58 protein-coding genes, 2 tRNA genes and 2 pseudogenes (2 of these 62 cut by a window edge) are annotated in these 55,210 nt (G+C 70.0%); 37 read left to right on the forward strand and 25 right to left on the reverse strand.

Annotation, left to right across the window (positions count from 1 at the left end):
• From ACQP1N_RS06420 to ACQP1N_RS06440, 5 genes are all read left to right on the forward strand, one after another.
• On the forward strand, window positions 1-119 hold the 3' end of the coding sequence (locus ACQP1N_RS06420) for a BTAD domain-containing putative transcriptional regulator (RefSeq protein ID WP_433229588.1). It extends 3,085 nt beyond the left edge of the window; only the last 119 of its 3,204 coding nucleotides appear in the window; its start codon lies beyond the left edge, outside the window; the stop codon is at window positions 117-119.
• A 121-nt stretch (window positions 120-240) separates the two neighbouring features.
• Window positions 241-3,543 (forward strand): FtsX-like permease family protein, encoded by a 3,303-nt coding sequence (locus tag ACQP1N_RS06425; RefSeq protein ID WP_433229591.1) that lies wholly within the window; start codon window positions 241-243, stop codon window positions 3,541-3,543.
• Complete coding sequence (locus tag ACQP1N_RS06430; RefSeq protein ID WP_433229594.1) at window positions 3,540-6,131, forward strand: FtsX-like permease family protein; 2,592 nt, start codon at window positions 3,540-3,542, stop codon at window positions 6,129-6,131. The genes ACQP1N_RS06425 and ACQP1N_RS06430 overlap by 4 nt, the downstream gene beginning before the upstream one ends.
• Window positions 6,128-7,057: an ABC transporter ATP-binding protein gene (locus ACQP1N_RS06435; protein WP_433229597.1), complete on the forward strand. Its 930-nt coding sequence runs from the start codon at window positions 6,128-6,130 to the stop codon at window positions 7,055-7,057. The genes ACQP1N_RS06430 and ACQP1N_RS06435 overlap by 4 nt, the downstream gene beginning before the upstream one ends.
• Complete coding sequence (locus tag ACQP1N_RS06440) at window positions 7,054-7,749, forward strand: ABC transporter ATP-binding protein (protein WP_067794178.1); 696 nt, start codon at window positions 7,054-7,056, stop codon at window positions 7,747-7,749. The genes ACQP1N_RS06435 and ACQP1N_RS06440 overlap by 4 nt, the downstream gene beginning before the upstream one ends.
• Here the strand turns inward: ACQP1N_RS06440 and ACQP1N_RS06445 are convergent, their stop codons facing one another.
• On the reverse strand, window positions 7,750-8,493 hold the full coding sequence (locus tag ACQP1N_RS06445; protein ID WP_084262522.1) for a GntR family transcriptional regulator: 744 nt from the start codon (window positions 8,491-8,493) through the stop codon (window positions 7,750-7,752). It abuts the gene before it with no gap.
• A 193-nt stretch (window positions 8,494-8,686) separates the two neighbouring features.
• Between ACQP1N_RS06445 and ACQP1N_RS06450 the strand changes: the two genes are divergently transcribed.
• The 5 genes from ACQP1N_RS06450 (at window position 8,687) to ACQP1N_RS06470 (ending at window position 12,465) form a co-directional block, all read left to right on the forward strand.
• Complete coding sequence (locus tag ACQP1N_RS06450) at window positions 8,687-9,016, forward strand: ATP-binding protein (RefSeq protein WP_433229601.1); 330 nt, start codon at window positions 8,687-8,689, stop codon at window positions 9,014-9,016.
• A 235-nt stretch (window positions 9,017-9,251) separates the two neighbouring features.
• On the forward strand, window positions 9,252-9,632 hold the full coding sequence (locus ACQP1N_RS06455) for a hypothetical protein (protein WP_067794180.1): 381 nt from the start codon (window positions 9,252-9,254) through the stop codon (window positions 9,630-9,632).
• A 135-nt stretch (window positions 9,633-9,767) separates the two neighbouring features.
• Window positions 9,768-10,973, forward strand: coding sequence for a Tm-1-like ATP-binding domain-containing protein (locus tag ACQP1N_RS06460; protein WP_433229604.1), 1,206 nt, complete (start codon window positions 9,768-9,770; stop codon window positions 10,971-10,973).
• Window positions 10,970-11,791, forward strand: a complete 822-nt coding sequence (locus ACQP1N_RS06465; protein ID WP_433229606.1) for a phosphoenolpyruvate hydrolase family protein — start codon at window positions 10,970-10,972, stop codon at window positions 11,789-11,791. Before ACQP1N_RS06460 ends, ACQP1N_RS06465 begins: the two co-directional genes overlap by 4 nt.
• 218 nt (window positions 11,792-12,009) lie before the next feature.
• A complete protein-coding gene (locus ACQP1N_RS06470; RefSeq protein ID WP_067794182.1) occupies window positions 12,010-12,465 on the forward strand; it encodes a YbaB/EbfC family nucleoid-associated protein in 456 nt (151 codons plus the stop codon).
• Between the two features lie 9 nt (window positions 12,466-12,474).
• On the opposite strand, the gene ACQP1N_RS06475 is transcribed toward ACQP1N_RS06470, so the two are convergent.
• From ACQP1N_RS06475 to ACQP1N_RS06490, 4 genes are all read right to left on the reverse strand, one after another.
• On the reverse strand, window positions 12,475-13,335 hold the full coding sequence (locus ACQP1N_RS06475) for a hypothetical protein (protein ID WP_067794183.1): 861 nt from the start codon (window positions 13,333-13,335) through the stop codon (window positions 12,475-12,477).
• Between the two features lie 32 nt (window positions 13,336-13,367).
• Window positions 13,368-14,288 carry a hypothetical protein gene (locus tag ACQP1N_RS06480; RefSeq protein ID WP_433229608.1) on the reverse strand — a complete coding sequence of 307 codons (921 nt, stop codon included), beginning with the start codon at window positions 14,286-14,288 and terminating at the stop codon, window positions 13,368-13,370.
• 31 nt (window positions 14,289-14,319) lie between these two features.
• Complete coding sequence (locus tag ACQP1N_RS06485; protein ID WP_131732677.1) at window positions 14,320-14,634, reverse strand: hypothetical protein; 315 nt, start codon at window positions 14,632-14,634, stop codon at window positions 14,320-14,322.
• A 196-nt stretch (window positions 14,635-14,830) separates the two neighbouring features.
• Window positions 14,831-15,211 carry a YchJ family protein gene (locus ACQP1N_RS06490; protein ID WP_433229612.1) on the reverse strand — a complete coding sequence of 127 codons (381 nt, stop codon included), beginning with the start codon at window positions 15,209-15,211 and terminating at the stop codon, window positions 14,831-14,833.
• Between the two features lie 50 nt (window positions 15,212-15,261).
• On the opposite strand from ACQP1N_RS06490, the gene ACQP1N_RS06495 reads away from it, so the two are divergent.
• The 9 genes and pseudogenes from ACQP1N_RS06495 (at window position 15,262) to ACQP1N_RS06535 (ending at window position 23,166) form a co-directional block, all read left to right on the forward strand.
• Window positions 15,262-16,059 (forward strand): SAM-dependent methyltransferase, encoded by a 798-nt coding sequence (locus ACQP1N_RS06495; RefSeq protein ID WP_067794187.1) that lies wholly within the window; start codon window positions 15,262-15,264, stop codon window positions 16,057-16,059.
• 92 nt (window positions 16,060-16,151) lie between these two features.
• A complete protein-coding gene (locus ACQP1N_RS06500) occupies window positions 16,152-16,553 on the forward strand; it encodes a VOC family protein (RefSeq protein WP_433229615.1) in 402 nt (133 codons plus the stop codon).
• 9 nt (window positions 16,554-16,562) lie between these two features.
• Window positions 16,563-16,901 (forward strand): YciI family protein, encoded by a 339-nt coding sequence (locus ACQP1N_RS06505; RefSeq protein ID WP_433229617.1) that lies wholly within the window; start codon window positions 16,563-16,565, stop codon window positions 16,899-16,901.
• Window positions 16,901-17,473 (forward strand): annotated as a pseudogene (locus tag ACQP1N_RS06510) (RNA polymerase sigma factor); the annotation flags it as partial. The gene ACQP1N_RS06505 and the pseudogene ACQP1N_RS06510, both read left to right, overlap by 1 nt.
• 67 nt (window positions 17,474-17,540) lie before the next feature.
• Complete coding sequence (locus tag ACQP1N_RS06515) at window positions 17,541-18,092, forward strand: DUF6596 domain-containing protein (RefSeq protein WP_433229620.1); 552 nt, start codon at window positions 17,541-17,543, stop codon at window positions 18,090-18,092.
• 238 nt (window positions 18,093-18,330) lie between these two features.
• Window positions 18,331-18,420, forward strand: coding sequence for a K(+)-transporting ATPase subunit F (kdpF, locus tag ACQP1N_RS06520; protein WP_084262525.1), 90 nt, complete (start codon window positions 18,331-18,333; stop codon window positions 18,418-18,420).
• Complete coding sequence (gene kdpA / locus ACQP1N_RS06525) at window positions 18,421-20,085, forward strand: potassium-transporting ATPase subunit KdpA (RefSeq protein ID WP_067794191.1); 1,665 nt, start codon at window positions 18,421-18,423, stop codon at window positions 20,083-20,085.
• Window positions 20,082-22,259 carry a potassium-transporting ATPase subunit KdpB gene (gene kdpB, locus ACQP1N_RS06530; protein ID WP_067794192.1) on the forward strand — a complete coding sequence of 726 codons (2,178 nt, stop codon included), beginning with the start codon at window positions 20,082-20,084 and terminating at the stop codon, window positions 22,257-22,259. The genes kdpA and kdpB overlap by 4 nt, the downstream gene beginning before the upstream one ends.
• Before the next feature lies 1 nt (window position 22,260).
• A complete protein-coding gene (locus ACQP1N_RS06535; RefSeq protein ID WP_067794193.1) occupies window positions 22,261-23,166 on the forward strand; it encodes a potassium-transporting ATPase subunit C in 906 nt (301 codons plus the stop codon).
• Here the strand turns inward: ACQP1N_RS06535 and ACQP1N_RS06540 are convergent.
• From ACQP1N_RS06540 to ACQP1N_RS06550, 3 genes are all read right to left on the reverse strand, one after another.
• Window positions 23,157-23,822 (reverse strand): response regulator, encoded by a 666-nt coding sequence (locus ACQP1N_RS06540; protein ID WP_067794194.1) that lies wholly within the window; start codon window positions 23,820-23,822, stop codon window positions 23,157-23,159. The two genes, ACQP1N_RS06535 and ACQP1N_RS06540, sit on opposite strands and share 10 nt — an antisense overlap.
• Entirely contained in the window at window positions 23,819-26,323 is a 2,505-nt protein-coding gene (locus tag ACQP1N_RS06545) for a sensor histidine kinase (protein ID WP_067794195.1), read from the reverse strand. Before ACQP1N_RS06545 ends, ACQP1N_RS06540 begins: the two co-directional genes overlap by 4 nt.
• A 421-nt stretch (window positions 26,324-26,744) precedes the next feature.
• Window positions 26,745-26,817, reverse strand: a tRNA-Arg gene (locus tag ACQP1N_RS06550).
• 221 nt (window positions 26,818-27,038) lie between these two features.
• Between ACQP1N_RS06550 and ACQP1N_RS06555 the strand changes: the two genes are divergently transcribed.
• Together ACQP1N_RS06555 and ACQP1N_RS06560 are read left to right on the forward strand one after the other, a co-directional pair.
• Window positions 27,039-27,392, forward strand: a complete 354-nt coding sequence (locus tag ACQP1N_RS06555; protein WP_131732673.1) for a hypothetical protein — start codon at window positions 27,039-27,041, stop codon at window positions 27,390-27,392.
• An 81-nt stretch (window positions 27,393-27,473) separates the two neighbouring features.
• Complete coding sequence (locus ACQP1N_RS06560; RefSeq protein ID WP_067794207.1) at window positions 27,474-28,514, forward strand: D-alanyl-D-alanine carboxypeptidase family protein; 1,041 nt, start codon at window positions 27,474-27,476, stop codon at window positions 28,512-28,514.
• A gap of 6 nt (window positions 28,515-28,520) precedes the next feature.
• On the opposite strand, the gene ACQP1N_RS06565 is transcribed toward ACQP1N_RS06560, so the two are convergent.
• From ACQP1N_RS06565 to ACQP1N_RS06590, 6 genes are all read right to left on the reverse strand, one after another.
• A complete protein-coding gene (locus tag ACQP1N_RS06565; RefSeq protein WP_067794208.1) occupies window positions 28,521-28,934 on the reverse strand; it encodes an MscL family protein in 414 nt (137 codons plus the stop codon).
• Window positions 28,935-29,243: 309 nt separating this feature from the next.
• A complete protein-coding gene (locus tag ACQP1N_RS06570) occupies window positions 29,244-30,011 on the reverse strand; it encodes an SAF domain-containing protein (RefSeq protein WP_433229627.1) in 768 nt (255 codons plus the stop codon).
• On the reverse strand, window positions 30,008-30,829 hold the full coding sequence (locus tag ACQP1N_RS06575) for an S-methyl-5'-thioadenosine phosphorylase (protein WP_433229630.1): 822 nt from the start codon (window positions 30,827-30,829) through the stop codon (window positions 30,008-30,010). Before ACQP1N_RS06575 ends, ACQP1N_RS06570 begins: the two co-directional genes overlap by 4 nt.
• Before the next feature lie 158 nt (window positions 30,830-30,987).
• Window positions 30,988-31,347, reverse strand: coding sequence for an FmdB family zinc ribbon protein (locus ACQP1N_RS06580; RefSeq protein ID WP_067794211.1), 360 nt, complete (start codon window positions 31,345-31,347; stop codon window positions 30,988-30,990).
• 146 nt (window positions 31,348-31,493) lie between these two features.
• A complete protein-coding gene (locus ACQP1N_RS06585) occupies window positions 31,494-32,978 on the reverse strand; it encodes a potassium/proton antiporter (protein WP_067794212.1) in 1,485 nt (494 codons plus the stop codon).
• A 231-nt stretch (window positions 32,979-33,209) separates the two neighbouring features.
• Window positions 33,210-33,731: a 5-formyltetrahydrofolate cyclo-ligase gene (locus ACQP1N_RS06590; RefSeq protein WP_433232600.1), complete on the reverse strand. Its 522-nt coding sequence runs from the start codon at window positions 33,729-33,731 to the stop codon at window positions 33,210-33,212.
• Between the two features lie 92 nt (window positions 33,732-33,823).
• Between ACQP1N_RS06590 and galU the strand changes: the two genes are divergently transcribed.
• The 8 genes from galU to ACQP1N_RS06630 all read left to right on the forward strand — a co-directional run bounded on the left by galU (window position 33,824) and on the right by ACQP1N_RS06630 (window position 39,806).
• On the forward strand, window positions 33,824-34,759 hold the full coding sequence (gene galU / locus ACQP1N_RS06595; protein ID WP_067794213.1) for a UTP--glucose-1-phosphate uridylyltransferase GalU: 936 nt from the start codon (window positions 33,824-33,826) through the stop codon (window positions 34,757-34,759).
• A 25-nt stretch (window positions 34,760-34,784) separates the two neighbouring features.
• Window positions 34,785-35,993 (forward strand): molybdotransferase-like divisome protein Glp, encoded by a 1,209-nt coding sequence (glp, locus tag ACQP1N_RS06600; protein WP_433229634.1) that lies wholly within the window; start codon window positions 34,785-34,787, stop codon window positions 35,991-35,993.
• Window positions 35,990-36,457, forward strand: coding sequence for a cyclic pyranopterin monophosphate synthase MoaC (gene moaC / locus ACQP1N_RS06605; RefSeq protein WP_433229636.1), 468 nt, complete (start codon window positions 35,990-35,992; stop codon window positions 36,455-36,457). The genes glp and moaC overlap by 4 nt, the downstream gene beginning before the upstream one ends.
• Before the next feature lie 8 nt (window positions 36,458-36,465).
• Entirely contained in the window at window positions 36,466-36,933 is a 468-nt protein-coding gene (locus ACQP1N_RS06610; protein ID WP_242608843.1) for a MogA/MoaB family molybdenum cofactor biosynthesis protein, read from the forward strand.
• A 118-nt stretch (window positions 36,934-37,051) separates the two neighbouring features.
• Entirely contained in the window at window positions 37,052-37,681 is a 630-nt protein-coding gene (locus ACQP1N_RS06615; protein ID WP_433229638.1) for a GNAT family N-acetyltransferase, read from the forward strand.
• 215 nt (window positions 37,682-37,896) lie between these two features.
• Window positions 37,897-38,418: a divisome protein SepX/GlpR gene (sepX, locus tag ACQP1N_RS06620; protein ID WP_433229641.1), complete on the forward strand. Its 522-nt coding sequence runs from the start codon at window positions 37,897-37,899 to the stop codon at window positions 38,416-38,418.
• 47 nt (window positions 38,419-38,465) lie between these two features.
• Window positions 38,466-38,539, forward strand: a tRNA-Ala gene (locus ACQP1N_RS06625).
• Between the two features lie 664 nt (window positions 38,540-39,203).
• Window positions 39,204-39,806 (forward strand): hypothetical protein, encoded by a 603-nt coding sequence (locus tag ACQP1N_RS06630; RefSeq protein ID WP_433229644.1) that lies wholly within the window; start codon window positions 39,204-39,206, stop codon window positions 39,804-39,806.
• Between the two features lie 466 nt (window positions 39,807-40,272).
• Here ACQP1N_RS06630 and ACQP1N_RS06635 read toward each other — a convergent pair whose 3' ends face one another.
• Entirely contained in the window at window positions 40,273-42,072 is a 1,800-nt protein-coding gene (locus ACQP1N_RS06635) for a hypothetical protein (protein ID WP_433229647.1), read from the reverse strand.
• A gap of 558 nt (window positions 42,073-42,630) precedes the next feature.
• Here ACQP1N_RS06635 and ACQP1N_RS06640 point away from each other — a divergent pair.
• The 4 genes and pseudogenes from ACQP1N_RS06640 (at window position 42,631) to ACQP1N_RS06655 (ending at window position 44,014) form a co-directional block, all read left to right on the forward strand.
• Window positions 42,631-42,831 carry a hypothetical protein gene (locus ACQP1N_RS06640; RefSeq protein ID WP_433229649.1) on the forward strand — a complete coding sequence of 67 codons (201 nt, stop codon included), beginning with the start codon at window positions 42,631-42,633 and terminating at the stop codon, window positions 42,829-42,831.
• A 143-nt stretch (window positions 42,832-42,974) separates the two neighbouring features.
• A complete protein-coding gene (locus ACQP1N_RS06645; RefSeq protein WP_433229651.1) occupies window positions 42,975-43,277 on the forward strand; it encodes a hypothetical protein in 303 nt (100 codons plus the stop codon).
• 195 nt (window positions 43,278-43,472) lie between these two features.
• Window positions 43,473-43,556 (forward strand): annotated as a pseudogene (locus tag ACQP1N_RS06650) (transposase); the annotation flags it as partial.
• Between the two features lie 329 nt (window positions 43,557-43,885).
• Window positions 43,886-44,014, forward strand: coding sequence for a hypothetical protein (locus ACQP1N_RS06655; protein ID WP_433229654.1), 129 nt, complete (start codon window positions 43,886-43,888; stop codon window positions 44,012-44,014).
• An 80-nt stretch (window positions 44,015-44,094) separates the two neighbouring features.
• Here the strand turns inward: ACQP1N_RS06655 and ACQP1N_RS06660 are convergent, their stop codons facing one another.
• Entirely contained in the window at window positions 44,095-45,150 is a 1,056-nt protein-coding gene (locus tag ACQP1N_RS06660; RefSeq protein WP_433229657.1) for a DUF2157 domain-containing protein, read from the reverse strand.
• Window positions 45,151-45,389: 239 nt separating this feature from the next.
• Between ACQP1N_RS06660 and ACQP1N_RS06665 the strand changes: the two genes are divergently transcribed.
• On the forward strand, window positions 45,390-45,974 hold the full coding sequence (locus ACQP1N_RS06665; RefSeq protein ID WP_433229660.1) for an HD domain-containing protein: 585 nt from the start codon (window positions 45,390-45,392) through the stop codon (window positions 45,972-45,974).
• A gap of 221 nt (window positions 45,975-46,195) precedes the next feature.
• On the opposite strand, the gene ACQP1N_RS06670 is transcribed toward ACQP1N_RS06665, so the two are convergent.
• From ACQP1N_RS06670 to ACQP1N_RS06680, 3 genes are read right to left on the reverse strand one after another with little or no spacing between them, the layout of a single operon-like run.
• Complete coding sequence (locus ACQP1N_RS06670; protein WP_433229662.1) at window positions 46,196-46,567, reverse strand: hypothetical protein; 372 nt, start codon at window positions 46,565-46,567, stop codon at window positions 46,196-46,198.
• A gap of 12 nt (window positions 46,568-46,579) precedes the next feature.
• Window positions 46,580-47,686, reverse strand: coding sequence for a hypothetical protein (locus ACQP1N_RS06675; RefSeq protein WP_433229665.1), 1,107 nt, complete (start codon window positions 47,684-47,686; stop codon window positions 46,580-46,582).
• A 38-nt stretch (window positions 47,687-47,724) separates the two neighbouring features.
• Entirely contained in the window at window positions 47,725-49,164 is a 1,440-nt protein-coding gene (locus tag ACQP1N_RS06680; protein WP_433229668.1) for a hypothetical protein, read from the reverse strand.
• Between the two features lie 399 nt (window positions 49,165-49,563).
• Between ACQP1N_RS06680 and ACQP1N_RS06685 the strand changes: the two genes are divergently transcribed.
• Both ACQP1N_RS06685 and ACQP1N_RS06690 read left to right on the forward strand, forming a co-directional pair.
• Entirely contained in the window at window positions 49,564-50,058 is a 495-nt protein-coding gene (locus ACQP1N_RS06685; protein WP_433229671.1) for a MarR family winged helix-turn-helix transcriptional regulator, read from the forward strand.
• Window positions 50,055-50,492, forward strand: coding sequence for a hypothetical protein (locus ACQP1N_RS06690; protein ID WP_433229674.1), 438 nt, complete (start codon window positions 50,055-50,057; stop codon window positions 50,490-50,492). The genes ACQP1N_RS06685 and ACQP1N_RS06690 overlap by 4 nt, the downstream gene beginning before the upstream one ends.
• Window positions 50,493-50,648: 156 nt before the next feature.
• Here ACQP1N_RS06690 and ACQP1N_RS06695 read toward each other — a convergent pair whose 3' ends face one another.
• From ACQP1N_RS06695 to ACQP1N_RS06710, 4 genes are all read right to left on the reverse strand, one after another.
• Complete coding sequence (locus ACQP1N_RS06695) at window positions 50,649-51,758, reverse strand: hypothetical protein (RefSeq protein ID WP_433229677.1); 1,110 nt, start codon at window positions 51,756-51,758, stop codon at window positions 50,649-50,651.
• A 294-nt stretch (window positions 51,759-52,052) separates the two neighbouring features.
• Window positions 52,053-52,313, reverse strand: coding sequence for a DUF397 domain-containing protein (locus ACQP1N_RS06700; protein ID WP_433229680.1), 261 nt, complete (start codon window positions 52,311-52,313; stop codon window positions 52,053-52,055).
• Between the two features lie 165 nt (window positions 52,314-52,478).
• Window positions 52,479-52,667 (reverse strand): DUF397 domain-containing protein, encoded by a 189-nt coding sequence (locus ACQP1N_RS06705; protein WP_433229683.1) that lies wholly within the window; start codon window positions 52,665-52,667, stop codon window positions 52,479-52,481.
• A complete protein-coding gene (locus tag ACQP1N_RS06710; protein ID WP_433229685.1) occupies window positions 52,658-53,476 on the reverse strand; it encodes a helix-turn-helix domain-containing protein in 819 nt (272 codons plus the stop codon). Before ACQP1N_RS06710 ends, ACQP1N_RS06705 begins: the two co-directional genes overlap by 10 nt.
• 135 nt (window positions 53,477-53,611) lie before the next feature.
• On the opposite strand from ACQP1N_RS06710, the gene ACQP1N_RS06715 reads away from it, so the two are divergent.
• Window positions 53,612-54,001 carry an ATP-binding protein gene (locus tag ACQP1N_RS06715; RefSeq protein WP_433229687.1) on the forward strand — a complete coding sequence of 130 codons (390 nt, stop codon included), beginning with the start codon at window positions 53,612-53,614 and terminating at the stop codon, window positions 53,999-54,001.
• A gap of 103 nt (window positions 54,002-54,104) precedes the next feature.
• Here the strand turns inward: ACQP1N_RS06715 and ACQP1N_RS06720 are convergent, their stop codons facing one another.
• Together ACQP1N_RS06720 and ACQP1N_RS06725 are read right to left on the reverse strand one after the other, a co-directional pair.
• Window positions 54,105-54,749, reverse strand: a complete 645-nt coding sequence (locus ACQP1N_RS06720) for a GntR family transcriptional regulator (RefSeq protein ID WP_433229689.1) — start codon at window positions 54,747-54,749, stop codon at window positions 54,105-54,107.
• Window positions 54,750-54,783: 34 nt separating this feature from the next.
• On the reverse strand, window positions 54,784-55,210 hold the 3' portion of the coding sequence (locus ACQP1N_RS06725; protein ID WP_433229691.1) for an SDR family NAD(P)-dependent oxidoreductase. Its footprint extends 332 nt past the window's final position; 427 of the gene's 759 nt are visible here — the last part of the coding sequence; its start codon lies beyond the right edge, outside the window; it ends in the stop codon at window positions 54,784-54,786.

Below are 55,210 nucleotides of genomic sequence, written 5' to 3' on the forward strand. Positions count from 1 at the left end.
CCGCCGCGCGTGCCGGGGATCCGGTCGCGTCAGGGGCCGTCCTGGAGCCGGTCGACATCCTCCGGCGCGCCGAGTCCGTCCCGCCGGAGGGGGTCTCCGTCTGGGCGCCGCCTGGATGATTTTCCGGTTATTGCAGGAACGTTGCGGAACATCACGGAATCATCGCGGCCCCTTGTGGTATAGGACACAGCGGGGTGAGCATGATCGACTGTGAGACTCCGGGGGCTGGTTCTCAGGCGCATGGCGGGCGATCGCATGCTGATCCTCGCCGCGTGCGCGACCGCGCTGTTCGCGACCACCGTGCTCACCACCCTCGTCGGCTACACCGGGTCGGTGACCCGCGAGGGCCTGCGGCGCACCCTGGCGGAGGCGACCGCCGACACGACCGGGACCGTGATCGGCGCGCACGTCCCCGGCGGGGGCCTCACCAAGGTGCAGGACCGGATCGGCGGGGCGCTCAAGGAGATCTACGGGGACGTCCCGCTGTCGGTCTCGATGAGCGTGCGCAGCGACACCTACACGCTGCCCGGCCAGGAGAACAGCGCCCATCCCGACCTGACCGCGTTCCAGACCTTCACCGGGATCGAGCGGCACGCGCGGCTCGTCAGGGGACGCTGGCCCCGCGAAGGCGGCGAGCCGATCGAGGCGGTCCTGCCCGAACCGGCCGCTCGCGCCGTCCACGCGGACGTGGACGACGTCCTCACCCTGCACGGGCGCGTCGACAAGAAATCGGTCGTGCGGGTCCGCGTCGTGGGGGTGTTCGAGGTCCCCGACCCGGGTGCGTACTTCTGGCAGGACGACCGGCTCGTCACGGCCGGCGTCGTCCGGCTCGACTACACCACGTACGGGCCGTTCGTGGTGCCGCCCGGCGTGTTCGCGCAGCGCTTCACCGGAACCGGCGTGGACGCCCGCTTCACGGTCCTGCCCGACCTGCGCCGGCTGGACGCCGGCGACCTCGGCCCCCTCCGCGACCGGGTCGCCGGCACCCGGGCCACCTTCGCGAAGGCGGGCGGCGGCGGGGCGCAGTACACCGTCGTGACGAGGCTGCCCGAGCTGACCGGGCACCTGCACGACGCGGTGCTCGTCGCCCGCTCCACGATGCTCATCCCGGTGATCCAGCTGATCCTGCTCGCCGGGTGCGCGTGGCTGCTCGTCTCGCGGCTGCTCGCCGACCACCGGCGCGGCGAGGTCGCGCTGCTGCGCACCCGCGGCGTCGGGATGCGGCAGCTCGCCGGCCTCAGCTTCGCCGAGGGACTGCTGATCGCCCTGCCCGCCGCCGTGCTCGGCCCCCTGCTCGCCGGTCCGCTGCTGCGGCTCGCGAGCCACGCCCCCGCCGTCCGGGCGTCCGGGCTGCGGCTCGACCCCGGACCGCTCGCGCCGCTGTGGATCGTCTCGGCGGTCACCGCGCTGCTCTGCGCCGCCGCCCTGACGCTCCCGGCACTGCGCGGCGCCAACCGCACGTTCGTGGAGGTGCAGGCCGGGATCGGCCGCCCGCCGCGCGGCGGCCTGCTCGGCTCGGGCGCCGACCTCGCGCTGCTGCTGGTCGCCGGGCTCGCCCTCTGGCAGCTCACCCGGTACGGCGCGACCGGCGCGGACCTCGCCGCCGGCGTCGACCCGTTCATCGTGTCCAGCCCGGCCCTCGCGCTGCTCGCCGGCGGCGTCCTCATGCTCCGGCTGCTGCCGGTCGTGTCGCGGGTCGCCGAACGGGCCGCCACCCGGGGGCTCGGGCTCGTTCCCGTCCTCGGCACCCGGCAGGTCGGGCGGCGGCGGCTCCGGTACGCGGGCCCCGTCCTGCTGCTCGCCATGGCGATGGCCGTCGGGGTGCTGTCGGTCGTGACGATGGCGACCTGGCACCGCTCCCAGGCCGACCAGGCCGACTTCCAGAGCGGAGCCGACCTGCGGCTGGCCGACACCGCCGCCACCGGCGGCCCCACGCCGCTCGGCCACGGCGGGCGGTTCGCCGCGCTGCCCGGCGTCACCTCCGCGACCGGGGTGCTGCGCTCGGACGCCGACCTCGGCACCAGCCCGGCGACCCTCCTCGGGGTGGACGCGCGGGCGCTCGGCGGGATCCTGCGCGTCCAGCCCGGGCTGCACCGCGACCTGCGGCTGGACGGGCTGGCGAAGGCCCGCCCCGCCGCGCCCGCGCTGGCCCTCCCGGGAAGGCCCGGCCGGCTGAGCTTCGACGTGCGGCTGACCCACGACGGGCCGTACCCCCCAGAGCTCAAAGGGGGGAGGTCGCAGGGCGGCAAGTCCTTCCACCTCGCGGTGACGATCGTGGACGGCCGCGGGGTGGCCCGGCGGGCGATGCTGCCGGGCGTCGCCGCCGACGGCAAGGAGCACACCCTCACCCTGGACGCCGCCGCCCTCGCCGGGCCGGACGGCGTCCTCACCTACCCGCTGGCGGTCCGGGGCGTCCACTACCTCTACGACACCAACCCCGTCTCCGGGCAGCTCGCCCTCGACGTCCTGCGGGTGCGCGGCGACGGCGGCGCGGACGCGACGCTGCCCGCCGGCGGCCGCTGGGACGCCTTCGGCCAGACCAAGGACTCAGAGGTGAAGATCACCCCCCATGCCGAGGAGGCGAAGGGCGCACTGCTGCGGCTGTCCATCCCGCGCACCTCGTCCAAGCTGGTCTTTGGCGGGCTGCGGGGTGACATCTACCTGCCCGTCGCCGATGTCACGGTCCATGCGATGGTCGCCACGGCCACCCCGCCCGCCCACGACGGGATCAACACCGACCTCCAGCCGTCCGTCCCCGGCGTCATCACGAGCGCACTGGCCGCGCGCATGAAGGTCGGTGTCGGCGGCACGGTGACCCTGGGCACCCCCGGCGCCCAGCAGCCGATCCGGGTGGCGGGGATCGCGCCGGCGCTGCCGAGCGTGCCGGACGGGCAGCCCGCCGCCCTCGTCGACCTGCCCACGCTGACCGAGCGGCGGCTCGCCGTGAGCGGCGCGGACCCGGCGGGCATCGCGCCCGGCGAATGGTGGGCCTCGGTGCGCGGCGACCGCACCGGCCCGGCGGTGCGGGCCCTCGCCGCCCACCCCGACTGGGGCAAGGTCGCCGCGGACCGCGCCGCGCTGCGCACCCGGCTCCGCAACGCCCCGCTCGGCGCGGGACTCCAGGGCGCGCTCGTCCTCGGCTTCGGCACCGCGCTGGTCTTCGCCGTCATCGCGTTCGTCGTGAACGCGGCGGTGACGTCCGGGGAGCGGTCGCGCGAGTTCGCCGTGCTGCGGGTCATCGGCGTCCACCCCCGGCAGGTCGCCGGGATGCTCGCGATCGAGCAGGCGTACCTGGTCGCGCTCGGCCTGCTGGGCGGGACGGTGCTCGGCCTGATCGTCGCGCGGCTCGCCGTCCCGCACATCGTGCTCGGTGTGCGCGCCGCCCGGCCCTACCCGCCCGCCGAGGCGGTCGTCCAGTGGCCCGTGCTGCTCGCCATGATCGCCGGGGTGACCGCGGTGCTCGGGGTCGTGCTGCCGCCGGTGATCGGGGCGCTGCGCCGCCGCGACCTCGGCGGGGAGCTGCGCATGGGGGAGGAGCGATGAGCAGTCCCGCCCTGCGGCTGGCCCGCGCGCACTGGGCGCCGCTCGTCGCGCTGGCCGTGCTGACACTGCTGTCCGCGCTGTTCGCCGTCGCCGTTCCGGCCCGCACCGCCGCCGGCTACGACCGCGCCGGGGCCGCCGCGGTCAGGGGGACCGACCTGCGGGTGGTGGGCACGGCGGCCGGTCCGGAGGCGGCGCGGCCCATTTCGTCCGGCGCGGCGCTGGAGACGGTCACCGTCGACTGGCAGACGCTGCTGCCGCCGTCCCTGCGCGACGTGGCCGGGGAGCCCGAAGGCTCGGTCGGCACGGCCCGCATGGACGTCCTCGGGAACGCCCCGCGCCCCCGGAAGCTGTCGCTGAGCCACGACCCGGGCGCGTTGAAACGGATTCGCCTCGTCGCCGGCGGCATACCGTACGCCGAGCCCGGCCGGCTCTCCGGCGACGTCCCGATCATCGTCTCCAAGACCTATGCCACCGCGATGGGCTACAAGGTCGGCACCCGGCTCGCGCTCACCGAGGGGTCCCGGCCCAGGGCCGTGCAGGTCCGCATCACCGGCCTGTACGAGCCGTTGAACACCGCCGACAGGTACTGGCAGTGGGGGCCGCGCTGGAGCATGCTGCGGCCCGTACCGACCCTGGTGAGCAACGGCAAGGAGGGGGTCCTGACCGATGTGGGCACGGCGCTGATGGGCGCCGGCGGATCCGTGATGCTCACCCGCGACCCGGCGCGGCAGCTCACCTTCACCTGGCGGTTCCCCATCCGCGCCGACAACGTGGACGCCGAGCACGCCGCCGCGATCACCGCCGACCTGGACCCCTTCCGGGCCGCGGTGCAGGGCCGCCCCGGCCTGTTCCCCTGCAAGGTGGAGACCGCGCTGGACACTCGGCTGAAGGGGTACACGGCCCGGCTGCACACCGCCCGGACCGTCCTCGGCCTGGCGCTCGGCGGGCTCGCCGCCGTCGCCGCCGGGGTGCTGCTGCTCGCCGCCGGGCTGATCGGCGAACGGCTCCGGCCCGTCCTCGCCACCATGCGGGCGCGCGGGGCGTCGCTGCGCCAGCTCGCCGCCCCCGTGTTCGGGCTGACGGCGGCGGCCGTCGTCCCGTCCGCCGGGCTCGGGTACGCGGCGGGACGGCTGCTGGACGCGGGCCCGCCGCAGCCCGGCTCGGCGTACGCCGTCGCCGCGCTGGCCCTCACCGTCGTCACCGTGGCCACCGCGCTGGTCTGGCGGGAACGGGACGCCGGCCTCGGCGTCCAGAAGCGCGACGACATCGGCTCCGCCCGGCCGTCCCGGTGGCGGCTCGTGCTGGACGGCCTCCTCGTCGCGCTCGCCGTGATCGGCGTCGTGCTGCTGCGCCGGCGCGGCCACGCCGCCGGAACCGACCCGCTGGTCGCCGCCGTCCCCGCGCTGCTCGGCGCGGCCGTCGGCGTCCTCGTGCTGCGGGTCTACCCGTACCTGATGCGCGCCGCCGGCCCGGTGACGCGCCGCCGCCGCGGCGCCGTCGCGTTCCTCGGCCTCGCCCGCGCCGCCCGGCAGAACATCGTCGGGGCGCTGCCGCTGGCCGTGCTGCTGCTCGCCGCCGCCATCGCCGGGTTCACCGCCACCGTGGACACCGGACTGCGGGACGGGCAGGTCCGCGCGTCCTACGCCGCGGTCGGCGGCGACGCCCGGCTCGCCGCCGGGCCGGTGGACGAGGCCGCCCTCCGCCGGATCCGCGCCGTACCCGGCGTGACCGGCGTGCTCCCGGCCCGGATCGTCGAGACCGTGTCCACCGCGACGGACCCCGCGCCGATGACCCTGGTAGGCGTGGACCTCCACGCCTACCGGAAGCTCGCGCCGTCCGTGCCCGACATCCCCGACTCCGGGGTCCTGATGTCGCCGCTCGCCGCCGAGACCATGGGGCACGGCGAGGTGACGCTGAGCCGCCCCGGCCTCACCCCGATCCGCGTCAAACCGACCCGGACGATCGAGCGTTTCCCCGGACAGGAGACGGGCTCCGCGTTCGTGGTCGTCCCCTACAAGCTGATCGCCGCGGAGAAGGGCTTCCCGTCCCAGGTCTTCGTCACCGGCCACGACCTGGACGCCCGGAAGCTGAGCGCCGCCGCCGGCGGCGGCCGCCGCGTCGAGCTGCGCCGGGACGTCCTGCGCGGCATGGCGAGCGACGACATGGTGACCGTCGTCCACGACACCTTCCGGAACGACGCGGTCCTCGGCGGCGCGTTCGGGCTGCTCGCGGTGCTGCTCGTCCTGGTCGTCGGCGCCCGCGCCCGCGCCCGCACCATCGCGCACCTGCGCACCCTCGGGCTGAGCCGGCGGCAGAGCCGCGCCCTCGCCCTGGTGGAGATCGCGCCCGTCCTGCTCTGCGCCGTCGGCGCCGGCTGGGTGCTCGGCCTCCTGCTCCCCGAGATCACCGGCCCGGTCGTCGACCTGCGCCCCTACACCGGCGGCTACGCCGTCACCGCCCACGTCCCGGACCTGCCGGCGCTGCTCGGCCTCGCCGGCGCGCTGCTGCTCGCCGCCGCGGCGGCCGTCGCCGTCGACCGGGTCTTCGACACCGACCCCGGAACCGTCCTGAGAACGGGGGACTCATGACCGACACGCCCAGCCTCGCCGAACTGGAACGCCGCGCCGCCGAACGCGGGCCCGTCTACGGGGAGGGCGCGCACATCGTCTGCGACAACCTCGTCCGCATCTACAAGACCGACGGCATCGAGGTCGTCGCGCTCCAGGGCCTGGACCTGCTCGTCAACCCCGGCGAGCTGATCGCGATCGTCGGCGCGTCCGGCTCCGGGAAGTCGACGCTGCTGAACATCCTGTCCGGCCTGGACGTCCCGACCGCCGGCGTCGCCCGCGTCGCCGGGGCGGACCTGCTCACGATGACGGCCAAGGAACGCCTGCGCTTCCGGCGCGAGCAGGTCGGGTTCGTCTGGCAGCAGACGTCCCGCAACCTGCTCCCGTACCTGACCGCCGCGCAGAACGTGGAACTGCCGATGCGGTTCGCCGGCCGGTCCCGCCGCGAACGCGCCATCCGCGCCGCCGAACTCCTCGGCCTGCTCGGCGTCGGCGACTGCGTGGCCCGCCGTCCCGAGGAACTGTCCGGCGGCCAGCAGCAGCGCGTCGCGATCGCGGTCGCCGTCGCGAACGAACCGCACGTCATCCTCGCCGACGAACCCACCGGCGAACTCGACACCGCCACCGCCGCCGAGGTCTTCGCCGCGCTCCGCCGCGTCAACGAGGAACTCGGCACCACCACCGTCGTCGTCACCCACGACCCGCAGGTGGCCGAGCGCGTCGACCGCACCGTCGGCATCCGCGACGGCCGCACCAGCAGCGAGGTCCGCCGCCGCGCCGAGGCCGACGGCACCCGCACCGCCGAGGAGTACGCCCTCCTCGACCGCGTGGGCCGAGTCCAGCTCCCGAAGGGGTTCACCGAGGCCCTCGACATGCGCGACCGTGTCCGCCTCAACCTGGAAAGCGACCACGTCGGCGTCTGGCCCGACCAGAAGGAGACCGAATGACCGCCCCGATGGTCGCCGTGGAGGACCTGGCCCGCACCTACCGGACGGGCAAGATCGAGGTCCCCGCGCTGCGCGGCGTGTCCTTCACCCTCGCCCCCGGTGAGCTCGTCGCGCTCAAGGGCCGCTCCGGGTCCGGCAAGACCACCCTGCTCAACCTGATCGGCGGCCTGGACACCCCGGACGGCGGCACCGTCCGCGTCGACGGCCGCGACGTGGGCGCCCTCTCCGAGGACGACCTCCTCGCCCTCCGCCGCGACGACATCGGCTACGTCTTCCAGTCCCACGGCCTGATCCCCGTCCTGTCGGCCGCGGAGAACGTGGAAGTACCGCTCCGCCTGGCCCGCACGCCCCAGGCCGAACGCGACGAGCGGGTCCGCATCCTCCTGGCCCTGGTCGGCCTGGCCGACCACGCGGCCCAGCGCCCCTACGAACTGTCCGGCGGCCAGCGCCAGCGCGTGGCCATCGCCCGCGCCCTCGCCAACCGTCCCCGCCTGCTCCTGGCCGACGAGCCGACGGGCCAGCTGGACTCCGAGACGGCCGCCGCGATCATGCCCCTCCTCCGCGCATTCGTGGCGAGCGAGGGCGTGACCGTCCTGGTGGCGACGCACGACCCGGCCCTGCTCTCCGAAGCGGACCGGGTCCTGACCCTGGAAGACGGCGCGATAACCGAAACCCCCGTCCCCACCCCCTGATCACCCGACCGGGATCGTGTACGCCAGCTCGTACCGATCCACGGGCACCACGATGTCGGCGGTCTCGACGGGCCGTTCTCCGGTGTAGGTGCGCCGGATCACCATCACGATGGCCCCCATCGGCTCGTCCAGCCGCTCGGCCTCGTCCGCGAGAACGGCCCGTGCCGTCACGACCTCGGTCGCCAGCGACACGTCCTGCCCGATGGCCCGCATCCGCGCGACCACACCGGCGCCCGCATACGGCCCCTCCTCCGGCAGCATCACCGGAGTCCCGCGGGTGAGCTCCAGCGGCTCCCATGACGTCGAGAGCATGACGGGCCGGCCGTCCGCGAGGAAGGTATACCGCGTCACCATGACCGGATCGCCTTCGGCGACGCCGAGCCGCTCGGCCACCACCGGCGTTGCCGCACTCGTCTCCGAGGCCGACTGCCACGTCCCCGAATACCCCTGCGCCTCCATGTCCGCGCGGAACGGGGAGGTCGCACGCCCGTGCGCGCGGTACCAGCTTCTGGTGAGGCGCTTGACCTCCGGGCGCTGACGCACATATGTGCCGCTGCCCGAGCGGGACTCGACGTACCCCTCGGACACCAGCAGCCGGACGGCCTCAACGGCCACGCGGTCCGACACGCCATGCTCGCGTGCGAGCTCGTGGCGTGAGGGAACCCGGTCGCCCGGGGCCAGGCGGCCTTCGACGATCTGTTTGCGCAGATCGTCGGCAATACGCAGGTATGCGGGCTGGGTCACGGTGACTCCGGTGGCGATGCGGGCGCGATTTCTCGATCCAAGCTTGACAAGCTGCGTACACAACTCTCAAGCTGAGTACTCAGCTTACCCGTCACTTAACGTCATGACTTGATCGCTTGGGGTGCCCTCCTGTATGGAATGGTCCCAGACCTACCCGGGTCTTCTGTCCATGGTGCCTGCGGTTCGCGCATTCGTGCGCGGACTCCTCGATGGCTCCCCGCGAACCTCCGATGCCGAACTCGCCGTCTCGGAACTCGCCGCGAACTCCCTGCGCCACACACCGAGCGGCGGGGCGGGCGGTGAGTTCTCCGTCGCCGTGGCGTTGCGGCCGGGATGGGCGCGCATCGCCGTGACGGACGCCGGGACCGGTGAATGGAAGCGACCCGAGACGTCCCCGGACGCGGTGGCCGAGTACGGACGCGGCCTCTTCATCGTCGAGCAAGTGGCCGACAAGATCGGCCATGACGTCACCGAGTCCGGCCAGATCCTATGGGCGGAGTTCATCTGGGACGTCGAGCCGTGAGCCTGGGGCCGCTGGGGGACAACGGGATGTCGGCCGAGCCATCGGCGCGGCCCGGACCCGGAACGCGCTCACACGTGAGGTCGCCTGCTCAATGCCCCGGACAAGCTGCGCAAGGGGACGGCCAGGCGTGACATCCGAAAAGCGTCCAGCAAGGGTGTGGAGGTGTGAGGTGGGTCGGACGCGGCGGGCGGTGGCATTGATCACGGGTGCCGGAGCAGGAAAGCCGGGGCGAGTCGTGCGGGCGGCCCTGGGCCGCTGGCGGGTGGTGCTGGACTGGCGGACGTGCATAGGCCATGACACGGCGGTGTGGAACCTGGAACTGCTTAAGACCGCACTCAAAGCGAGGGGCTGGCGGTGTGTGGGGCTGTACGAGAAGGAGGAGTTCCGGTACCCGGTGCCGCTGCTGTGGGTGTACGCCAGCGGGGTGGCCGACGACATCGGCGCCGTGGTGACCGTGCGGGCGACGCCGGGCGGGGCGTGGGGCTATTTCGAGACAGGGCTGCGGCGGGGCTGGTTCCTGGCCCCGTGCGGTGACGCCGAAGTGGCGGTGGATCGGCTGGATCGGCTGCTGAAGTACCGGCTGTACCCCAACATCGAATGGACCACCCCGTGCTGAACGGAGCGAGGGGCAGGGGAAACGTCTCGTAGCTCGCGCAGGTTCGAGGCGGGGGCAAAGGGGCCATGTTCCCATCGGCGCGTCCCTGGTTGCCGGGTGATCGGCTGGGAATCGGTATCGGGGATGGGAGGCGCCATGGCGACGGTCGTGCTGGTGGGGACGCTCGATACCAAGGGGGAGGAGTACGCGTGGCTTCGTGAGCGCGTGCGGGAGCTCGGGTGCGACGTGGTTCTCGTGGACGCGGGGGTCGGGCCGTCCGAGGTCGAGGCCGATGTCTCCGCCGAGGAGGTCGCGCGGGCCGGGGGCACTTCTCTTCAGGAGTTGCGGGACGCGGGGGACCGGGGGGCCGCCGTCACCGCGATGGGAGAGGGCGCGGCGGCCGTGCTCGCGGGGCTGGAGCGGGTGGACGCCGTACTCGCCGTGGGCGGCAGCGGCGGGTCGTCCGTCGCGGCGCGGGCCGTGCGGGACCTGCCGATCGGGCTGCCCAAGCTGATCGTGTCCACGATGGCGTCCGGGGACGTCGCACCCTATGTGGGCGCCAGGGACGTGACGCTCACCTACAGCGTGGTCGACATCGCGGGCGTCAACCGGGTGTCGCGGCTGATCCTCGGGAACGCGGCGGCAGCGGCGGCCGGGATGGCGAAGGCTTACGCGCAGGCGCGGTCGGCGCCTGCGGCGGACGAGCGGCCGCTGGTCGGGGCGTCCATGTTCGGGGTCACCACCCCGGCGGTGGACGCGGCGCGGCAGCGGCTGGACGAACTGGGCTACGAGGTGCTCGTCTTCCACGCGACGGGGGCCGGAGGGCGGGCGCTCGAGGGGCTCGTGGAGAGCGGGCTGCTCGCCGGTGTGCTGGATCTGACCACCACGGAGCTGGCGGACGATCTCGTCGGGGGTGTGCTCTCGGCCGGGCCCGGACGGCTCACGGCGGCCGGGCGGCACGGGGTGCCGCAGGTCGTGGCGCCCGGGGCACTGGACATGGTCAACTTCGGGCCGCGCGAGACCGTCCCCGAGCGGTTCGAAGGGCGCGACCTCTACGTCCACAACCCGACCGTGACCCTGATGCGCACGACGCGGGAGGAGATGGCCGAGCTGGGCCGGCGGATCGCCGGCAAGCTCGGGGCCGCGACCGGGCCGACCGCACTGTTCGTCCCGCTCGGGGGCGTGTCGGCGCTGGACGCGCCGGGGATGCCGTTCCACGACCCGGCGGCGGACGAGGCGTGCTTCGCGGCCATGGAAGGCGCCGTGGAGACGGAGAGACTCGACATGAACATCAACGATCCGGTGTTCGGCCGCGCGATGGCCGACCGGCTGCACCAGATGATCTCGGGGGGATCGCAGTGAACCGTGAGACCGTCCTGTTCCGGCTGCGCAACGCCGTCGCGGAGGGCAAGCCGATCATCGGTGCCGGGGCGGGCACCGGGCTGTCCGCCAAGTGCGCGGAGGCCGGCGGCGTCGATCTGATCATCATTTACAACTCGGGCCGGTACCGGATGGCGGGACGAGGGTCGCTGGCCGGGCTGCTGCCCTACGGGGACGCCAACCAGATCGTGGTGGAGATGGCCTCCGAGGTGCTGCCGGTCGTCGAGGACACCCCCGTCCTGGCCGGGGTGTGCGGGACCGACCCGTTCCGGGTGATGCCCGTCTTCCTCGACCAGTTGAAGGCCATGGGATTCGCGGGCGTCCAGAACTTCCCCACGGTCGGCCTCTACGACGGCGTGTTCCGGCAGAACATCGAAGAGACTGGCATGGGGTACGACCTGGAGGTCCAGATGGTGCGGCTCGCGCATGAGCGCGGTCTCGTCACCGCCCCCTACGTGTTCGACGAGGACCAGGCACGGGCCATGGCCGAAGCGGGCGCGGACGTTCTCGTCCCGCACGTCGGGCTCACCACCAAGGGCAGCATCGGCGCGGGCACCGCCCTGACACTGGACGAGGCGGTCGAGCGGGTGCAGGCCATGCGGGACGCCGCACTGGCCGTCCGTCCCGGCATTCTCGTCCTGTGCCACGGCGGCCCCATCGCCGAGCCGGACGACGCCGCCTACGTGCTGTCGCGGACGGAGGGCGTGGTCGGCTTCTTCGGCGCCTCGTCGGTCGAGCGGCTGCCCACCGAGCGGGCCATAACGCAGCAGGTGGCCGCCTTCAAGAACCTTGAGCTTTAACTGCCGCTCAATCAACACACCGGCCACCAGCGGCAACCCGGCAGCATGTGGAGGTTGCTGCTTTTCTTGTCCGACCGATCGGATCGGCGCGGTCGGCGAGGTCGGCCGGAACCAGTCGCCGGAAACGGCTCAAGATCCGACTGCAATGTGCTCCACCGGTTCATAGAACGGCATATTGTGCCGTATTGACGAGTACTTCCCTCCAGAGGAATGTGGCAATGAACCAGTTTCCCGACATCGAACGGACGCTCGGTATCGACCTGGGTGCGCATGCGGAGCGGGCGCGGCGTGTGGCGCAGCAGTCCGCGGAACTCAGTGAACGACTGACGGGACTGGTCGGCCACGCGGAATCCGCGGATGGGCGGATCGGGCTGGCGTTCTCCCCTGAGCGGGGACTCACCGACGTGCGTATCGATCCGCGGACCATGCGGATGGCCTCAGAGGAACTCGCCGAGACGATCCAGCGGCTTTCCCAGGAGGCCGTCGCGGATCTGGAACGGCGTAAACAGGAGATCGCACGGGAGGTCTACGGGGAGGACGCGGAGACCGCCACGACCCCCGTCGATCCGGCCCAGATGCATCAGGCACTGCGGGACATGAACGATGTCTTCTCCGGCGTCTCCCGCGAAGCCACCGCCCTCATGGACCAGATCCGCAAGAACCTGGGCAAATGAAGCCGTGCGTCAGGCGGCTCGACCCTCGGTGAAAAGGTAGGCGAGGACGGAATCGGTGAGCACGGGCGAGCAGTCCGGTGCCAGGCACAGCGCCCACGTGTGGCGGCGGAGCCTGGCGAAACGGCCGACCTCCCTGCCGTCCGGGCGGACGATGGAGTACACGTCACTGGTCTCACCGCGGGTCAGGGCCATCTCGCCCAGGAGCGTCCCATCCGGCCGTTCGATCCTGGGACGGCCGGCCTGGAGCGCGAGGTGCGGGACGACGGTTTCGGCGTGTCCATCCGCATCGAGCATCTGGATCTCGTCGGTGAGCCGCTCCACGATGAACGCGAGTTGCCCGTCGGGGCGGCGGACGGACACGTAGTGCCTGCGGTCGGCCCACGCGGGGACCGGTAGCTCCGGGTCACCCGACCGGGTGCGGAGATGCTCTTCCCCGTCTGGACGTACCGCCCCGGCGTGGTTCACCTCCAGGACGAGGAAGTGATCGGGGGCGTCCAGCAGCCGTCGCGCCGTCTCCTTCACCTCACGGCCGAACCGCCACCGGAGGAAGAGGTAGCCCGGGACGCCGATCGCCATGAGCGCCACCGGCAAGAAGATCGGAGCGTCCGCCCAGAGACTTCCGGCGTGCGCATTCATCGGCCACGGACCGAGCCTGGCCTCGACGGTCCGGCCGATGTCCTTCGGGCCGACGTGGGAGACGGTGGTGGTATGCCGCTTCCCGTCTACGTCCGTCCAGGAACCGTGGCATTCGTAAAATCGCGTCTGGTGTTCACACCGGTCGATCCGCATCGACACCTGCTCACCGAACAGGTGCGTGTAGGTCGTCGCAGTGGGCAGGGAGAGCAGCGTGAGACAGGCTGAAGCCAACATCCACCTGACGCGGCGGTGTCCCCGGGCCCCTATCACTGGTCGGCGGGCGGATCCTCGAACAAGCCCTCGTCGCGCTTGTTCTTGTCTCCGGCCGCACCGGCGAAGTGGTCGGTGATGTTACCGCCCGTCCAGGTGCCGCTGCCGCCGGCGACACCGCCCGTCCGCGCTGGGTTGCCGATGGGATTCGGGAGCCGGAGACCGGGGTCGTTCTTGCCGAGCGGGCTGCCACCGCCGACCTTCATCAGCGCGGCTGTCGCGGTGCGCTCCAGACGGGAGATCGTCCCCCAGATCATGTTGTCGCTTGCGTCCCGCAGCCCGTTCATGAAGTCGTCGAGTGCGGCGTCGTTGCCGTGCGCCTTCTGCCAGCCGACGTCCAGCGCCATCGCGCCCGTGATGACGGCGGCTCCGCCCGCCGCGATCGAGCCCACGAGTCCCGAAACGCTCTCCAGGAACTCGGTGCATTCGATGGCGAACGCCGACGCCGATGCGAGGACCGCGGGATAGGTGAACAGGCCCGCCAGCGCCGCGGCGACGTACAGGGCGTACAGCGCGATCAGCACCGCGATCACGACCATGGCAGCGACGATGAGGAAGAGCAGCCCAGCCACGATGGACATCGTGGTGCCCACCGCGAACGCGAGCTGCTTGGAACCGGTGAGCTGGGATCTGTACTCGTCGATGCGCTTGTCGTAGGCGTCCCGGTCACGCCCCTGCCATTCGTCCTTGGACAGGTTCGTGTTGTCGGCCGCCCCTTGGGCGTTCCCGAGCTGGTCGTAGTTGTCGGCCCACTTCATACCGGCGTCGAGGAGCGCCTGCGGGTCGCACTGGTTCAGATACATGACGATGGACGTCGTCCAGGCCGGCGGGATGAGCGCCGCGGAGACCTGGGTCATCGTCAACGCGGTCGCGGCGGCGAAGGCGACCGGGCTTCCAGACGGGGTGGGGCCAGCCATGACACTCCTGACTTCTCACGGAACTACTGGTTCAAGGACGGGCGAGAGTGCTCTTGACCTCGGCGGAGTCCCAGTTGGTGGCCGATACGGCGAGCAGGTCCCGGAATTTGTTCAGCACCTTCTTCTTGGTCTCCAGGTCCTCTTCCGCGACGTCGAGCGCGGCGGTGTAAGCCATGGAGAGGACATAGGAGGTGGCGGTGAAATTCGCCTGTGTGACGCCCCGCGCACCTTGCAGGTTGTTCCAGGCCAGCTGCAAGTATTGATCAACATTCCTGTGCAGGTTTTTGCCCTGCTGCTTCATCTGTTCCGGCGTGGCTATGCGGTCTCCGCCGTCCCCGGGACTCATTGGAACCTCCATCGTCGTGGGTCGGCCGCTACGAACTCGCAGTCTAGCGATGGACGATCTGTGCAGGGCAAAAGCGAGCGAAGACGGGGTGTGCCTCCCGGTCCAGGTCGTCCACGGACGGGGAGCCTGCTCCGCGCCGGACGAGCGGTCGGGTCCTCCCCGCGCGATCGGATCCGGTGGCCTGCGGAGCGGAATGTCAGAGCATCTTTCCCCGGACGTAGACCCACTCGCCGTCATGCCGGACGAAGCGGCTGACCTCGTGCAATTCACTGGGTTCCGCTTCCGCCCGATAGTGGGCGCGAAATTCCACGATGCCCTTGTCGTCGCCGGGCCCGCCGTTCTCCTCGCGGAGGATCTCCAGCCGCGTCCAGCGTGTGCCGTCCTCGACACCGATCCGCTCCGGACGCGTCGCCGGATGCCACGTCCGCAGCAGATACGCCTCGTCCCCGACGGCGAACGCGCTGAACCGCGACCGCATCAGCTCCGTGGCCGTTTCGGCCGTCGCCCTGCCCTCATGCAACCGGCCGCAGCAGTCCCGGTACCGGGCGCCGACACCGCACGGACACTTTTTCGTCATATCCGCATCCTGCCTTGCCGGGCGGCATACCCGGGGCAACGATGAACGCCATGTCCGCCAACGAGTCGCCCAAGATCGACACGTCCCGCCCTCATCCGGCCCGCCTGTGGAACTACTGGATCGGCGGCAAGGACCATTACGCGATCGACCAGCAGGTCGGCGACCAGGTCGCCAAAGTGTTCCCCAGCGTCCGGGACGTCGCCCGGCATTCCCGGCTGGCCCTTGGGCGCATGGTGCGGCACCTCGCGGCCGAGGAGGGCGTACGGCAGTTCCTGGACGTCGGCACCGGGCTGCCGACCCGCGACAGCGTCCATGAGGTCGCCCAGCGCGTCGCGCCCGAATCGCGTGTGGTGTACGTCGACAACGACCCGCTGGTCCTGGCGCACGCGCGGGCGTTGCTGGTGGGACGGCCGGAAGGAAGGACCGACCACGTCGAATGCGACGTCCGCGACCCGGACCGGCTCCTGGCGGAGGCGGCCCGCACGCTCGACCTCACCCGGCCTGTCGGCCTGATCATGTTCGGGATCATGGGCAACGTGGTCGATGACGACGAGGCGTACGCCATCGTCCGCCGGCTCGTCGGCGCGCTGGCCCCCGGGAGCTTCCTGGCCCTCAACGACGGCACCGGCGTGCTCGACGCAAAGGGGCGTAAAGCGGCCGTCAGGCGTGCGGTGGAGGGGGGCTCCACCCCCTACGCCGTCCGGACGCCCGAGCAGATCGCCGCGTTCTTCACCGGCCTGGAACTGCTCGAACCCGGTGTCGTGTCCACGTCCCGCTGGCGGCCCGAGGCCGCGCCGTCCGGGCCGCCCGCGGTGGACGCCGCCTGCGGGCTGGGCCGCAAGCCATGATCTTCGCGGAGATGTCGGATCGGAGCGCCCGCCGATCGTCTAGGGGGTGACAGCGACCGAACGTCCGCACCGGACGTGGAAAGGAGCACGTCATGGACCTGACGATGAACACGATCGACATCGTGGTGTCCGACATGGACGCCGCCATCGCCTTCTACCGCCGCCTCGGCCTGGAGTTCGACGTGGACGCCGCCTCCCCCGGCCACGCGGGCTGCGACCTGCCCGGCGGCCTCCACCTGATGCTCGACACCGAGGACTTCCGGGGCCCCACCGTCGACGGCTGGACGAAGCCGTCCGGCGGCCCCCGCACCTTCCTCGCCTTCCAGGCCGCGAGCCCGGCGGAGGTGGACGCCAAGTACGGCGAGCTGACCGACGCCGGGTACACCGGGGCCAAGAAGCCGTGGGACGCGTTCTGGGGGATGCGGTACGCGACCGTCCTCGACCCGGACGGCAACGGCATCGACCTGTACGCTCCGCTGCCCGCCGCCGGCTGAGGGGGACATGTGAAGTACGTGCTCATGTTCGTCGAGACCGACGAATACGCGAAGGAACTGGCCGCCATGAGCGACGACGAACGCCAGGCCGCCTACGAGCAGGTCACCGAATGGTTCGCCCGGCATGCCGCGCAGATCACCCATCACGGGCATCTGCGGCCCGCGCACACGGCCACCACCATGCGCTTGGACAGTGCAGAGCCGCTGCTCACCGACGGCCCGTTCGTCGAGGGCAAGGAGGTCGTCAGCGGCTACGTCGAACTGGAGGTGTCCGACCTGGACGAGGCCCTGGCCATCGCCCGGTCCTGGCCCGCCTGCCCCGTCATCGAGATACGCCCCCTCACCTGATGGACGGGGTCCACGCCGAGCTGACCCGCGTGCTGCGCGAGCACGCGGGCCGGCTCACGGCCTGCCTGATCCGGACCCTCGGTGACTTCTCCGCCGCCGAGGACGTCATGCAGGACGCCGTGGAGACCGCGCTGCGCCGCTGGCCCACCGACGGCATCCCGGACCATCCGGACGCCTGGCTGCTCACCACGGCCCGCCGCCGCGGCATCGACCTGCTGCGCCGCGAGGCCGGTCACCGCGCCAAGCTCGCCCGGCTGCGGTGGCCGGTGCCCGGCGAGCCCGACGACCGGCTCAAGCTGATCTTCACCTGCTGCCATCCGGCGCTGCCGGTCCCGGCGCAGGTCGCGTTGACGCTGCGCACCGTGTGCGGGCTGACGACCGGGCAGATCGCCGCCGCGTTCCTCGTCCCGGAGGCGACCGTCGGGCAGCGCATCACCCGCGCCAAACGCAAGATCACCGACGCGGGGATCCCGTACCGCATCCCGCCGGACGCCGAACTCCCCGAGCGGCTGAACCAGGTCCTGGCCGTCGTGTACCTGCTGTTCAACGAGGGATACCTGACGAGCGGCGGCGGCCGGCCCCACGCCCGCGACCTGGTGGACGACGCCCGGTGGCTCGCCGAGAGCCTCGCCTTGGCTGATGCCGCGCCGGCCCGAGATCCTCGGCCTGCTCGCGCTCATCCGGCTTCACCAGGCCCGCACCGCCGCCCGCTTCGACGACGGCCGTCTCGTCCTCCTGCGCGACCAGGACCGCGGCCGGTGGGACCACGACGCCGTCAGGGAGGCCGTCCGGCTGATCGAACGCGCCGCCGCGATGCGCCGTCCCGGCCCCTACCAGCTCCAGGCCGCCATCGTCGCGTGCCATGCGGAGGCCCCCACCTGGGACGACACCGACTGGACGCAGATCCTCGTCCTCTACGACATGCTCCTGAGCATGACGCGGACACCGGTCGTGCGCCTGCACCGCGCCATCGCGCTCCGCTATGTGCGGGGCCCCCAAGCCGCCCTGGACGAACTGGACCCGCTCGCGGAATCCCTGGACGGCCACCACCTGTACCACGCCACCCGGGCCGAATTCCTGCGCGACCTCGGCCGCCACCGCGAAGCCCGCACGGCCGGCAGCCGTGCTCTCGCGCTCACCGGCAATCCCGCCCAGCGGGTTCTTCTCACCGACCGCCTCGCCTGGACCTGACTTCCCCAAGAAAGGCACGGGGTCGCGTCAGCGCCGCGTCAGGATCGGCGGCGACGGTGTCAATATCGCGTAGCGAACGGCAGCACACCGGAAATCCTCCTTATCGTGAGAATCGTCCGACCGGGTATGTGTCGGGGAATTCGATGAGGGAGCCGATCGTGGCCGACGTGGTCTTCGTGCTGCTGACGGTGGCGGTGTTCGCCCTGCTCGGCCTGCTGGTGAAGGGCGTGGAGAAGCTGTGACCGTCGAGAACACCGTCGGGCTGGCGCTCGCGGTGGTGCTGGTCCTGTTCCTGGTGGCGGCACTGTTGTTCCCGGAGCGTTTCTAAATGAATACAACTCTCGCGGGGGTCCTTTTCATTGGGTCCCTCATAATCGCCTTGGCGGTGGTCTACCGGCCGCTGGGCGATTACATGTATCGCGTTTACAGCCGCCGGGAGCACAGCCGGGCGGAACGCGCCGTCTACCGGCTCGTGGGCGCCGATCCGGACGGGGAGCAGACGTGGGGCGTGTACGCCCGCAGCGTGCTGGCCTTCTCGCTGCTCGGCATCCTGTTCCTGTACGGGCTGCAGCGGCTGCAGAACCATCTGCTGCTCAGCCTCGGATTCGCCCCGGTCAAGCCGGACCAGGCGTGGAACACCGCGGTCAGCTTCGTCACCAACACCAACTGGCAGTCGTACTCCGGCGAGACGACGATGGGCCACCTGGTGCAGATGACGGGTCTCGCGGTGCAGAACTTCGTGTCCGCCGCCACCGGCATGTGCGTCGCGGTCGCGCTGATCCGCGGGTTCGCGCGGAAGCGGACCGGGAACCTCGGCAACTTCTGGGTCGACCTGACGCGCACCTGCCTGCGGATCCTGCTGCCCATCGCGTTCGCCGGCGCGGTCGTGCTGATCGCCGGCGGGCTGGTGCAGAACTTCGGCGGCGGCCATGTGGCCGACACGCTCGCCGGGGTCCAGCAGAAGATCCCCGGCGGCCCGGTGGCGAGCCAGGAGGTGATCAAGGAGCTCGGCACCAACGGCGGCGGCTTCTACAACGCCAACTCCGCGCACCCGTTCGAGAACGCCGTGGCATGGACGAACTGGCTGGAGATCTTCCTGATCCTGGTGATCCCGTTCTCGCTGTGCCGGACGTTCGGCCGCCTGGTCGGGCAGAACCGGCAGGGCTACGCGATCCTCGCGGTGATGGGCACGATCGCCGTCGTCAGCGTCGCACTGGTCAACGTCTTCCAGCTCATGCACCACGGGACCGTCCCGACCGCGGCCGGGGCCGCGACGGAGGGCGCGGAGACGCGGTTCGGCGTCGCGAACTCGGCGACGTTCGCGGGGGCGACCACGCTGACCTCCACCGGCGCCGTGGACTCCTTCCACGACTCCTACACCAGCCTCGGCGGCATGATGACGCTGGTCAACATGATGCTCGGCGAGGTCGCGCCCGGCGGGGTCGGCTCCGGCCTGTACGGGATGCTGATCCTGGCCGTGATCACCGTGTTCGTCGCCGGGCTGATGGTCGGCCGGACCCCCGAGTACCTCGGCAAGAAGATCGGGTCCCGCGAGATCAAGTTCGCGGCGATGTACTTCCTCATCACCCCGATCCTGGTGCTGGTGGGCACGGGCGTGGCGATGGCGACCGACAGCGGCCGGGCCGGGATGCTCAACCACGGGCCGCACGGGCTGTCGGAGGTGCTGTACGCGTTCACCTCGGCGTCCAACAACAACGGCTCGGCGTTCGCCGGGCTGACCGTCAACACCGTCTTCTACGACACGGCGCTCGGCCTGTGCATGGCCCTCGGCCGTTTCATACCGATGATTTTCGTGCTGGCGCTGGCGGGATCGCTGGCGCGGCAGGGACACGCCCCCGAGTCGGGCGGCACGCTGCCCACGCACCGTCCCCAGTTCGTCGGGATGGTCGTCGGGGTCACCGTCATCCTCGTCGCCCTCACGTTCCTCCCCGCGCTGGCGCTGGGGCCGTTGGCCGAAGGAATCCACTCATGACGACGCGAACCCTCCAGACTCCGAGTCCGGCGCCGCAGCCGCCCGGACGCCGCGGAGAGGGCAAGGTCCGGGGCGGCCTGCTCGATCCGAAGCAGCTGGCGAAGTCCCTCCCGGACGCGGCGCGCAAGCTCGATCCGCGCACCCTGTGGCGCAACCCGGTCATGTTCATCGTGGAGATCGGCGCCGTGTGGACCACGGTCCTGGCCGGCCTGCACCCGAGCGCGTTCGGCTGGCTGATCGCGGTGTGGCTCTGGCTCACCGTCGTCTTCGCCAACCTGGCGGAGGCGGTTGCCGAAGGCCGGGGCAAGGCACAGGCGGACGCGCTGCGCCGGGCCAAGACCGACGCCGTGGCACGCCGCCTGATCGGCTGGAGGCCGGGGGACAGGGACGTCCGCGAGGAGGAGATCGGCGCCCCCCAGCTGCGGCAGGGCGACCTTGTCATCGTCGAGGCCGGCGAGATCATCCCCGGTGACGGGGACGTGGTCGAGGGCATCGCCAGCGTGGACGAGTCGGCGATCACCGGCGAGTCCGCCCCGGTGATCCGCGAGTCCGGCGGTGACCGGTCCGCGGTGACCGGCGGGACGAAGGTGCTGTCCGACCGCATCATCGTCAAGATCACCCAAAAACCCGGCGAGTCGTTCATCGACCGCATGATCGCGCTGGTCGAGGGATCGAGCCGGCAGAAGACCCCGAACGAGATCGCGCTCAACATCCTGCTCGCCGCGCTGACGATCATCTTCCTGCTGGCCGTCGCGACGCTCCAGCCGCTGGCGATCTACTCCAAAAGCGGCAACCCCGGCGTCGGCGACACCCTCGCCCTGGACGCGCACGGCGTCACCGGGATCGTGCTGGTGTCGCTGCTGGTCTGCCTGATCCCCACCACGATCGGGGCGCTGCTGTCGGCGATCGGCATCGCGGGCATGGACCGGCTCGTCCAGCGCAACGTCCTGGCGATGTCGGGCCGCGCCGTCGAGGCGGCGGGCGACGTCAACACGCTGCTGCTGGACAAGACCGGCACGATCACCCTCGGCAACCGGCAGGCCGCCGAGTTCCTGCCGGTCGCGGGCGTGAGCGCGGACGAGCTGGCCGACGCGGCGCAGCTGTCCAGCCTGGCCGACCAGACCCCCGAGGGCCGCTCGGTCGTGGTGCTGGCCAAGGAGCGCCACGGCCTGCGCGAACGCACGCCCGGCGAGCTGTCCCACGCCACCTGGGTGCCGTTCACCGCGCAGACCCGGATGAGCGGCGTGGACCTGGACGATTCCGGGGACGGCAAGCCGGACCGGGTGCTGCGCAAGGGCGCCGCGGGCGCGGTCGCCGACTGGGTGCGCGAGCGGGGCGGGACCGTGCCGGCCGAACTGGGCCGGATCGTGGACGGCATCTCGGCGAGCGGCGGCACACCGCTGGTCGTCGGCGAGGTCGCGGACGACACGGCGAAGGTGCTGGGCGTCATCCACCTCAAGGACGTGGTGAAGGCCGGGATGCGGGAGCGGTTCGACGAGATGCGCCGGATGGGCATCCGCACCGTGATGATCACCGGCGACAACCCGCTGACCGCCAAGGCCATCGCGGACGAGGCCGGGGTGGACGACTTCCTCGCCGAGGCCAGGCCCGAGGACAAGCTCGCGCTCATCAAGCGGGAGCAGGAGGGCGGCCGGCTCGTCGCGATGACCGGGGACGGCACCAACGACGCCCCCGCCCTCGCGCAGGCCGACGTCGGCGTCGCCATGAACACCGGCACCTCGGCCGCCAAGGAGGCCGGGAACATGGTCGACCTGGACTCCGACCCCACCAAGCTCATCGAGATCGTGGAGATCGGCAAGCAGCTGCTCATCACCCGCGGCGCCCTCACCACGTTCTCGATCGCCAACGACATCGCCAAGTACTTCGCGATCATCCCGGCGCTGTTCGCCGGCCTGTATCCGGGCCTGGACGCCCTCAACATCATGCGGCTGCACAGCCCGCAGTCGGCGATCCTGTCCGCCGTCGTGTTCAACGCGCTGATCATCATCGCGCTGATCCCGCTGGCCCTGCGCGGTGTCCAGTACCGCCCCAGCAGCGCGTCCAAGCTGCTCTCGCGGAACCTGTACGTCTACGGGCTGGGCGGCATCGTCGCGCCGTTCGTCGGCATCAAGCTCATCGACCTGTTCATTCGTTTCGTTCCGGGGATGTCCTGACATGCGGTACCCAACCTGGCTCCGGCGGCATCTGGCCGCGCTCCGCGCCCTGCTCGTGCTGACCGTGCTGCTCGGCGTCGCCTACCCGCTGGCCGTCTACGGGGCCGGGCGGCTTCCCGGCCTCAAGCACCACGCCGACGGCTCCCTCGTCACCTCCCATGGCCGGACGGTCGGCAGCGAGCTGATCGGCCAGTCGTTCACCGGCAAGAACGGTGAACCGCTCAAGCAGTACTTCCAGGGACGCCCGTCCACCGGCGGCTACGATCCGGCGGCCTCCGGCGCGAGCAACCTCGGCCCCGAGGACATCGTCGACACCCTGCCCAACCCCGAACTCGGCAAGACCGACCCGAACGCGAGCCAGAGCCTGCTCACCCAGGTCTGTGCGCGCAGCAGGGCGATCGGCGAGTTCAACGGCGTGAGCGGCGCGCGCCCGTTCTGCACCCCCGGCGGTGCCGGCGCGGTGCTGGCCGTCTTCGGGCACCGCGCGGCGGACGGGACGATCCCGCACCCGACCCGCGTCGTCAGCCTGAACGAGGAGCAAGGCGTGGTGAAGGCGCCGTTCCTCGCGTCCTACAAGGGGGTCAAGGTCGAACTGGCCCGGTTCGGCGAGAACTACGCGACCGGGCTGATCGTCCCCGTCCGGGGCGACGCACCCGCGGAACCCGCCGTCCCGCCGGACGCCGTCACCGCGAGCGGCAGCGGCCTGGACCCGCACATCTCACCCGCCTACGCCGGCCTCCAGACCGAGCGCGTCGCCCAGGCGCGCGGCACCACACCCGCCCAGGTCGCGCGCCTCGTCCGGCAGAACACGACCGGACGTGCCCTCGGCTTCATGGGCGAACCGGCCGTCAACGTCCTCAAGCTCAACCTCGCCCTCGACCGCGCGTTCCCGGCCCGTCAGGGCTGATAGCGGTAGCCCATCCCCGGCTCCGTCAGCAGGTGCCGGGGATGGGACGGGTCGAGCTCCAGCTTGCGGCGCAGTTGGGCCATGTACTGGCGCAGATAGTGGGTTTCGCTCCGGTACGCCGGGCCCCACACCGTGGTGAGGAGCTGCTGCTGGGCGACGAGCTTGCCGGGATTGCGGAGCAGGACGTCCAGCAGCCGCCATTCGGTGGGCGTCAGATGCACGCCGCCCGACACCGTCTTCGCCGCCAGGTCGATCGTGTGCCCGCCCACCTGGACGGGTGTGACGGAATCGGGGGAGGAGATCCGGCGGGTCACCGCGCGGATGCGCGCGACCAGCTCCTCGATGTCGAACGGCTTGGTGACGTAGTCGTCGGCGCCGGCCTCCAGCGCCTCGACCTTGTCGCCGCTGCCCGCCCGTCCCGACAGCACGATGATCGGCACCTGCGTCCAGCCGCGCAGCCCGTGGATCACCTCGATGCCCTCCAGATCGGGCAGGCCGAGGTCGAGGACGACCAGGTCCGGATGCCACGAGCCGGCCCGGCGCAGCGCGGTGGTGCCGTCGGCGGCGACCTCCACCTCGTACTCACGGGCCCGCAGGTTGATCCGCAGCGCCCGCAGGAGCTGGGGTTCGTCGTCGACGACGAGGACCCGGGTCACGGTGTCTCCTTCCGGTGGACGGGCAGCGCGACGATCATCGTGAGGCCGCCGCCCGGGGTGTCCTCGGGGATCAGCTCACCGCCCATCGCCTCCGTGAGCCCGCGTGCGAGCGCCAGCCCGAGCCCGACGCCGGTGTGGTTGTCGCGGTCGCCGAGCCGCTGGAACGGCAGGAACGCCTGTTCGCGCTCGCCGGACGGTATGCCGGGCCCGCGGTCGGCGATCCGCAGCTCCACCCGGTCGCGGATCGCGCCCGCGGTGATCAGCACGGGCTCGCCGGGCGGGCTGTGCCGCAGCGCGTTGGCGATGAGGTTGACCAGGACGCGTTCGAGCAGGGCCGGGTCGGCGGAGACCTCGGGCAGATCCGCGGCGAGTTCCACCGTCACCGCGCCGCCGCCCAGATCGTCGAGGGCGCGCGGCACCACCTCGTCCAGCGCCAGGGGGCGCGCGGCGATACCGAGGACGCCCGCCTGCAACCGGCTCATGTCCAGCAGGTTCGCGACCAGCCGGTCAAGCCGGTCCAGCGACTGCCGGGCGGTGTCGAGCAGCTCGGCGCGCTCCTCGTCGGTCCAGGCGACCGAGGTGCCGCCGAGGCTGTCGACGGCGGCCTTCGCCGAGGCCAGCGGGGTGCGCAGGTCGTGGCTGACCGCGTTCAGCAGGGCGGTCCGCATCCGGTCGGCGGCCTCCAGCGGACGCGCCTTCTCCGCCTCCGCCCGCAGCCGCTGCTGCCGCAGCGCCCCCGCCGCCTGGAGGGCGAACGCCTCCAGGACGCGCCGGTCCCCGGCCGGCATCGGACGGCCGCGGACCGCCAGTGCCAGATCGTCCCCGACCGGGATCTCGGCGTCGCCGTCGCCGGGCGAGGCGCACGGACGGCCGCCGACGGTCGCGACGATCCGCCAGTCCCCGTCCGCCGAGGGACGTTCCAGCAGCGTGACCGACGTGAGCGCGAACGTCTCCCGCAGCCGCCCGAGGACGGCCCCGAGCGCGTGCTCGCCGCGCAGGACGTCCCCCGCCAGCGTGGACAGGACCTCCGCCTCGGTCCCCAGCCGCGCCGCCTCCCGGGACCGCCGCGCGGCGCGGTCCACCACGACGCTCACCCCGATCGCGACCAGCACGAACACCGCCAGGGCCAGCAGGTTCTCCTGATCGGAGACGGTCAGCCGGTTCACCGGCGGGGTGAAGAACCAGTTGAGCAGCAGGAACCCGGCGACCGCCGAGAGCAGCGCCGGCCACATCCCGCCGACCAGCGCGATCGCGACCACCGCCGCCAGGAAGAACAGGATGTCGGACGGCAGCGAGATCGCCGGGCGCGCCGTCAGCAGCCCGGCCGTCAACAGCGGCAGCCCGGCCACGGCCAGCAGCAGCCCGCCGAGCCGGCGGCTCACCGACAACCCCTGCTCCCGGCCCGGCCGCCCGACGCCGTGCCGCGCCTGCTCGTGCGTGACCATGTGCACGTCGATCGAGCCGGACCGCGCCGTCGTCGTCACCCCGATCCCCGGCCGCAGCAGCTGCGCGAACCGTCCCCGCCGCGACACCCCGAGGACGAGCTGCGTCGCGTTCACGCCCCGCGCGAAATCGAGCAGCGCCTGCGGCACGTCGTCCCCGATGACCTGGTGGTAGGTGCCGCCCAGCCCCTCCACGATGTGCCGCTGCCGCGCCAGGTCGCCGGGCCGTGCCCCGGCCAGGCCGTCACCGCGCGCGACATGCACCGCGAGCAGGTCCGCGCCCTTCGAGCGGGCGGTGATGCGGGCGGCGCGGCGCAGCAGCGTGTCCCCCTCCGGGCCACCGGTCAGCGCGACGACGACACGCTCGCGCGTCTCCCACGTCCCGCCGATGCCGTGGTCGGCCCGGTACCGGTCGAGCTGCTCGTCCACCTTGCCGGCCAGCCACAGCAGCGCCAGCTCCCGCAGCGCCGTCAGGTTGCCGACCCGGAAGTAGTTGGACAGCGCCGCGTCCACCTTCTCCGGCCGGTAGATGTTGCCGTGCGCCATCCGCCGCCGCAGCGCCTCCGGCGCCATGTCGACCAGCTCCACCTGGTCGGCGCGGCGGACCATCTCGTCCGGCAGCGTCTCCCGCTGCGTCACCCCGGTGATCTGCTCGACGACGTCGTTGACCGACTCCAGATGCTGGATGTTCACGGTCGAGATCACGTCGATCCCGGCGTCCCGGATGTCCTCGACGTCCTGCCACCGCTTCGCGTGCCCGGTGCCGGGAACATTGGTGTGCGCCAGCTCGTCGACCAGGACGACCGCGGGCGCACGGTCGATCACCGCGGCCACGTCCAGCTCGCCGAACTCCGCGCCGCGATAGGTCACCTTCCTGCGCGGGACGACCTCCAGCCCCTCCAGCAGCTCCGCAGTGCGCGGCCGGTCATGCGTCTCCACATAGCCGACGACCACGTCGGTACCGCGCTCCTGCCGCCGCCGCGCCTCCGCCAGCATCGCGAAGGTCTTCCCCACCCCGGGCGCGGCCCCGAGGTAGACGCGGAGCTGCCCTCTGGCCATGCTCCCCATCCTTCCAGGCCGAAACCCCACCCTCCGGTGGCGTCACCTGGAAGGACAACATGCGCCGCCCCCCAACCGATCCCATCTTGACGGATTCCCTACGCCGCCACCCCCACCCTTCACACAACCCATACACACACTCAACGCCAGAAACCAGCAAGTCCGTCAGGGAGAACGAACCCCAACAACCCACCTGGACCCGTCCCGAGGGGAGTCCGAAGAACCGACTGATGGGAGGCGAGATCGCAGTCCGCAAGGCCACGCCGCCCAGATGACGGCGCCCTGCGTGCGGAACACCCGCTCAAACACCGCTGACCACCACGCCTGGTGTCATCCCGGCCCAACGGCAGGCGGGAGAACCCCCTGAGCAATCAAAAACCCGTGCGTGATCGCCATCACGCACGGGCCACGGGCCACGGGGCGCCCCCGGCAGGATTCGAACCTGCGACACCCGCTTTAGGAGAGCGGTGCTCTATCCCCTGAGCTACGGAGGCATGTCGTCGCTTGCGGCAAGAGCGTAGCGGACGGCACGTACAGGGTAGGGGAAAGGGGGCGGTGGGCGCTTCTTCTTATGGGGCTGGTGGAAGTTCTAGGCCGGGTGGGGCCGGGGTGGGTACGCTTCAGTGCCGTGACCGGACGGCATCGCGGGCAATCAAAGACAAAGGCCGTCGAGGACGGGGTGGACGAAGGTGCGTCCCGGGGTAGACGGGTCGTGGTGATCGTCGGTGCCCTCGCGGTTCCCGTCGTGCTGGCGGGCGCGGTCGTGTTCGGGATGCGGGACGGGCCCGTCCGGGAGCGGCCGGGGTCGGCGCCGGCGCAGAACGCCGCGCCGGCCACGCCGGAGGGCGAGCCGACGTACGGCAGGTACGTGCCGCCCGAGATGGCGCCGCAGGTGGGGACGAAGGCGCCGCCGCAGCCGTCCGTGCCGGTGGTGAGGCCGCGCAGGACGACGACTCCCACGGCGTCGCCGTCCCCGACGCGGCGGACACGGCGGCCGTGCCCGGCGGGCTGGGACGACGTCGGGTGGATGCACCGGTGGTGCGAGCGGCAAGGTGACCATGACGACTGAAGCGGTTACGCGCAGGTCATCGTGGACCTGTAGTAGCGTTCTGCCGCTGTTCCGCATTCGGGCATCTGGAGGAAAACCACCGTGCCGAACCCCCGGTCGGCGGCGCTGATCGCGGTCTTCCTGGTGACGGCGATGCTGTCATCGCACGGCGCCGCGGTCGCGGCGACGAGCCCGGCCGACTCGCTGGAGTCGCTGCGCCGCGAGGCGTCGAAGGCTCGGGACGAGCTGGAGAAGGCCACCGAGCAGATGAAGGGCCGGCAGAAGGACCTCGCCGCCTCGCAGGTGAAGCTGCGCGGCACGCTGAAGGACCTCGCCGTGGCGGAGGCCGAGCTGAACCGGATCCGGGGGCCGCTGGCGAAGCTCGCGAACACCGCCTACCAGCAGAGCGGCGCGGCCGGGTCCATGGCGATCTTCGGGGGCGGCGACCCGGGCCACGCGCTGCGTTCGACGGCGGACGTGACGCTGCTCGCCCAGTCGCAGCAGGCACTGGTGGACCGCGCCGGCGAGCTGCAGGACCGGCGGCGGCGGCTCGCGTCCACCGCGCAGGAGCTGCAGTCGCGCAACGCGGTGGAGCAGACCCGCCTCCAGCAGGAGGTGGACGGGCTGAAGACCAAGTCGGCGCAGCTGACGAAGCAGCTCAACACGATGCTCGACAAGCTCGCGGTGACCCGCCAGAAGCGGCTGGAACTCGGCTGCGACAAGAGCCTCGCCGCGGACGCGAAGAAGTTCCCCAACGGGCTGATCCCGGCGAAGTACCTGTGCCCGCTGCCGCAGAAGGGCGGGCACAGGCTGCGGGCGGACGCGGCGCTCGCGTTCTACAAGCTGAACGCCGCCTACAAGCGCCAGTTCGGCCGGGACATGTGCGTGACGGACGCGTACCGGAGCCTGTCCGAGCAGCATGCCGTGTACGCCCGGCGGCCGGGGTTCGCGGCCGTTCCCGGGACGAGCAACCACGGCAAGGGCCAGGCACTCGACCTGTGCGGCGGTATCCAGAGTTCGGGGTCGGTCCAGTTCAACTGGATGGAGGCCCACGCCGGGACGTACGGATGGATTCATCCGGCGTGGGCCTACAGCAACCCGTTCGAGCCCTGGCACTGGGAGTACGGGACCGAGAACGGGTGAGGGGGCCTAATAGGGGGTCTCGGTCGCGGGGACGACCTCCGACGTGCAGTAGCGGCAGCGGCTGGCCTTCAGCGGGATATCGCTGAGGCACTGCGGGCATTCGCGCTCGGTGGCCTCCTTGCCGCGGTCCATCCGCTCGATCAGCTTGGTGGTCGGCAGGACGACCAGGAAGTAGACGATCGCCGCCGTGATGAGGAACGTGATCGCGGACGTCAGGAAGATCCCGTACGGGAACGTGGTGCCGTCGATCTTGACGGCGAGCCGTGTGTAGTCGGGTTTGCCGCCGATGAGCGCGATCAGCGGGGTGATGAACGAGTTCGCGAAGTCCTTCACCAGGCCCGCGAACGCGGCCCCGACGACGAACGCGACCGCCAGCTCGACCAGGTTTCCGCGGAACAGGAACTTCTTGAATCCGCTCATGGGGGCTCCAGGGGATGTCGGGGGTGCGGCCCCCTGGCTGAGGGGGCGCCGGAACGGCAACGGATCGTAGTGATCCCTCCCTGTTCCGCCAAGTCGGCCATGCTCCACGACCTGCGGCTTCCTTTTCGCCCGCTGCGATTGCCGGTGGTCTCCGGCTCCTTCCCGGCGGCCGGCTCAAGTCCCGGGAGTGTCGGTGCCGGACACAGCGCCGTCCCTCGACCGCCTGTGGCTTTCGCGACGCCGGCCGGTCGGCGTCGCGAGCGGGCGCCGGTGCCCGGTTCGCGTGCCGGGCCTCCACGTTGGCGTCCTCTAGGGGCCGGTGATCGTCAGGGACAGGTGGGGGCCGGCTGCGGCCAGGGCCAGCGCCTGGGGTCTGTCGGTCGCCAGAACGATCAGTGCGCCGTCTTGCGCGGTGTCTTCGGGTTTCGGCGGGATCGCCACGATCGGGACGTCGGACGCCACGACGCGGGCGTCGTTCCAGTTCGGCTCTGTGGTGGCTCGTGTCTTCGTTGTGAAGGGACGCCACGCCGGCGGTCGGCCCAGGGCGGGCTGGACCTGACGAGGTCTGGGCGATGATTCTTGGGCGTTGCCGGGAGCGTCCGCAGCACCCTGGAACGGACGGTCGCCGGTCGGGCCGCGGGCTTCTTCGGGGGGCTCGGGTTCGCCGGTGGGAGTCGTGAGGACGTCTATGCGGTCGCCCGGATGGAGCAGCCGGACGGCGTCGGGGTCGGCTATGCGGACCGGGGTGGCCACCTTGCCGGGGCCGTAGCCGCGGAGTAGGGCGTCGCCTATCACGCGGACGTCGGTCAGAGGTTCGCCTTGGCGCATGGGGCCCGCGATGACGCGGCCCACGGCGCCCGTGCGGAGCGCGCCGGCCGGGACGGAGGCGGGCGGCAGGGCCACGGGACGCAGATCGGAGGGGCCGAGGGCCGTCCCCGCGGGGAGGTCGCGGGCGGCGGCGAGGACGCGGGCGGACGGGGGCGCTCCCGGCCGGAGCGCGAGCAGGGCGAGGCCGGCGGCGGCCGCGGCGAACAGGGCCGCCAGCGGCCGCCGCAGGCGGGTTAACCGGGTGTTCACGGCAGTTCCAGGGGGAGCTTCATGCCGTCCAGGACGTTCGGGCAGGGGCAGGTGCGCTCGGTGGGCAGCGCCTTGACCACGTCGGTGACCAGGGCGCGCAGGCGGCCGATGTTCTGGCCGAAGACCCGGAGGACCTCCTCCATCGTGACGCCGTCGCCCTCCTCGATGCCCGCGTCCAGGTCGGTGACGAGGCAGAGGGAGGTGTAGCAGAGCGCGAGTTCGCGGGCGAGGACGGCCTCCGGGTGGCCGGTCATGCCGATCAGCGTCCAGCCCTGGGAGGCGAACCACCGGGACTCGGCGCGGGTGGAGAAGCGCGGGCCCTCGATGACGACGAGCGTGCCGCGGTCGACGGGCTCCCAGGCGGAGGCGCGGGCGGATTCGATGGCGGTGCGGCGGCCGGTGGGGCAGTACGGGTCGGCGAACGACACGTGGATCGCGGCGCCCTCGCCGTAGAAGGTCTGGGCGCGTCCGGACGTCCGGTCGGCGAGCTGGTCGGGGACGGCGAGCGTGCCGGGCCCGTAGCCGGGGGTCAGCGAGCCGACCGCGCACGGCCCCAGTACCTGCCGGACGCCGAGGGAGCGCAGCGCCCACAGGTTGGCCCGGTACGGGATCTGGTGCGGCGGGAACCGGTGGTCGCGGCCGTGCCGGGGGACGAACGCGACGCGGCGCCCGGCCAGCTCGCCGACCGCGATGGGGTCGCTCGGCGGGCCGTAGGGGGTGTCGACCTGGATTTCCTCGATGTCGTCGAGGAACGAGTAGAAGCCGGAGCCGCCGATGACCCCGATCTCGGCGGCGGGCTGGGAACCGGAAGTGGCCATGGCGCCGACACTAGCCATCCCGCGCCGGTCCCCGGCAGGGCGTTCGCCGATTGTGGATAACCGGGAAGGGGGCCGGCCGCGGCCGGCGTCCGGGCATGGCGAAAGCCGGGGGATCCGCGCTCGGATCCCCCGGTGCGGCGTAGGGGAGACCTAGAAGGTCAGGCGACCTTTTCGGACGAAGAGCCGGCCTTGCTGGACGACGAGGAGTCGCCGCCAGACGAAGACGAGGACGCCCCGGAGGTGGCGGAGTCGCCGCCAGAGGAGCCGTCGGCCGAACCGTTGGCTGAGCCGCCGGACGAGCCATTGGACGAGGAGCCCACGGTCGAGGACGACTTGCCGGAGCCGCGGCTGTCGGTGCGGTAGAAACCCGACCCCTTGAAGATGATCCCCGCCGCGGAGAAGACCTTGCGGAGCCTGCCGCTGCACGCCGGGCATTCGGTCAGCGCGTCGTCGCTGAACTTCTGCACGACCTCCAGAGGCTCGCCGCACTCGGTGCAAACGTACTGATACGTCGGCACGGTTCCTCCTAGCTGACTCAGCCCGGCGGAGTCCGGACTGGCACTCACTATGAACGACTGCTAATGGTACCCATGCGTGGAACACTATTCGCCCCCGACCTGTTCCCTGACCGGTCAGGGAAACGTCCGGCCAGGGGAGCGGCCGGTCAGGCGCCCGTCTCGCCGAACCAGCCCGCCAGCCGTCCTTTGCGGCTGACCGCGCGCAGACGGCGTTCGGTGATCCCGCGCACGGCGTCGGTGGTCACGACCAAGAGCGTGTCACCGGCCTGCAAAGGCGTGGTGGGCTCGGGGACGAAGCTCGCCCCGTCCCGCACGACGAGGGTGATGGACGCGCCGGGCGGCAGCCGCAGTTCGAAGATCTCCACGCCGCTCAGCATCGAGTCGGGCGGGATGCGGACCTCCAGAAGGTCGGCGTGCAACTCCTCCAGCGGCGCCGCCTCCACGTCCAGTTCGCGGGTCTGCTCGTCGCTCTCCAGCCGGCACCAGCGCGCGACCAGTGGCAGCGTGGGCCCCTGGAGGAGGGTGAACATGACGACGATGTTGAAGACGATCGCGAACAGCCGTCCGGCGCTCGGGACATCGGCGACCATGGGGATGGTGGCGAGGACGATCGGCACGGCGCCGCGCAGCCCGGCCCAGGACGTGAAGATCTTCTCGCCCCACGACAGCCCGAACCCGATCGTGGACAGCCCGACCGATACCGGACGGGCGATGAGCAGCAGCACGAACCCGACGATGAGCGCGGGCAGGATCTGGCCGGGGAGGTCACCGGGGTCGGCCAGCAGGCCGAGCATCACGAACAATCCGATCTGGGCGAGCCAGCCGACGCCTTCCGCGAAGCCGCGGGTGGCGGGACGGTGCGGAAGCCGCGAGTTCCCGAGGACGAGCCCGCTCACGTAGACGGCGAGGAACCCGCTCCCATGCAGCAGTGAGGCAGCGCCATAAGCGCCGATGGACAGCGACAACACCGCGATGGGGTAGAGGCCGGAAGCCGGCAATGCGACACGCCGCAGTGCTTGTGCGCCGAGCCAGGCGATCGCGATACCGATGACGGCGCCGGCGGCCAGTTCGTACACCATCACGCCGAGCAGTTCGACCAGGTTGGGGGCGGTCGTATGGGCGCTGAGCGTGACGACGATGATGACGACGGGAGCGTCGTTGAAGCCGGACTCGGCCTCCAGCAGGCCCATCAGCCGGGAGGGCAGCGGCAGCCGCCGCAGCACCGAGAACACGGCCGCCGCGTCGGTCGGCGCGAGCACCGCGGCGAGCAGGAACGCGGGTCGCCAGTCCATCCCCACCAGCCACATGGCGGCGAGGGCGACCACGACGATGCTGAGCAGGGTGCCGAGGGTGGACACGCTGAGCGCGGCGGGCACCGAGGGCCGCATGCGCCGCCAGTCGGTGGTGATGCCGCCCTCCGCGAGGATCAGGACGAGGGCGGCGAGGCCGAGCGTCTCGGCCAGTTCGGCGTTGTCGAAGCGAATGTGGAGAAGGCCGGACTCGCCGATGAGGAGGCCGAGGCCCAGGTACGCCAGCAGCGTCGGCAGACCGGCCTGGTGGGACAGCCGCACCGCGATGATCGCGCAGAGTACGAGCGTGGCCCCGAGGAGTAGCCAGATGTCGAGGTGCACATCCCGCCCTTCGAGGTCGTCAAACTTGATCGTTTAGGAATCCTACAGATTCAGCGGCCGATCGCGCATTTCCAGTTGATGGACGGCCTGCCGGGAAGACCGATTACCGCCGCTTGACCTGCGGATTTACCCCGTTGACGATGTTCTGCACGTCCCGTCCCCGGATGGCCGCGCTGACGTTGTCGCGACCCACCGCGACCAGGTTCGGCCGTGCCCGGACGGCCCCGCCGGTCAGCCGAGCCGGACCAGCCCCCGGGACGGCGTCACCACCGCCCTGACCCGCTGGTCGTGCGGCTCCGCCGGCAGGCTCTCCACCAGTTCGTCGTCGTACAGCAGCGCGACCGTCAGGATCGCCGGCCCGACCCGCGCGAGTGCCCGGTCGTAGGAGCCGCCGCCGCGGCCGAGGCGCACGCCCGTCCGGTCGACGGCGACGGCCGGGGTCAGCACGACGTCCGCGCTGGCCACGGCGCCCGGACCGCGCGGCGGCTCGGACGGCTCCAGGCAGCCGCGCGGCCCCGGGACGAGCGAGTCGGGCCCCTCGTAGGACGCCCAGTCGAGATCGCCGTCCGGCAGCAGGCGGGGGAGCAGCACATACGCCCCGCGCTTCCACAGCGCGAACAGCAGGCCCCGCGTGTCCGGCTCATCGCCGATCGAGACGTAGGCCGCGATCGTCCCCGCCATCTCCACCTCCGGGACCTCCAGCAGCGCGTCGCGGATCGGCCGTCCCGCCGCGGCCCGGATCTCGGGCGGCATCGCCGCACGTCTGCCGAGCAGTTCCGCCCGGAGATCGGTCTTCGAAACGATGTCGTGCACGCTGTCGTCCTCACGATGGCTAGGGTCGGTACATGGCCGACATTGCACCTGTACTCAAGGCGGTCGTCCCGGCGGCCGGTCTCGGTACCCGATTCTTGCCCGCCACCAAGGCGACCCCCAAGGAAATGCTGCCCGTCGTCGACAAACCGGCGATCCAGTACGTCGTCGAGGAGGCGGTCGACGCCGGCCTCAGCGACGTCCTGATGGTCACCGGCCGCAGCAAACGGTCCATCGAGGACCATTTCGACCGAGCCTACGAGCTTGAGGAGGCGCTGCGCGCGAAGGGCGACGAGGAGCGGCTGAACGCCGTGCACGAGTCCAGCGACCTCGCGATCATGCACTACGTCCGGCAGGGCGAGCCGCGCGGGCTCGGGCACGCCGTGCACTGCGCCCGCCAGCACGTCGGCAACGAGCCGTTCGCGGTGCTGCTCGGCGACGACATGATCGACGCGCGCGACAAGCTGCTGCGCCGCATGATCGAGGTGCGCGACCAGTACGGCGGCAGTGTGATCGCGCTGATGGAGGTCGAGCCCGACCAGGTCTCCGCCTACGGGTGCGCGGCCATCGAGGCGACGGACGAGGAGGACGTCGTCCGCATCTCCGACCTCGTCGAGAAGCCCGCCGTCGAGGAGGCGCCGAGCAACTGGATCATCATCGGCCGCTACGTCTGCGACCCCGCCGTGTTCGACGTCCTGGAGAAGACCCCGCCCGGACGCGGCGGCGAGATCCAGCTGACCGACGCGCTGCGCACCCTCGCCGACATGCCCGCCGACCAGGGCGGAGGCGTCTACGGCGTCAAGTTCCGGGGCCGCCGCTACGACACCGGCAACAAGCTGGAGTACCTGCGGACGGTCGTCCAGTTCGCCGCGGAACGTCCCGACCTGGCGCCGGAGTTCATCCCGTGGCTGCGCGAATTCGTCCGGAAGCAGGACGGCTCCGGCGGCGCGGGCGGTCCCGGGACCGCCTGACAGCGGCCAGACTGGGAACGTGGTCATGAGAACGGTCGATGAGCATCTGACGGAGATCCTCGGCAGCGTGAAGGTGCTGCCGCCGCACGAGCTGGCGCTGCTGGAGGCGCAGGGCACGGTGCTCGCCGAGCCCGTGTCCGCGCCGGTGCCCGTGCCGCCGTTCGACAACTCCGCGATGGACGGCTACGCCGTCGTCGCGGCGGACATCGCGGCGGCGACCGACGCGGCCCCGGTCGCGCTGCCCGTCGTCGGGGACATCGTCGCGGGCGACTCCGGCCTGCCGGCGATCCGGCCCGGCCTGACCGCGCGGATCATGACGGGCGCGCCGCTGCCCGCCGGTGCCGACGCGGTCATCCCGGTCGAGTGGACGGACGGCGGAAGCGCCACCGTCCAGGTCTTCCGTGCCGCACCCCCGGGCAACTACATCCGGCGCGCCGGCGAGGACGTCCGCGCAGGCCAGATCGTCGCGGACGCGGGCACGCGGCTCACCGCGCCCCAGCTCGGGATGATCGCGGCGGTGGGGCGGGCCCGGGTGACGGTACGCCCGAAGCCCCGCGTCGTGGTCGTGGCCACAGGCGACGAACTGCGCGAGCCCGGAACTTCTCTGGCGCCGGGTCAGATCTGGGAGTCGAACTCGTTCATGCTCACCGCCGCCGTGATCGAGGCAGGCGGAGTGGGCATCCGGCAGGCCACGGTCGAGGACGAGCCCGGCAAGGTCCTGGAAATGTTCCAGGACCAGCTCGTCCGGGCTGACGCCATCGTCACCACCGGCGGCGTGTCCATGGGCACCAGGGACGTCGTCAAGGAGGTGCTGACCGGCACCGGGACGGTGGGCTTCCACAAGGTGCGGATGCGTCCCGGTAAGCCGCAGGGGTTCGGCCTCTTTGACGGCACGCCCGTGTTCACGCTCCCTGGCAACCCTGTAAGCGCATACGTGTCGTTCCAGGTCTTCGTGCGTCCCGCGCTGCTCGCCATGCAGGGGCTGGCGCCGGACCCCCTGCAGACCGTGACCGCAGTACTCGCCGAGGACGTCCAGTCGCCCGCGGGGCTCCGGCACTATCTGCGGGGCAAGCTGTCGTTCAGCCACGGGTCCTACACCGTCACGGCGGCCGAGGTGCAGGGCTCGCACCAGCTCGGCTCGCTCTCGTCCGCGAACGCGCTCATCGAGCTTCCGGAGGATGTCGAGGTCATGCCGGCCGGTTCCCACGTCAAGGTCATGAGGTTGCCGTCATGACGGAGTTCACCCACCTGGACGACGCGGGAGCGGCCCGCATGGTCGACGTGTCGGCGAAGGACGTCTCGGCCCGGACCGCGACGGCGACGGGCTTCGTCCGCCTGTCGGCCGAGTGCGTCGCCCTACTGCGCGCCGGTGACATCCCCAAGGGCGACGCCCTGTCCGTGGCCCGCATCGCCGGGATCATGGGGGCCAAACGCGTTCCCGACCTCGTCCCCCTGTGCCACCCCATCGCACTGCATGCTGTCACCGTCGACCTGGACGTCCGGGACGACGGCGTCGCGATCAAGGCCGTGACCAGGACCGCCGACCGCACCGGCGTCGAGATGGAGGCGCTCACCTCCGTCAGCGTCGCCGCGCTCGCGCTCGTCGACATGGTGAAGGCCGTCGACCCCGCCGCCGTGATCACCGACGTGCGGGTCGAGGAGAAGACCGGCGGCAAGACGGGAGTGTGGCGGCGATGATCAGGGCGATGGCGGTCACGGTCTCGAACCGGGCGGCGGCGGGCGTCTACGCGGACAAGTCGGGACCGGTGCTGGTCGAGATGCTGGAGGACCTCGGCTGCCAGGTGGACGGCCCGGTGGTCATCCCCGACGGCGAGCCGGTCGCCGAGGTGCTGCGGGACGCGGTCGGCACCGGCTATGACGTCGTGGTGACGTCCGGCGGGACGGGCCTCACCCCGACCGACCAGACCCCCGAGATGACCCGGCGAGTGATCGAATGGGAGATACCGGGCATCGCGGAGGCGATCCGGCTGGAGGGCCGCGAGAAGGTGCCCGCCGCGATCCTCTCCCGCGGCCTCGCCGGCGTCGCGGGCCGCACGCTCATCGTCAACCTGCCCGGCTCGACCGGCGGCGTCCGCGACGGCATGACCGTCCTGGGCCGCGTCCTGGCCCACGCGGTGGACCAGTTGGGAGGCGGCGACCACCCCCGCCCCTGAAGAGCAGGCGTCGCGTGGGGACGGAACACGGGTGCCGGGCGCGACGAACGTCCCGCGTGCCCGGATTCTCGGGGAGAATTGATGGCGTTCAGACGTCCGACCAGGGAATCATGGAACCGTGGAACGTTTACGGGGATGGCCGGTCACCCTGACCGAGGGCCCTGTAGGACTGCGCCCGCTGCGGCACCGCGACGCCGCCGTGTGGCGTGAGCTGCGGGTGCGCAACGCCGACTGGCTCCGCCCCTGGGAGCCCACCAACCCCGAGACGCCGCTGTTCCGCAGCGGCCTCGGACCTTACCTCAGCATGGTCCACACCATGCGCCGCGAGGCCCGGCAGGGTCTCGCGCTGCCCTGGGTCGTCACGTACGAGGGAGAATTCGTCGGCCAGCTCACCATAGGCGCGGTCGTCTGGGGTTCCGCCCGGTCCGCGCAGATCGGCTACTGGGTCGACAAGGGCGTCGCCGGGCGCGGCGTCATTCCGACCGCCGTCGCGCTCGCCGTCGACCACTGTTTCTTCACCGTCGGCCTCCACCGGTTGGAGGCGAATATCCGTCCGGAGAACGCCGCAAGCCGCCGCGTCGTCGAAAAGCTCGGATTCCGGGAAGAGGGAATTCGGCGCCGCCACCTGCACATCGACGGCGCCTGGCGCGACCACATCTGCTACGCCCTCACCGTCGAGGACGTGCCCGGTGGCCTGCGCGCACGCTGGCTCGCCGGGCGCAAACAGGCATTTCCCCGCCGCGCATGAACCGCCCATGACTTTCCCGCCGTAAGAAACCTGCGAACGAGAAGGCCCGGCAAACGGAGAGTAACGGCGCGATCGATTTCGCGACACACCGTCCCTCATGCTCGTCAACCTCTGACAGCCCCTCGTACCGTGCGGGGCGTGGCCCTGCTCCCAACGCACGTTCGCGCGCCGAAAGTCGGTCCGCTTCTTGAGCGTGCCCCGGGATGGTGGGGCCGGTGAGCAGCACCGTCCTGTATCTCGCCATTGTCGCAGTCTGGGCGATCGTTCTCGTACCCATGTGGCTGCGCCGCGACACCGAGACGACCGGAATCTCCCGGATCCTCCACAAGCGTCCCGAAGACGACGAGGAGGAGGAAACACCGGCCGAGGACGTCCCGCAGCCGCATCGCCGGGTCACCCGCGCCACCATCATCGCCCGGCGCCGCCGCCGCACCGCGGGCCTCACCCTGCTCGTCCTCACCGCCGTCGCCGTCGTCGCGTCCGGCGTCGCGCCCTGGTGGGTCACGCTGCCCCCGGCCGCCCTCCTGGCCGGCCACCTGGCGCTCCTCCGCGTCGCCGTCGGCATGGACGCCGCCCACCGCCGCGCCGCCGCCCGAGCCCGCGCGGCGGCCCGCGCCCGCGCCCGGGAGGCCCGCCGTGCCGCCGAGACCACCGAACCCGCCGAGGTCATCGACCTCGTCGCCCCCGACGAGGTCTTCGACCAGTACGCCGACGACCGCCGCGCCGTCGGCGAATAACCGGTGCGCGAGCACCCCCCGATGTTTGCTAACCTTACGGAGTCCTCGGGGCTGTAGCGCAGTCCGGTAGCGCACCTCGTTCGCATCGAGGGGGTCAGGGGTTCAAATCCCCTCAGCTCCACCGAGACATCCCAGGTCAGAGGCCGGTTCCGGAGAAATCCTAGACCGGCCTCTGATCATTTGCTGCCACGTTGCCACCAAGACTGAGTGACACCAGATGGCACGATCCGGCCACCAGAACGCCACCCTCGCTCCACATCGACGCAGTCGTAGTGCCGCGACGTAGGCCCCACTCCGCCGGTGCGCGCCGCAAGATTGATCTCTGAGGGTGCACCTGTGGCACCAACGTCCCGAGCCCGCACCGTTGGTTCCGCCACCGAGCGGCTCGGCCGCTGATATGGGATGGCGCGAACGCGGGTGTGCCCCAAGCGGCCATCACCCAGGTGATGACGGCTTTCAGGTTGGCGCGGGCAGCGCCGCCGCAGTCCCTAACGCCTCTTTTAGTGATCTCTCGGCTCCAGCGGACCGGGGCTCTCATGGGCGTACATGCTCCGTCAACTGGGCTTCGAGATCAGCGATGGGCTTGTCGAGGAGGAGAATCGGTCGGCCACCGCAGTTACGCATGAGAGCGACTGCCAGGTCCAGAAGGGCCTGGGCGTGAGGGGCGGGTCGGGAGCGCCCAGTACCGAGGGGCAAGCGCGAATCGAAGGTGATGCACCGCGCACTATGACCTAAGCGACCAGTCACACTTACCAGCACTCGCCATCTGGTGTATGACACGTCGGATGACAGAACTCAGTACCAAGCTGGACGAGCTTGTGGCGCTCGTTCCCCCTCCGGGCGTTCCCGACCTAGGGACCAAGAGCTGGGACACCGTGTTCGCCGAGCTCGGCAGCCCCCTTCCTGCGGACTTCATGCTGTTGGTCGAGCGGTACGGCAACTTCCAGATCGGCGGCTACGGAACCGACTGGAGAGGCGAGAACACGCGCCGCCTCGAATACCTGGGGGTGATGGACCCGCGATACGCGGGTGGCAGCTGGGCTAAGGGGGCGGTACACACTGGGAATGTCTACCGAGAGCTGAGGGAAGCTCATCCGGACAGCTATCCCATGGCGGCATGGCCGGAACCTGGCGGGTTCTTGTCATGGGGCAACACCATCGACGCCGACCACTTCGGCTGGCTGACCGTCGGCCGGCCCGACGACTGGCCGATCGTGCTGTGGGGACGAGGCGACCAGTGGGCTGACCAGGAGCCTCTCCAGATCACTGTGACAGAGTTCCTGGTGAACTGGTTCTCAGGTTCTCCAGACCTCCCGCACATGGCCGATCTGTGGCCGGGCGGTAGCTTCGGCCCAGTGTGGTGTGGCGCCCTCCTCTTGGAGCCCTGACAAGGTCAGTTCACTGCGCCGAGCGAGGTCACTGGAGCCGGACTAGACCGCCGATGGCGCTAAGTCGTCAAGGCGCTGCAGTGGTGTCCAGGCGGGACATGCACCTTCTCAGCCAGTCGGGGCAACTGTAGCGTGACCGGTGGAAAGCTTCCTCGTACTCACGCGAGAGAATTTTCCCGCAGTGGGAATGCATCCTTTCAGTGTTGCAACGACTCCTTGAACTCAAGCAACCAACTCGGGGCGCTCCATGCGCCATCGCCCCGCTACTTTCCGATGGCGGGGCGATGGATCTTTTCAGATCAGAGTGTCACTTTTTCTGGTGACGTTTGGCGGTGTATTTGAAGAACGCCGTGCCTGCCGAAAAGATAACCGCGACCGCGCCGACCACGATGAGGATCTGGACGAGCGCCGGTACTGCTGAGGGCATTGGGGTTCCTTTCTCGGCGGAACGACTGAGACCGGCTCGTCAGGAGCCACCCCGGAGGGAGACCTTCCCACTGGGCCATGCGTCGATTCTAAGCCAGTATGGTCTGGCGACGTACCTCATGTAACTGACCTTGGCGTTGAAGCCGATGTTCATGTACCTGGTACCACCACTGGCTCCGGCGCCGTTGTTCCACCAGCCGCACCACGTCTGAGTGATTTCGGCAAGGTAGTTGTCGCTGTGGACACAGTCATACCAGTTGATGTAGACCCGGCTACCGTTGTACTTGAACTCGCCAGTCATCTTCGACTTGGCGACCGAGCATTTCCAGCCCGATCCGTTGCCCCACCTGGGGCGCTTGGTGGAGTAGCAGGAATGGGCAACGACCTTGCGGTACTTCCACCTGGCCGCGACCCCGACCGTGCTTCGAGGCTGGGACGCGAACGGGGGGGAAGGAACCACCGTCCCCTCGGGTGTGGAGGGGATGTCGCTCTCGGGGCCGACGGTGAGTTCGGTGCCGCTGACACAGTTGTCGCCGAGTGCGGTGCCGGTGGCCTCGCTTGCCACCCTGCAGTCCTGCGTAGGCACCTCGGCGACGCTGGTCAGGTAAGTGCCACCCGACATGGGCATGACCGCGTCGGTGGGTTCAACCTCGGGCACGAGTTTGGTGTAGGAGTAGGCGTCGACCGACACGGTGACGGAGGCCGAACCGGCGTTGTGGATTGTGATCTGGCCGTCGGTGCCCAGTTTGGCGAAGGTGAAGCCGCTGATCTGGTTGCCGGCCTGGTAGCTGACGGTCTGCGAGCCGGGATTGGCTGTCCCGGCTGGGTAGACCTGTAGGGCACCGGCCCCGGAGTCGCTCTTGGCGGTGAGGTTGATACCTACACCGTCGGCGTCGGCAGGTACCCCGCCGACCTGGGTGAGTTTCAACGTCTGGTCGCCGCCGGCGGGGAGAGACGCCTCATTGGAGACGCGGGTTGGGTCAACGGCGTTGAGAGCCAGGTGGTCGGGCACGGTTCCGGCGGTGGCGAAGTAGCCGGTGACCTCAACCCAGACGCTGGTGGCGCCCATGGCAAAGTTGTGGATGTTGATCTTGCCGTTGGTCCCGACCTTGGCGATCACTGAGTTCTGGAGCTTGCGGTTGGGCACGAAGTCGATGGTCGCGTCAAGCGGCCAGCCCTCGTCGGACGGGTACACACGGAGGGTGCCGCTGTCGCGAGGGCTGAGCGTGGAGATGTTCAGTGCGACGGCATCCACGCCCTCGCCGGGGATGCCGGACTGCCCTAGTGGCGCAAGCTCGAAGTTGCCATTGCCGTCGATGTTCTGATTGGTCACCAGCATCAAGGGGTTGAGCGGCACGTAGGTGCTGCCTTTGGTTACGTAGGGGTTCTCCTCGTTCAGGGTGTAGCCCTGAACGTCCAGGTAGACCTTGACCGGCTGGTTGCTCTTGTTGATGATGTTGATCTTGCCGTCGGCGCCGACCTTGGTGGTCAGCATGTCGGCAAGGTAGAAGTTGGAGTTGTAGTTGAGCGCGGTGGCATTGGGCTCGGTCAGCCCGCTGGGGTAGATCTTCAGCGAACCGTTGTTGAACCAGTCACCCTTGGCGCTGATGTTGACCGCCACGGACGCCAGGCCGGAGGCCGGGAGGCCGCCGACGCCAGCGACCGTCACCGCGGTGGTCGCGTTCGCCTCGATCTTGATGTTGTTGGCGAGCCGGGCTCGGGCGATGTGGTATTGCCCGGACTTGGTGAGGTTCAGCGGCGCCGGGTCCGCTTCTGCCGCGACCGCAGGGTGAGCGTTGTTGACGTCGCTGACGGTGAGGCCGCTGATGACACCGGTCACCAGCGCTCCCGCCAGAAGTCCTGCGCGCCAACGGCCACGCGAGGGGATTCCTTTGTGCATCATTCCTCTCCTGGGCCCCCGAGATGGAGACCAAGCAATGAAATACCCATGCCGGGGCACTTCTGTCAAAGGATGACTGAAAGTGTAAGCACCAAGATCCACTCTGTAAAGATTGACAAAGATCATTCTTTTCTTGTAAACTAACTGGAAAACCTGCGCGTCCGCGCGCCCAGAAACACAAAGGCCTCAATAGATATCCTGAAGGCAGGACTTGTGGCCACCTTGTGCCACTGCAGTGCCACAAGGTAGGGGCTGTGTGGCCTCTGGTGGACACCTGCCGGCGGGGGACCTGTGTCAGGCGATGGCAGCGAACGCAGTTGCGGCGCACACTCGAGAATCTCTTGAGTGATCCAAGCGTCATGCTCAGTGATCGTCCCGGTGCATCTTCCTCCGAGGTAACCGCACTAGTTAGAGTTACCGAATGTGTCTTGACGGTTACTGGACTGTGATGTGTGGGTGGGTTACCCCTGGTGGATGTGGTATGGCGAAGGCAGTGGGTTGAGCGCTGTGGAGCGGGCGCGGCGGGAGGCCCTGCGGCTGGAGGCCGCAGGGTTGTTCGTGCAGGGCTGCCTGTCGGATGCGCAGATCGGGCGCCGGTTCCGGGTGTCGCGGATGTCGGTGAACCGGTGGCGGCGGGGCCTGGCAGGCGGGCGGAACGGCCGCGCTGACCTCCAAGGGACCGGGCGGCGCGAAGTGTAAATTGACTGACGAGCAGGTGACCTGCTTGCAGAAGGCGTTGGAGGCCGGCCGTACACGGCTGGACTGAGGATCAGCGGTGGACGCTCGCTCGGATCGCCGCGGTGATCTAGGAGTTGTTCGCTGTCGCCTACACCCCAGCCGGTGTGGACGTGCTGCTGCACCGGATCGGGTGGAGCGTGCAGGCACCGTCCCGCCGAGCGCGACGAGCAGCAGATCGACCGGTGGCGGGCAGAAGTGTTGCCGACGGTGGAAACACCGCGGGCGACCCGGGCGCCTGGATCTGCTTCGAGGGCGAAGCCGGCCAGGGACTGAGGCCGCCCAAAGGCACAGCCTGGGAACGGCGCGGACACACACCGGTGGTGCGCGTCACCGCCCGCGGCACCCACCGGGTCTCGCTGGCCGCGTTTGTGGCCGTCAAGCCGGGCGACCGTCCCCACCTGTTCTAGCGGGCGCACGCCTACCGTGGTCGCGCCGGCGAGAAGAAGGGCTTGGACGAAGGCGACTACATAGCCCTGCTGGATGCCGCTCATCAGCAGCTCGGCGGGCCGATCGTGGTCTGTGGGACAACTGTGAGACTCAGGAGGCGTCCTCAACACCCACCGCTCGGCCCGGATGTGCCGCTGCCTGGCCGTCCGGACTGGCTGACCGTCTTCTACCTGCCGCCCTACGCGCCCGAACTCAACCCCGTCGAGGGCGTGTGGTCACACCTGAAACGGTCCCTGCTAATCTCGCCAAACACACCATCGACCAGCTCATAACACATCCAGCACCGGCCCGCCCTGCTTACCGGCCTCCTCGCCTACACCCACCTGCCAATCGGTAACCCCAACTATTGAACCTCTCTAGCTTTCCCCGGGGTGGCAGCCTGCCCTTACGCTCCGGGCTTCCGATATATCGCTTGCCTGACTACCGGTTTATGGGAACCGATGGACGTCGGTGTATAAGCATTCAGGCCGGGCATGGAGGTGACGGGCGTGCGGGTCGGGTGACAGTCTGTCTTTTTGATCGTTACGGCCTGCGCGTGGCGTGATCTTGGGTGTCTTGTCTAGAGGAGTTGTCGCGTACGGAGCTGATCGCCCTGGCACAGGGGCTGGCGGCCGACAACAGGCGCAAGGACGCGGAGATCGCCCGGCTTACCGTGCAGATCCGCCGCCGGTTGGCCGAGCCCGGCGCATGTCAATGAGCGGGGTGGCCTCGACGATGGTCGCGTCGCGTTCACCGTCACCGGCGGTGCGGGCATCACGTCGCGAACTTTGCGCTCGGTTATCTGCGTTTCTCTTCCGTGGGATGTCCGGTCCGTCGGGTTCGGTGTACGCCCGGAGTCGCTTCCGGTGGTTCCGAGGGCGCTTTCGGCGGACGGGGAAGGTCCTGGCCGGGACCGCGGTGCCTGGCCAGCCAGAGCGCCGCGCCGAGCAGGACCACGCCGGCCGAGAACACCGCGATGGGGGCGGCGGCGGACTGGGGCAGGTAGCGGGCCACGGTCTGGGGGAGAATCTGGACGATGCCGTAAGCCCCGAACGCCACGAGCCACACCCTGCGCGCCATCACCCCCGCGGTCACCAGCCCCGCGACCGTCATGAGCGCGAGCACGTGCCCGGCCGCGGTCTCCATCGTGAGTTGCGCGCCGACGAGCAGCCCGGCCGCCGCGGCGATGAGGCCCACCGTGCGCGGTGGTACCAGGCCCTTGTGCGCGGCCAGCCCCCACAGGGCCGACAGCCCCCAGACGCCCAGCCCGGGTCCCCACAGGACCAGGTCGGCGTCGGCACGCGCGATCCCGCATCCCACCGCGACGGCCAGGGCGGCGAAGACCGCCAGGTGCTGCAACGGCGAGCGGGTCCGTCTCCACAGGATGAGGCCGTACACGGCGGCGGCCGACGATGCCAGCGTCCCGGTGCTGGTCGGCTCCATGTGCCACACCTTGGCGCCCAGCAGTCCGGTGAACGCGGCCAGGCACGCGGTCGACAGCAGCCACAGGACGCCGCGGAGACGCTCCAGCGCCGGGTCACGGCCGGTCGGTACGGCGGCGCCCGCCAGCAGCAGCGCCGCCGCGCCGGCCGCGGCGAACGCCAGTTCGGCAACGGTGGGGATGTCCGGCCAGAACTCGTTGACGGCGAGGAATCCGGCGATGACGGCCAGCGCACCGCCGAGGTAGCCGAGTGCCTCGACGACCAGCGGAGTGCGGCCGTCCCGTGTGCCGCGGGGGCGGTCCGCCCGCTCCGCCGCCTCGATCCGCGCGGCCTGGTCCGCGTCGATCAACCCTGCGGCGACCCAGCGACCGAGCCGATCGTGGAGTGTTGGATCGGGCTTCTCGTTGGGCATGGCGGCCTCCGTCTCTCGCCTTCATGGTCGGCCGTCCGGGTGGATGCGTCCACGGGCGAAGGTCCCTGCCGGGCCGTGATGGTCCTCCCATTCGCGGCGCGGCCGGACCCGCAGGGCAGCGCGGGTTCGCCCGGTGGGTGGCCTTGCCCGCCTGTCTGTAGTCCTGGGTGGGCACCTTGGCGGCGCGTCAGCCTCTACGGTCTACGTATGGCGGGCGGTTGTTGAGAGTAAGGACGGGCATGGCGAACGAAACGGAGCGGCTGGCGGGTTTCCTGTACGAGATCGGGCTTCTCAAGCGCTACAAGCGCACGGGCTGGCTTGTCGCGGGCGTGAAGGACCCCGAGAGCATCGCCGACCACTCGCTCCGTACGGCGATCATCGCGAGCGTCCTGGCCGTGATGGAGGGCGCCGATCCCGAGCGTGCCGCGCTGCTCAGTCTCTTCCACGACAGCCAGGAGACGCGTCTCACCGATATCCCTTACCTGGCCAGGCCGTACGTGACTAAGGCGTCCAACGAGGAGGTCACCGGGCGTCAGACGCGCGGCCTGCCGGAGGCGGTCGCCGCGTTGGTCACGGGTGCCGTCGCGGAGTACGAGGGCAAGGCCAGTGCCGAGGCGATGTGCGCCCGTGACGCGGACAAGCTGGAGTGCCTCATCCAGGCCATCGAGTACCGGGAGCACGGCAACCAGAACACCCGGCCGTGGGTGGACAGCTCACTCGCCCAACTCCAGACCGCGTCCGCCAGGCGTCTCGCCGAGGAGGCGCAGAAGGCCGGCTCTCTCGACTGGGTCATGCGAGCGTTGAACGACGATGAGGACCTGTAGCGGCGATCCCGTACCTGGGCGGTCCGTAACGCTGCTGTACAGCCGAGAAGTACGGCAACGCACCCGCACACGGGCGCGTCTGATCACTCACCACCGCGCCCCGGCCGGCAAGGCTAAGGGGTCTCCTCGGCCGGGCCGGCGGTCGGCATCGAGCGGCGTCGCGGCTGTGAGAACCGACCAACGGCCGCGGTGATCAGCGAAGCGCCCCGACTACCTGGTGTTCAGGGTCCGAAGCGGTTGCGCTGCCGTCCGTGGTCACCGACCTGGACGCCCTGCGAGTCGTTCGCCACGACGTTGTACTTGGCCGTCCGTCCTTCAGCGAGGAGGCCGAGGACCCTCTGAGCGGCCTCAAGTAGTTCAGCATCGTTGTCCGCGCCATTGTCCAGCAGCGCCTCCGCCAGCAGAACTTTCCAGGCCGGGTCGTATTCGTGCCGGGCGAGAACGAGTTCGGCGGCACTGTTCCCGGCGACCCGCGCCGCGGCCAGCTCCTTCAGCCGGGTGTAGGCGTCTTTGACGGCCGCGGCCGTGGTGTCGCTGAGACCTGCCGCGGCACCCGCGCCAAGCGCGGCGACGACCGCTGTTACTGCGTCCATGGTCACCTTTCATCATCGCACTCGCGTCGCCTGCCAGGCGAGGGTGATTGGATTTTCTTCGGTTCCCTCGACCTTCGAGACGGTGAACTTCTTGACAATCCCACCCTCGACCAGCGTCGGCTTTATCTGCACGCCCTGGAAAGTGCCGTGGTCGTACCAGCGATAAGAGCCGTCCGGCATATGCCTGAGGGGAAGGTCATCATAAGGCGAATACCCGCCGCCGTGTGCGACCACCGAAGTGTCCCAGTGCAGGATGACTCCGCATGGCCGGCCGGTGCACTTCCCTGGTTTGATCTCGGCTGACTTGCGGTTCTTGCGCTCCTCTTCGAAGACCCAGGACCAGTTGGTATTCGGAACTTTTCCTTCGAGTGTGCCGTCACTGAGCGCATAGGAGCCAACAATATTTCCCTCGGACGGCGAAGAGGTGATGGATGGGCTCGACGTCGGGGTCTTGACGTGCCTGCCCTCCACGGAGGGGGGAACAGTCAGCGTCTTGAGCGTCGCGTTGAGCGCTGTTGATGTGGTGACGAAATTCGGTTTTGGCGCCTTGATGACGGTGGCGACTTTGACCAGGGGCTGCCGCTCCTTCTGCGGAACCTTGTAGCCGATGAATCGGAAGTCCAGTTGCACCCCGGCGTCCTCCGCCTTCTTGCGGACCGAGCGTTGCAGCGCGGATTGGTCGGCCGTGCAGGCATCAACGCCATGGGAGGTCACCACAATGATCCGATTCTGCTTTCCGCCTCGGAAGGGGTACCGTCCGGAGAAATCGTCGACCGCAGCGAGGATGCCGCTTTCGAGTGTGGCGTTACCCGACGGCGTCAGCGTCTGCACGGACCTGCTGATCTCCTGGGCATGACCCGTGCCCGCGCCCACGATCTGGGACGTGTTGGTCCTGGTGCCGCAGGAGCCGCCGAACCGGCGCAGGGACAGGGAGTCGTGGTCGCCGGAGTTCTGCGCGGCCGAGCCGACGGCGTTTGCGATCGCGGTGAACTGCTTGTCGTCCTTAGGCAGTGAGGCATCGACGAGGAACGCGGTTCGGTATTCCGGGATCGCACGCATCACCAGGAAGACCGCGACGCCGACCGACAGCGCGACGGCCGCCAGGATGATCAGTAACACTCGGGGCCAACGCCTGCGGTGGGCGGATGAAATGCCGGTCACGGTTTCTTCGCCGGGTTGGCGCGGAGGGGGGCCAGGGCCTGGTTCATGCCGTTCACCTCGTTGTTGTAGTCCTTCGCCGCCTGTTGGAACACCGTCAGTTGCGGGTCGAGCGGCGACCCGGCCCTTGCGGCCTTGAGCAGAGCATCGGCCGCCGCGACGACCCGCCGTTGTTTTTCGCGCAGCCGAAGGGCGCGGTCACGCACGTCGCGAGCGGTGACGTCTTTCGCCCGGGCAGCCAGGTCGCCGAACTGCGCGGCCGTACCGTCCACCGACTTTCTCGCCCGCCCGAGAGTGCTGTCCGCGAGGTCGAGGCGCCCGTTCACGATCGCCTGTACGGCCGTGTTCACCTGGGTCACCGTGGTGTTAAGGGTGTCGACGATCGACTGGGCACCCTTGAGTACCGGTTCGGTGTTGGCGTACCAGTTCAGGGTCCGCTGCAGCTCTGTCGCGTTCTTCACATAGGCGGGCCGCGGTGCTTTGGCCGCCGTGGCGATTCTGTCGAGCGTGCGGCGCTGCCCTTCAGGAACTTGGTAGCCGATCAGCCGGAACTCCAGGGACAGTCCAGCCGCGCCGATCCGATCGCGGATCTCGTTCTCGACGTAGGAGGTGTCGCTGTCACAGGCGTCCACGCCATGCCGGGTCACCACGATGATCCTGTCGACCTGCCGGGCCTTGCTGGTGAGCGGTTTGGAGAAATCCTCGACCGCCTCCACGATCCCCCGCACCAGTGTCGGCCCGCCGCCCGCCCGGATCCGGGCCGCCTCGTTGGTGATCTTCTGCCGGTTGCCGGTGGCGAAGCCGGCCAGTCTGGTGGTGTTGCCGGACGTGCCGCACTCGCCGCCGAACCGACGCAAAGACAGCGCATCGTGGTCGCCGGAATTTCCGATCGCCTTGCGCAGCGACGTCGTGACCGCGGCGAGCCCGGCCGGATCGGCGGCGTCCGCCGCGTCGACAAGGAACTGGGTCCGGTAGTTGGGGGCGAATTCCGGCGAGAACCAGTCGAAGTACAGCCGGCCCGCGCCCACGGCCAGCACCGAGGCGATCAGCGTCACCAGCGACGCCCACAGCACCGCCGGCACATCAACGTGGAAGACGTTCTCCTGGTGCCCGTGATCGCCGATGAGGATTCCGCGGCTGCCGGTGACCTGGACGGTCAACTGCTTCACATATGGCCGCGCGGCGCGTTCCGCCGGAGCGTCGGCCATGGCCGCGCGTCGCCGTGCGCGCCGAGCGGCGACCGCGCCGTATACGGCGACCCCCATCCCGGCCACCGCTGCGAACAACCCGATCATGCTGGCCGACTTGTCGGCATCATCCGGCCTGACCACGGCGAAGTACACCGCCATCCCGCCGAAAGCCATAGCCGTCACCAGGCCGCCGGCCCATGCCACCGCACTCCGCGTCATATCCGCATCATCAACGACCCGGGAGATCATCTTTCCGGCCCTGCCCGATATGTCGCCTTGAACGGCTGACCATAATCGGTCAGCAAAGCCCGCCGAACCTCAATGGCCCGCCGAAAGAAAGAACCCATCATCCGATGCGCACAAAATTCCTTTAACGGACATCGCTTTTGGTTCGCTGCTGATACAAGACTGTGACTGGGCTACGGTCATTCGACCTTGACAGATCGTCTCCTGATGGCCGTGCAGGATTGTCGGCGCGTAGCCGGGACTCTGCGCCAGGCCGGAAATCGCCGAGTGCCGATAGGTGATCGGCCTCGGTTCGTCCGCCTCGATCTTGCTGACCTGCGGGCCCCCGGCTCGGGGATGCCGTGCCGCCGGCACTTCGTCTCGCGGCCCGCAGGGTCTGGGTTTAGATGCTAAACTCGCGGAGTGAGTGATGATGGCGAGGCGGCGATCGGGGACGTGCTCATCGACGTCCTGGACGCGGTCCTGTACTTCGACAAGAAGCAGGTCGTGCAGGCCGAAGGGGTACGGCTGTATCCCAGCGAGGTGCACATGCTCGTGAGCGCGATGCACGGTGCGAGCTTCACCCAGATGGCCCGGCAGTTCGGCATCTCCAAGGGCGCGGTCTCGCAGACCTTTCTGCGGCTGGCCGGCAAGGGCGTCCTGGTCGTGGGCAAGGACCGCGCCCGCAAGAACTCCGCGACCATCACGCTCACGCCGCTGGGCAGGACGCTCCTTGAGGAGATCATGGCCCTGCGCGGCCGGCTGGGCGAGGATCTGGCCAGGTGCCTGGACGGATACTCCGAGGCCGAGTTGGAGACGCTCAAACGATTCGTTCTGGACTTGCGGACCTTCGTCCGCGAGTCGCTCGTCGTCGCGCCGAAGACCTCGGACGGCACTCAGGAAGGTGGCACCCGATGAACCGAGTCCCCCGGCTGCTGCACGCCGCCTACTGGATCGGCGCGGTGGCGGACGCGCTGGCGCTCATTCCGCTGCTGGTCCCCAAGGCCGCCGAGGTCATGCTCGGCCTCGACGGGTTCGCGCCGGGCTCGGACTACCGGTACGCCGCCGGTATCGCCGCCGCCCTGATGGCCGGATGGACCGTGCTGCTGGTCTGGGCCGACCGCAGGCCGGTGGAGCGGCGGGGGGTGCTGCTGCTGACCGTGTGCCCCGTGCTGATCGGCCTCATCGCCTCCGGCGGATACGCCGTGCACAGCGGCCTGACCCGCCTGCCCTACCTCGCACCGGTCTTCGTCTTCCAAATCGGCGCCAGCGTGCTGTTCGTCGTGGCCTATCTGCGCGCCCGCGCAGCCGAGCGCGGCCCATCACACGGCGCCGCGCACGCAGCGGGCTGATTCCGTTCCGGGTCCCGGGCGGGAACCCGTCCCAGGGCGTGCATCGGAAGTCGATCTTGCGCATGCGATGCTCTCGGTACGTGGCGTAGGGCGGGATATGCCCGAGAGGCATGGGCCGTGGGGCGGGTGTACGACCTGCTCCGCCGCTGGCAGATCCTAAGCCGGGTCCGGTGGAACTTGGCCCGATGGACGTGCCGTGTGCGTGGAGACTGCGGCGGCCTCGGCGTCCGCTGCCGCCGCCTCGTCGATGCGGCCGAGCCGGCGCAGGCAGGCACTCAGGGTGAGCAGCCCGTCATGCAGGTTCCGCTCGGCCCGGCGGACGCGCTCATGCGACGATTCCAGTTCTTCCTGTCGCCGCTGGCGCAGATACCACTCGGCATAGCGAGGGTCGTGGTCCCAGTCGTCTTCCGCCTCCACCTTCCGGTGATTCTCTTGAGCCCAATGCGCGATTTCACGGTAGAGGTTCACCGCTTCCTTACCGGCGTCCAGGGCCTTCTTAGGCAGACCCAGCGAGAGCAGACGGACGCTGAAGCCGTGCCAGGTACCTGCCAACTCAAGGTGAGGTTTACGGCGCCGGACTTTCTGCATCGCCTCGGTGATGCACACGCCCGCTTCTTCGGTCCGCCCGCTCCGGACCAGTCGTTCGCTGAGCAGATCCACCGTTGTAAGGAACTTGGCCGTGGAATCGGAACGCTCCCGCCAATAAGCCACGACCTCAGCGGTCACCTCCGCTGCCTCAGCAACGCGGCCGACGGCGTCAAGCCGATCCGCATAGGCTGCCAGCGCATGGCTGAGTTCGAGGTCCACCGAGGCGCCCCCACGGCGCTTGAGCCGCCCGCGGATCTCGTCCACAGCCGCGGCCGCGGACTCCACCGCCTCCTCACGGCGGCCGAGTCTGGCAAGGAGCACCGTCCGCCATTCCCGAGCTTTCGGGGCCTCTACCTGCGCGGATCGGTCGGTGTCTGACAGCCGCAGCTGCTCATCGACGACTTCGAGCGCCTCCTCGTAGCGCTTGATGTCCACGAGGTTGCTGCGCAGTGCGGCCAGGGCATGGGCGATCTTGCCGGCGAAGACGCCCGGTCGGCCGGCGTCCAGCTCCCGATACACCATGAGTTCTTCACGACGTGCTAGCGAGGCGAGGTCGTCCCACCCCAACTCCGTCAGCAATTCGGCGAGCCGGTTCAGCGCCTCAGGAAGTGCGGTCGTAGTGGGCCATGCGTCCGAGGGCCGCCCACGCATCTGCTCGACCTTTTCCAGCTCGTCCACCGCCCACCCGACGGTCTTGTCCGGCCGGACCAGGCCCCGGTAACGGCTTGAGTCCACGGAGCGTTTGAGCATCCCACGGTGGACCACATCGGCATTCCCCTCAGCCACCGCCTTTGTATAGCACGCCTCTCGGCCGTCGCAGCACGAATATGAGTAGGGCACCGTCTCGCGACCAGCACATTCGAAACACGCCGCAAGTCAACGGGAAGTCGGGGCGGTTGTCCGTGGTGTGGGGACGAGATGACTGTCGCGGCTCAGTGCATCGGGAGGCCGCTGGGGGTCGCCGATGGACGGTCAGTGTGTCTCGGAGGTGGATCGGACGGCCGTTCGCAGGGCTGCGCGGGTCAGCAGGAGGATGGGGCCGTCCGGGTCCTTGCTGTCGCGCACCGCCACTACCCCGGCTGCGTCCGCTAACTCGATGCAGTTGCCGCCGTTGGGGCCGCTGTGTGTGCTCTTGCGCCAGTTGGTGGCCGGGATGCTTGCCAGTTCGACGCAGTTGCCGCCATTGGAGGCGCTGTGGCTGCTTTTCTGCCAGTGGACGTTTTTCAGGTCCATGGAGTCAGTGTCGGACGCGGTGCGGGGTTTGTCAGGGGGGTGGGGTGTGGTCGGCCGGGAGCGGCCGGGGCTCTGGGAGTGCTTGTCGGTGGGCGGCGGGTCGCCTGGGGTGGGGGTGTGGGCGACTCGCCGCGACTCAACGATGTGCGGGGATTGGGGGGTCGGTCAGCGGGTTGTGGGGGTGGACTGCACCGCGCTGCGCAGGGCTGCGCGGTTCAGTAGGAGGATGGGGCCGTCCGGGTCCTTGCTGTCCCGCACCGCCACCGCACCGGGGAGCCCGGCCAGTTCGACGCAGTCACCACCGTTGGAGCCGCTGTAGCTGCTCTTGTGCCAGGTGGCGTTCTTCAGGTCCATTTTTCTTGGACCACCTTTCTTATGAATTCACGTGACATCTCTTCTGTCAGTGCCCGTGAACGTAGGGTGACCAGGGTCCGTGCAACAACAGAGAGGTCTGCGGGATCGTCCGTCGTGAGAGGACGGACGGCTGTCTCGATGTACGCGACTTCGCTTCGGTCCTCCATTGTCGCGAGCACAAATGCGCCCATGTTGCCGTCATGTTCGCCGCTTCCCAACACTACTTGAACCGTGATGTTGGGCAACATGCTCATGTCCACCAGGTGTTCTAGCTGCTCCCTCATCGTCTCTGGGGTGCCGACCTGCCGGTAGAGCGCTTGCTCGTCGATCAGGATCACGTAGATCGGTGGGGAGGCCCCGTCCTCCCTCGGTTCCTGGAGGATCTTCTGGCGGCTGATCCGAGCGTCCGCAGCCTCCTGATTACCGTGCAGGATTGCCAGCGCGTAGCCGGGAGTCTGAGCCAGACCGGGAATCACCGAGTGCTGATAGGTGATCAGCATCGCTGCGTCACCCTCGATCTTCGGCCAGTCGAACCAGATCGGGACGGGATGACCGTCCTTGTTCAGGTCTTCCCAGAGGTTAATGAGCGCTCCGTCGGCCTCCAGGTAGTCGTCCACGATCTCCACGAACGATCGGGTAGCGCGCTTCTTGCCGTTCTCGATCTTGCTGACCTGCGGGCCGCTCACCTGCGTCAGGTGAGCGATGGTCTCCTGCTTGACCTCTTTGGCCTCCCGTAAGCGGCGCATCTGGCGGCCGAAGGCGATAAGGGCGGGGGACTCGCTGGGGCGACGTTGGCGACGGGGGGACATGCCACCTGCCTCTCGTGGGCATCTTCCGAGACTGAGAATGATCTTCCTTTGCCTGCCACCTTGTGACGGCAGCCACATCGTAGACGAAAAGTGCCTCACTGTGTTGGTTAAATCACAGATAGTGAGGAGATGATCGTGGGCGAGGCGGCGGAGAACGAGATGGTGGTGAAGCAGGACCTCAGAGTTGTCGCGGAGGTGCGGCGGTTCGTGCGGTTGGTCACCGGCCGGTGGGGCATGGACGACTTCGTGCCGTGCCTGGTGGCGAGCGAGCTGGTCACCAACGCGCTGCGGTATGCGTCCGCGTCGGATGACGATGTGACCTTGCGGTTGGACCGCACCGAGGACGGCGGGTTGTGGATGGAGGTCCAGGACGCCGCCTGCGCTCTGCCGTACATGCAGGAGGCGGACGCGGCCAGTGAGGCCGGTCGGGGCCTGTTCATCGTGGACCGGGTCGCCCTGTGCTGGGGCGTCCGGCCGCTGGCCGGTAATGCCGGCAAGGTCGTCTTCGCGGTTCTGAACCCGTGAAGACCGCGCGGAGGGGCGGTGGGAGGGGGCCGTCCCTCCGCGCTGCCGTATGCCGGTGCTCAGGGCAGCCGGAACCCGCGTCGCCGCTCTTGGCAGGCGGGGTTCAGCGTTCGGAGAGGCGGGCGAGGATTCTGTCCTTGCCGCTCTCCCAGTTGGCCTTGAGCGCCTCCACGGCGCCCTCGATGTCCGCGGACACCAGGTGCTCGGCGATCCGCTCGTGTTCCTGCGCCGAGCGTTCGAGCATCTCCCAGTCGCCCACCATGACCCGCTCGTAGCGGTGCATGGTGAGCTTCAGCGAGGTGATCAGGTCCATCAGCCGCTCGTTCGGGCAGCCCGACAGCAGCAGATCGTGCCAAGCGTCGTCGTAGCGCTCGATCACCGCGTACTCCGCCTCGGGCGCGGAGAACGCGCGGGCCTCCTCCAGCAGCCGGGGGGCGACCGCGCGGAGATGGCCGGGGTCGGACAGTTCCAGTGCCAGCGATTCCATCGCCGCGACGATCGTCGTGAGGTCCTCGAACTCCTTCGAGCTCATCGGCGCGAACCGGAATCCCTTGCCGCGCTCGCTCAGGATGATCCCCTCGCGCTCCAGGCCGATGAGCGCCTCACGGAGCGGGGTGCGGCTCACGCCGAGTTCGGCGGCCAGCGCCATCTCGTTGATCGGCTGGTCGGGGCCGAACTCGCCCCTGGCCAGCCGTTCTAGGATCTCGTCCTTGATCTGCTCGCGCAGGGGCCGGCGGTCGATCGCCATCCTGTCGCCATCCTCTCCCCGAGTGATCTGTCGATCACGCCGTTCCGGCCCCGTCGACGGGGATGATCGCCCCGCTCACGAACGAGGCGGCGTCGCCCGCAAGGAACACCACCATGTGCGCGATGTCCACGGGGCGTCCGACCCGGCCGAGCGGACGGTCCGCCGCGTCCGTGTAGAACGCCTCCAGCGAACCGCCGAGCTGGCGGGCCTCCTCGGCGAGCATGCCGGTGTCGGTGTCGCCGGGGCACACGCAGTTGACCCGGATGTTCTGCGGCCCGTGGTCGATCGCCATGGCCCGGGTCATGTTCACCACGGCACCCTTGGACGCGCAGTACGACACGGCCCGCGCGCCGCCCTGGATGCCCCAGCCCGAGCCGGTGTTGATGATACTGCCGCCCCCGGCCGCGGCCATCAACGGTATCGCGGCCCGGCTCATCAACATGATCGATTTGATGTTGACG

The sequence above is a fragment of the Actinomadura formosensis genome (assembly GCF_050948385.1).
In the GTDB taxonomy this organism is placed as follows: domain Bacteria; phylum Actinomycetota; class Actinomycetes; order Streptosporangiales; family Streptosporangiaceae; genus Spirillospora; species Spirillospora formosensis.

Excerpts from the sequence above, each read along its gene's own strand:
- ACQP1N_RS06425 (WP_433229591.1), top strand. The coding sequence starts at position 241 with ATGGCGGGCGATCGCATGCTGATCCTCGCCGCGTGCGCGACCGCGCTG.
- ACQP1N_RS06430 (WP_433229594.1), top strand. The coding sequence starts at position 3,540 with ATGAGCAGTCCCGCCCTGCGGCTGGCCCGCGCGCACTGGGCGCCGCTC.
- ACQP1N_RS06435 (WP_433229597.1), top strand. The coding sequence starts at position 6,128 with ATGACCGACACGCCCAGCCTCGCCGAACTGGAACGCCGCGCCGCCGAA.
- ACQP1N_RS06440 (WP_067794178.1), top strand. The coding sequence starts at position 7,054 with ATGACCGCCCCGATGGTCGCCGTGGAGGACCTGGCCCGCACCTACCGG.
- ACQP1N_RS06460 (WP_433229604.1), top strand. The coding sequence starts at position 9,768 with ATGGCGACGGTCGTGCTGGTGGGGACGCTCGATACCAAGGGGGAGGAG.
- ACQP1N_RS06470 (WP_067794182.1), top strand. The coding sequence starts at position 12,010 with ATGAACCAGTTTCCCGACATCGAACGGACGCTCGGTATCGACCTGGGT.
- ACQP1N_RS06475 (WP_067794183.1), bottom strand. The coding sequence starts at position 13,335 with ATGTTGGCTTCAGCCTGTCTCACGCTGCTCTCCCTGCCCACTGCGACG.
- ACQP1N_RS06480 (WP_433229608.1), bottom strand. The coding sequence starts at position 14,288 with ATGGCTGGCCCCACCCCGTCTGGAAGCCCGGTCGCCTTCGCCGCCGCG.
- ACQP1N_RS06485 (WP_131732677.1), bottom strand. The coding sequence starts at position 14,634 with ATGAGTCCCGGGGACGGCGGAGACCGCATAGCCACGCCGGAACAGATG.
- ACQP1N_RS06490 (WP_433229612.1), bottom strand. The coding sequence starts at position 15,211 with ATGACGAAAAAGTGTCCGTGCGGTGTCGGCGCCCGGTACCGGGACTGC.
- ACQP1N_RS06495 (WP_067794187.1), top strand. The coding sequence starts at position 15,262 with ATGTCCGCCAACGAGTCGCCCAAGATCGACACGTCCCGCCCTCATCCG.
- ACQP1N_RS06500 (WP_433229615.1), top strand. The coding sequence starts at position 16,152 with ATGGACCTGACGATGAACACGATCGACATCGTGGTGTCCGACATGGAC.
- ACQP1N_RS06515 (WP_433229620.1), top strand. The coding sequence starts at position 17,541 with ATGCCGCGCCGGCCCGAGATCCTCGGCCTGCTCGCGCTCATCCGGCTT.
- kdpA (WP_067794191.1), top strand. The coding sequence starts at position 18,421 with ATGAATACAACTCTCGCGGGGGTCCTTTTCATTGGGTCCCTCATAATC.
- kdpB (WP_067794192.1), top strand. The coding sequence starts at position 20,082 with ATGACGACGCGAACCCTCCAGACTCCGAGTCCGGCGCCGCAGCCGCCC.
- ACQP1N_RS06535 (WP_067794193.1), top strand. The coding sequence starts at position 22,261 with ATGCGGTACCCAACCTGGCTCCGGCGGCATCTGGCCGCGCTCCGCGCC.
- ACQP1N_RS06545 (WP_067794195.1), bottom strand. The coding sequence starts at position 26,323 with ATGGCCAGAGGGCAGCTCCGCGTCTACCTCGGGGCCGCGCCCGGGGTG.
- ACQP1N_RS06565 (WP_067794208.1), bottom strand. The coding sequence starts at position 28,934 with ATGAGCGGATTCAAGAAGTTCCTGTTCCGCGGAAACCTGGTCGAGCTG.
- ACQP1N_RS06575 (WP_433229630.1), bottom strand. The coding sequence starts at position 30,829 with ATGGCCACTTCCGGTTCCCAGCCCGCCGCCGAGATCGGGGTCATCGGC.
- ACQP1N_RS06590 (WP_433232600.1), bottom strand. The coding sequence starts at position 33,731 with ATGCCGCCCGAGATCCGGGCCGCGGCGGGACGGCCGATCCGCGACGCG.
- galU (WP_067794213.1), top strand. The coding sequence starts at position 33,824 with ATGGCCGACATTGCACCTGTACTCAAGGCGGTCGTCCCGGCGGCCGGT.
- glp (WP_433229634.1), top strand. The coding sequence starts at position 34,785 with ATGAGAACGGTCGATGAGCATCTGACGGAGATCCTCGGCAGCGTGAAG.
- moaC (WP_433229636.1), top strand. The coding sequence starts at position 35,990 with ATGACGGAGTTCACCCACCTGGACGACGCGGGAGCGGCCCGCATGGTC.
- ACQP1N_RS06610 (WP_242608843.1), top strand. The coding sequence starts at position 36,466 with ATGGCGGTCACGGTCTCGAACCGGGCGGCGGCGGGCGTCTACGCGGAC.
- ACQP1N_RS06630 (WP_433229644.1), top strand. The coding sequence starts at position 39,204 with ATGACAGAACTCAGTACCAAGCTGGACGAGCTTGTGGCGCTCGTTCCC.
- ACQP1N_RS06660 (WP_433229657.1), bottom strand. The coding sequence starts at position 45,150 with ATGCCCAACGAGAAGCCCGATCCAACACTCCACGATCGGCTCGGTCGC.
- ACQP1N_RS06665 (WP_433229660.1), top strand. The coding sequence starts at position 45,390 with ATGGCGAACGAAACGGAGCGGCTGGCGGGTTTCCTGTACGAGATCGGG.
- ACQP1N_RS06670 (WP_433229662.1), bottom strand. The coding sequence starts at position 46,567 with ATGGACGCAGTAACAGCGGTCGTCGCCGCGCTTGGCGCGGGTGCCGCG.
- ACQP1N_RS06680 (WP_433229668.1), bottom strand. The coding sequence starts at position 49,164 with ATGATCTCCCGGGTCGTTGATGATGCGGATATGACGCGGAGTGCGGTG.
- ACQP1N_RS06690 (WP_433229674.1), top strand. The coding sequence starts at position 50,055 with ATGAACCGAGTCCCCCGGCTGCTGCACGCCGCCTACTGGATCGGCGCG.
- ACQP1N_RS06700 (WP_433229680.1), bottom strand. The coding sequence starts at position 52,313 with ATGGACCTGAAAAACGTCCACTGGCAGAAAAGCAGCCACAGCGCCTCC.
- ACQP1N_RS06705 (WP_433229683.1), bottom strand. The coding sequence starts at position 52,667 with ATGGACCTGAAGAACGCCACCTGGCACAAGAGCAGCTACAGCGGCTCC.
- ACQP1N_RS06710 (WP_433229685.1), bottom strand. The coding sequence starts at position 53,476 with ATGTCCCCCCGTCGCCAACGTCGCCCCAGCGAGTCCCCCGCCCTTATC.
- ACQP1N_RS06720 (WP_433229689.1), bottom strand. The coding sequence starts at position 54,749 with ATGGCGATCGACCGCCGGCCCCTGCGCGAGCAGATCAAGGACGAGATC.